Genomic DNA, 56181 nt, shown 5'->3' with positions numbered 1-56181 from the left:
TCGAGGCGGTGCTGCGCAAGGTCTCAGGCATCGATGTAGAGGTGACTGCTCTCCCGCTCGCCACCACCTGGACCGACCGTGCCTATCAGGCAACCGACTATCGCAAAGGCCGCATCTTGCTCGCGGGCGACGCCGCACACATCCATTCGCCGCTGGGCGGCCAGGGCCTCAACCTCGGCCTCGGGGATGCCATGAATCTTGGATGGAAGCTCGCGGCGACCATTCGTGGCGATGCGTCGGCCCTCCTGCTCGACAGCTATTTGGCCGAGCGACATCCGGTGGGCGCAAAAGTCCTCGACTGGTCACGCGCCCAGGTCGCGCTCATGCGTCCCAGCAGGAGTTCGCGCGCTCTCGCAGCAATCGTTCGCGATCTGATCGACACACCCGACGGCGCGACCTACTTCGCCGAACGCGTCTGGGGCGTCTCTCTCCGCTATGACCTTGGCGCTGGCCATCCTCTGGTGGGTCGAAGTGCGCCCGACTTCAAATTCGCCGACGGGACAAGACTGAGCGAGCGCCTCAGAACCGGAAAAGGATTGTTGCTGGATTTTGGCGCCTGCTCTTCGCTTCAAGCGCTTGCGAGCCGTTTGGACGGCCGGATCAACTATGTTGCGCAAGACGCGAAGGATCGATTGGGCCTGACCGCCTTGCTCGTGCGCCCCGATGGCGTCGTGGCCTGGGCGAGCGAAGAAGCTTCGGACAGTGAGGAAATGTCTCAAGCCACCGCGCGATGGTTCGGTGAGCCCGATGCGCTGGCCCTAACCTGACTGCGGTCGATGCCTCTGAAACGCGGCCCTGAGTTCTGCCAGTTGATCGCCTGTTGCGCCCAACTCCGCCTCGGCTCGATTGGTCGGCACGTCCGCGTAAGCGATCGGCTGATCGAACTGGCTCGCCGTGAAGTCAAACCTCTGCCCTCGGATCCGGTTGTAGAAATGGTCGCCGGCCGGCAGCGGCGTCTTCAGCAAGTCACCGCCAAAGAGTTCGTGGATCAGCAGTGACGTGACGTTGCATTGCCCCGCGGCCGGGTTATTCGCTGTCCATTGGCTGGCCGTCGACGGCGACCATGCCTTGCTCAGCGCGCGTTGAAGGTCATCGGGATCGAAGTTCATCGTCATCGCCCGGATCAGCGTCGAAGCGAAAATTTCGGATTATACGATTATCGCTTTCTACCACTGTTTTGCCCGACGAGTCAAAGCGGCCTCGCCGCTCGGCGCGCCGATGTCATTCCGGTCGCCGTCAGGCAAAATCGCCGCGTCGGCACCGGCTGCGGCATGATTGCCCGGTCCCGCTGATTTGCCCCAACATGTCAGACGATTAGCCCCATGAACCGGGCAACGTGCTTTCACCCCATTTCTACTGTGCATGGGGTTGTTTTCGACATTTTTTGTTTCGCACCGTCGGATGCGCCCGCAGCAAAGAAAAAGCCCGGCCTCTTCCGGAGGCCGGGCTTTCCGGTTTGTGCGACTCTTTCGAACGATCAGCCGCGGGTGCGCGAGCGGATCATGAAGCTGTCGTAGGTGTATTCCGCGACCTGCCACCACAGATATTCGTCGGAGCGGTAGGCCTGCATGGCGTCGATCGACTTCTTGAAGTCGGCGTTCTTGCCCGAGATCTCCGCCCACAATTCGTTGGTCGCCTTGAGGCAGGCTTCCAGCACCTCGTTGGTGAAGGGACGAAGCTGCGTGCCGCCGGCAACCAGTCGCTTCAGCGCCGCCGGGTTCTGCATGTCGTAGCGCGCGGCCATCCAGCTGTTGGCGTTGGCCATCGCGTTGGTGAGGATCGCCTGGTAGTTCTTCGGCAGCGAATTCCACTTGTCGAGGTTGGTGAAGGCGTGGACCATCGGACCGCCTTCCCAGAAGCCCGGATAGTAGTAGTACTTGGCGACCTTGGCGAAGCCGAGCTTCTCGTCATCGTAGGGGCCGACCCATTCGGCGCCGTCGATGGTGCCTTTTTCCAGCGCCGGATAGATGTCGCCGCCGGCGAGCTGCTGCGGCACCACGCCGACCTTCTGCAGCACCTGGCCGGCAATGCCGCCGATGCGCATCTTCAGGCCGGAGAGATCGGCAACGGTCTTGATTTCCTTGCGGAACCAGCCGCCCATCTGGGCGCCGGTGTTGCCGCAGGCGAAGCCGATCACGTTCGACTTCTTGAAGAACTCGTTGCCGAGCTCCATGCCGCCGCCCTGGTACCACCAGGAATTCTGCTGGCGCGCATTGAGGCCGAACGGCACCGAGGAGTAGATCGCATAGGTCGGGTCCTTGCCGACATAGTAGTACGAGACGGTGTGGCACATCTCGACCGTGCCGTTCGCGGTCGCGTCGAGCGCCTGGAGGCCGGGCACGATTTCGCCGGCGGCGAACACCTGGATCTGGAACTTGTTGTCGGTCATTTCGGCGACGTACTTCGCCACCTGCTCGCCGGCGCCATAGATGGTGTCGAGCGACTTCGGGAAGCTCGAGGTCAGGCGCCACTTGATCTCGGGCGAGGACTGCGCGATCGCCGGCGAGGCCACGGCGGTCGCCGCTGCGCCTGCTGCCGACACTTTGAGAAAATCACGACGCTTCATCTTCAGGTCTCTCCTTGCTGGGGCGTTTCCCCTTAACTTCTCTTTTGCCGCCGCTCATTCCGGCGACGCGTTGGGCCAGCGTCGATCCGAAGGGGCTTGACTGCCGTGGCCTTTAACACGGAAGGGGCGCTTTCGGAACGCGACAATGGCATGACGGGGCTCTACGAAAGTCGCATGTCCCGATGGACTGGCCTCGCCGCTTCAGGCCGCGGCGATGACGCCCTTGAGCTGGTCACGGACCTGTCCCGCAATGGCGCGGTAGATCGCCGCATGGGGACCGTCCGGCTCGCTGTCGACGACGGGATTGCCGGCGTCCGAGGTGGCGCGAATCGCCATGTGCAAGGGGATCTCGCCGAGGAACGGCACTCCCAGCTTGTCGGCCTCGTGCCGCGCCCCGCCATGGCCGAAGATGTCGGATTTCGTGCCACAATGCGGGCACTGGAAATAGCTCATGTTCTCGACGATGCCGAGCACGGGCACGTTGACCTTCCTGAACATCGCAAGCCCCCGCCGGGCGTCGATCAGGGACAGGTCCTGCGGCGTCGAGACGATCACGGCGCCCTTGAGCGGCACGTTCTGCGCCAGCGTGAGCTGGGCATCGCCGGTGCCGGGCGGCATGTCGACGACGAGCACGTCGAGCCGGCCCCATGCAACGTCGCGCAGCATCTGCGTCACCGCCGACATCACCATCGGCCCGCGCCAGATCATCGCGGTCTCCTCTTCCACCAGGAAGCCGATGGACATGATGGCAAGGCCGAAGCGCCGGAGCGGAATCATCTTGCGCTCGCCATCCAGTTCCGGCTTGTCGCGCAGACCGGTCAGCCGCGGGACCGAGGGGCCATAGATGTCGGCATCGAGCAGACCGACCTTGAGGCCGAGGTCGCGCAGGCCGAGCGCCAGATTGAGCGCGGTGGTCGACTTGCCGACGCCGCCCTTGCCCGAGGCGACCGCGATGACGGCGGCGACGCCCGGAATCTCCGACTGCCGCGCCATCGGCGACCCACCACCCTGCGGCGGCTTATGGGCATGGACCGGCTGCACGCCAGGCGTGCCGCGGCTCGGCTGCGGAGGTGGTGGGGGCGCGGAGCCCGGCTTGCGTTCGGCGGTCAGCGCCACCATCACGGTGGTGACGCCGGGAAGGCTGCGCACCGCGGCCTCGGCCTCGGCCCGGATGGGCTCCCAGGCCCGTGCTTCGGCGGCATCGACATTGATCGAGAAGAACACCTTGCCGTCGGACGCACTGATCGGGCTCAGTACATTGGCATTGGTGAGCGCAACCCCGCGCGGCGACTTGATCCGGGCGAGGCTGTCGAGAACCTGTTGCTGCGTCACGCTCAAAGCGCATCTCCCAAACGGGGCATGATCCGGTCAGATCATGCCCAAGGCTTCAGGATGCCCCATTAGAGCGGAAACGACCAAAAGGCTACTGCCTGCCGATATCGTCAGCCATCTCGGCGGGCGCGGCGCCCTGCTCCAGGGCCGCCTCGTAGTTCAGCTCGATCATGACCCCGTTGGGGTCGTGGACGAAGATCTGCCAGAGGTCGCCGCCGGGCACCTGGCGGGAGTCGAACTTCATCCCCTTGGACGTCAGCCGTTGCTTCATGCCGTCAAACCCGCGGCTGACGAAGGCGACATGGTGGACAACGCCGGAATCCGGCTTTTGTGGCTCCGAGGTCGGAGAAATATCGACGAGGTGCACCACCGGCTTGCCCTCGCTGTACATCCAGGCCCCCGGGAAGGCGAAATTCGGCCGGGCGCCTTTTTCCAGCCCCAGCACGTCTTCGTAGAAGCGGACCGTCTCGGCCAGATTCCGGGTCCGGATGTTGAAATGATCGAGGACGCCAACGCTCACGCCGCCCAAACCCACACCCATGTTTCGCTCCCTTGTTTTGAAGTTCTTGAGGTCCGCCATCCTAGCACAGGAGGGCGCCAAACGAAGCCGTTGCCCTCCGGCCTTAAGGGTTTATGGTGCGCCCGATCCGCTCCAGGGCGGAACCCCGAAGATGCCGCCTGGGCGCCCCCCGCCCGGCTACAACCGTAAAACCCAAACTACGGACAAGGTACCACAATGGCTAAAGTCGCTTTCCTCGGTCTCGGCGTGATGGGCTTCCCCATGGCCGGACACCTCGTGAAAAAAGGGGGCCATGAGGTCACCGTCTACAACCGCACCGCGGCCAAGGCGAAGGAATGGGCGGACAAGTTCGGCGGCAAGACCGCGGCGACCCCGAAGGCCGCCGCCGAGGGCCAGGATTTCGTGATGTGCTGCGTCGGCAACGACAACGACCTGCGCGCGGTCACGATCGGCGCCGATGGCGCGTTTGCCGGGATGAAGAAGGGCGCGACCTTCGTCGACCACACCACCGCTTCCGCCGAGGTCGCGCGCGAACTGGACGCGGCCGCCACCAAGGCCGGCTTCAAATTCATCGACGCGCCGGTTTCCGGCGGCCAGGCCGGCGCCGAGAACGGCGTGCTGACGGTGATGTGCGGCGGCGCTGAGGATGTCTATGCCAGCGCCGAGCCGATCATCACCGGCGCCTATGCGCGGATGTGCAAGCTGCTCGGGCCCGCCGGCTCCGGCCAGCTGACCAAGATGGTCAACCAGATCTGCATCGCCGGCCTCGTCCAGGGTCTCTCCGAGGGCATCCATTTCGCCAAGAAGAGCGGCCTCGACGTCGCCGCAGTGATCGAGACCATCTCGAAAGGCGCCGCGCAGTCCTGGCAGATGGAAAACCGCTACAAGACCATGAACGAGAACAAGTACGATTTCGGCTTCGCGGTCGAATGGATGCGCAAGGACCTCTCGATCGCGCTGGCCGAAGCCCGCCGCAACGGCGCCAATTTGCCCGTCACCGCGCTGGTCGACCAGTTCTACGCCGAGGTCGAGAAGATGGGCGGCAAGCGCTGGGATACGTCGAGCCTGCTCGCGCGCCTCAATCGCTGACACCTGACGATCTGAAAACGACCTTGCTGATCGCGATCGCCGCCATCTTCGTCCTCGCCTACGCGGCGATCGCGCTCGAGCACCCGCTTCGCGTCAACAAGAGCGCCTCCGCGCTGCTCGGCGCGGGGCTGCTGTGGAGCATCTACGCGATCGCAACGGGCGACCACGCGCTGGTCGGCCGCCAGCTCGACGAATCCGTCGCCTCCACCGCGCAGATCGTCTTCTTCCTGATCGGCGCCATGACGATCGTCGAGGTAATCGACGCCCATGACGGCTTCGAGGTCATCACCTCCTTGATCCGCACCACGAGCCAGGTCACGCTGATCTGGCTAATCGGCTTCGTCACGTTCTTCCTCAGCGCGATCCTGGACAATCTGACGACCACCATCGTCATGATCTCGCTGATCCAGAAGCTGATCGCCCGCCGCGACGACCGCCTGCTGTTCGCCTCCCTCATCGTCATCGCCGCCAATGCCGGCGGCGCCTGGACGGTGATCGGCGACGTCACTACGACAATGTTGTGGATCGGCGGTCAGATCTCGCCGCTCAAGATCATGAGCGCGGTGTTCCTGCCCTCGCTGCTCAATCTGCTCGTGCCGCTCGCGTTCATCAGCTTCTCGCTCAGGGGCAAGACCATCGCACCGCCGGCGAAAGACAACGGACTCCTGGCCGTCGCCCGGTTCGAGCGCAACCTGATGTTCTATCTCGGGCTCGGCACGCTGATCGCGGTGCCCGCGTTCAAGGCGGTCACGCATCTGGCGCCCTTCATGGGCATTCTGTTCGGGCTCGGCGTGCTCTGGCTGGTCGGCGAGATCATGCATCGCCACAAGGACGAGCACGTGCGCCAGCCGCTCACGCTGGTGCACGCGCTGGCACGGATCGACATGAGCTCGATCGTGTTCTTCGTCGGCATCCTGCTTGCGGTCGCCTGCCTCGAGCACGCCGGCCTGCTGTCGATGCTGGCGCGCTGGCTGGATACCGCGATCGGCCGCCAGGATCTCATCGTCGTCGTGCTCGGCCTGCTCAGCGCCATCATCGACAACGTGCCGCTGGTCGCCGCCACCATGGGCATGTACGACCTTGCGCATTATCCGCCGGACAGCTTCATCTGGGAGTTCATCGCCTATTGCGCCGGCACCGGCGGCTCGATCCTGATCATCGGTTCGGCCGCAGGCGTTGCCGCCATGGGCCTCGAGCGGATCGAGTTCCTCTGGTACGCCCGCCGCATCGCGCCTCCCGCACTGGCGGGCTATCTGGCGGGAGCTGCGGTCTACGTCGCCCAGCACGCGGCACTGCATTGACGGCGCGGGGCCGGCTCTAAAATTAACGCCGGGTTAACGTAATTCTTTAGCTCCTTAAGTCACCTCTTAAGGATTTCTTGCCAGAGATAGACAATGCAGAAGGCCCGCGCCCGGCGCGGGCAGGAATCGTTGTTGTTCGATGAGTAACCCCGCTGAAAAGCCTGAGGTAGTGCAGCTTCCGGCCGAGCCGGTGAGCGCTCCATCGGCGAGCAGCCGACGGGCTGCGGCGCAGCGGGTGCGCGAGGCGCGCGATAAGTTAACGTCGACCAGCGGAACCCGGCCGGCCTTCGACGCGGAGATGCTGCGCCAATATGCGCAGACGCGGTTGTCGGCCTCCTACGTCGTGATGCTGCTGGTCGTCGCCACTGGCGTGCTGTTCGGGTTGTGGATGCAGCCGATCCCGGCCGCGCTCTGGACCGTCGGCATGCTCTGCATCCACGGCGCGATGATCCGCAGTTGCCGGCGTTTCCTGGTCGAGCCGACCACGCCCGCGGCGACGCGCGCCTGGCGGACCCGCTTCGTCGTGCTCGACCTGCTCTATGGCCTGTGCTGGATGGCGATCCTGATCCATCCCGTGCTCGACATGGTCACGGAAACGCTGATGATGTTCCTGATGCTGCTGGTGATTGCAGTATCGAGCATGCTGGCCGCGAACTTGCCGATCGCCGCCCTTGCCGCCACCGCACCGGTCGCGGTCGCGATGGCGCTGAGCTTCGCGATGACCGGCTCGCTGGACAATTACATCCTGGCCGCGCTCGCGATCGCGGCCGAAGGCTATTTCGTGCTGCTGGCACATCGCCTACACTCCTCGACCTTCGCGACGCTCGAGGCGCGTGCCGAGAAGGACGCGCTGATCGGCGAACTGGAACAAGCCAAGGCGATCTCGGACGAAGCGCGCCACCGCGCCGAATCCGCCAACGTCGCCAAGTCGCGCTTCCTCGCGCAGATGAGCCACGAGCTGCGCACGCCTCTCAACGCCATCCTCGGCTTTTCCGAGGTGATGAAGAGCGAGATCTTTGGCGCGCATGCGGTGCCGGTCTACAAGGAGTACTCGGCGGACATCCATAATTCCGGCGTGCACCTGCTCAATCTCATCAACGAGATCCTCGATCTGTCGCGCATCGAGGCCGGCCGCTACGAGCTCAACGAGGAAGCGGTGTCGCTGGTCGGCATCGTCGCCGACTGCCATCATTTGATGAAGCTGCGCGCCTCCAGCCGCGGCATCACCATCCACGAGGTGTTCGAGCAGGCGATGCCGCGGCTCTGGGCGGATGAACGTGCGATCCGCCAGGTCGTGCTGAATCTGCTCTCCAACTCGATCAAGTTCACCCCGCAAGGCGGCGAAATCTGGCTCAAGGCCGGCTGGACCGCTTCGGGCGGACAATATCTCTCGGTGAAGGATACCGGCTCGGGTATCCCCGAGGACGAGATCCCGGTCGTGCTCGCCTCCTTCGGCCAGGGCTCCAACTCGATCAAGTCGGCCGAACAGGGCGCCGGCCTCGGCCTGCCGATCGCCAAGAACCTGATCGACCTGCATGGCGGCACGTTCACGCTGAAATCGAAGCTGCGCATCGGCACCGAGGTGATCGTCACCTTCCCGCCGGAGCGCGTGATGAGCGCGCTGGCGCCGCTGTCGGACGATTCTCCGCCGCTCCAGCCTGAAGGTTCCGTCGTGCCCGACGAGAAACGCCGTCCGCGCCACAAGCCGATCATGAGTGCGGGCACGGGCTCTTAACCAGATGCTTGCAGACATGCCCGACAATCCTCCACTATGTCCGAATGAGCAAAGAAACGCCGTGCGTCGCCGTTTGCATGATCGATCCCAAGACCAAGCTGTGCTTCGGCTGCGGCCGCACCTTGCCGGAGATCGCGCGCTGGCACGCCATGGAGAGCGCGGAACGGCTCTCGGTCATGGCGCTGTTGCCGGCCCGCATGGCGGACGCCGGTTTGCAGCCGATCGTGGGATCGCCGAAACGCACCTGATCGACCTGCGCGGTTGCGGAGGTGCGCAATGATCCGCTTCCTCCTCGTCCTCATCATGCTCGCCGGCACAGCCGGTGCCGTCGTCGCCTATGGCGACCCCGATCAGATCGCGCGCGCGAGCCACAAGGTCTCGCACATCTTCCGCGGACAGACCGCCACCCCGCCCCCCGCCGTGCAGATCCCGCGCGGCCAGGGCGGCGAATTCGCGCTGCGCGCGAAGATCAACGGCGTCGCCGCGCCGATGGTGATCGACACCGGCGCGACCTCCGTGGTGCTGACCTGGGAAACGGCGAAAGCGATCGGGCTGCCGCTCGAAATGCTCGAATACGACGTTGACCTCGAGACCGCGGGCGGCCACACCAAGGCGGCCCGGCTCACGCTCGATCGTCTCGCCGTCGGCCATCTCGTCGAGAAATCGGTGCCGGCCCTCGTCGTGCAGCGCGGCCAGATGAAGACCAATCTGCTCGGCATGAGCTTCCTGGACCGCCTGGAGAGCTGGGGCGTGCGCGCCGACAAGCTGATGCTCACGGGCTATCCCGAGCTGCAGAGCAGCCATCGCCGCTCGCGCACCGCGATCGACTGATCCTTCCATCCCAACCACGGTCATAGGCGGCCCGCCCGAATGCGCAGAGGTGTGGCATCTGCGCTATTTACAAACCGCCTGGTCGGTTTATAAACGTGACATTCCCGGATCGGGGTTGGACAAGCGCTGCTTCCCGCCGGAAGCGGCCAAGTGGGAGATTTGAGTCATGACTGCCAGAGCCGCCTTACGTCGCCTGATGCGCGCCCTGCCCTTTGCCGCGACGGTTGCCGCGGGCAGTGCCGGCGCCGCCGACCTGTCGCCGCGCTATGCGGCGCCCTCCGCCGCCTACACCGCACCGCAGCCGGTCTATTCGTGGACCGGCCTCTATGCAGGCCTCAACGCCGGCTATGGCGAGAGCGGCGACGATGCCTTCAACAACCTCGTCGGCGTGAGCGGCGGCAAGGTCAAGGGCGCCTTCGGCGGCGTGCAGATCGGCTACAACTATCAGCTCTCGCCGATGTTCGTGGTCGGCATCGAGAACGACTTCGAGGGTGGTGACATCAAGAACCACGATGCCCTCAACAGCGCAGCCGTCAGCATCCCCTGGTTCATGACTGGCCGCGCCCGCGCCGGCATCGCCACGATGGATTCACGGCTGTTGTTCTTCGGAACCGCGGGTCTTGCTGCGGGCGAATTGAAGGACGGCCCGATCAACAAGATGAAAATGGGCTGGACCGCAGGTGGCGGCGTCGAGTGGGCGTTCCTGCCCAAATGGTCGGCCAAGGCCGAGTATCTCTACACCGAGTTCAAGCACGACGATCTGCCGGACTGGAATGCCGCGAAATTCCACACCTTCCGCGTCGGCGTGAACTATCATTTCGACCTGTTCCGCTGATTGCGGATCGACTGAGGGGGCCGGATCTTCTGACCCGGCTCCTTCTTTGTATTAGCGCGGCTAAGCAGCGGCCTCCGCCGGCACGCGCGCACCAATGCGCGCGATCGCATCGCGCAGCACGTCGAGACCTGCGCCCGGCTTCACACCCTGCTCGGCGAGATGCCGGCGGAACGCACGTGCACCGGGAACGGCGTGGAATGCGCCGACGAAATGCCGCGTGATGGCGTGCAGCCGCGTGCCGCGCGCGAGTTGGTCCTCGATGTAGGGCATCATCGCCGCAAGCGCGTCCTGCATTGTCGCGTTCGGCGCCGGCGCGCCGAAAATTTCGTGATCGACCGCGAGCAGCCGCCAGGGCTCCTGATAGGCGGCGCGGCCCAGCATCACGCCGTCGACATGCGCTAGATGCGCCTTCGCCTCGTCGATATCAGGGATGCCGCCATTGATGATGACAGGCACGTCCGGCATTGCGCGCTTGAGACGATAGACGCGATCGTAATCAAGCGGCGGGATGTCGCGGTTCTCCTTTGGCGACAATCCATTGAGCCAGGCCTTTCGGGCGTGCACGATCAGCGCGTCGCAGCCGGACGCAACCACCGCGCGCGCGAGCGTATCGAGCGCCATTTCAGGATCCTGATCATCGATGCCGATACGGCATTTCACCGTGACGGGCACGGCAACCGCCCGCTTCATCACATCGACGCACCGCGCCACGAGCTCCGGCTCCGCCATCAGGCATGCGCCGAAGCGGCCGTCCTTCACGCGGTCGGACGGACAACCGACATTGAGATTGATCTCGTCATAGCCGAACTCCTCGCCGATCCGCGCGGCCCGCGCTAGCTCGCGCGGATCCGAGCCGCCGAGCTGAAGCGCCACCGGGTGCTCGATTGCATCGAACCCGAGCAGCCGCTCCCGGTCGCCGTGGATGACGGCGCCGGTCGTCAGCATCTCCGTATAGAGCAGCGTCCGTCGGGTGAGGTGACGGTGGAACACCCGGCAATGCCGGTCAGTCCAGTCCATCATGGGGGCTACACTAAATCTAGAAGGACTAAATTTAGATAAATTTCCCTTATATAACAACGATATAACTCCAGCACACCATCAAATCGGCAGCTTGATCACCTACTATATGTAGACTATCCTTGACCGACTTTGACTGTTTTTCTCGGTTTGGTACGACAATGTCGTACTCAAAAAGGAATGTCGTACCGATGGGGACCATAGTTGCTCGCCGCCGTAAAGATGGCACCACTGGCTACACGGCCCAAGTCCTTAAGAAAAGGGGCGGCAAAGTCGTGCTGCGGGAGGCGCAGACGTTTGACCGCAGGGCGGCGGCTGATTCTTGGATCAAGAAGCGCGAGACGGAACTGGCCGTTCCTGGGGCAATCGAGCGAGCTGGGTCCAAACGGGTCACGCTCGCGCAGGCGATCGATCGCTATACGGACGAAAGCCTGAAGAAGATCGGCCGCACCAAAGCGCAAGTTCTCAAGTCCATCAAGGAATACGACATCGCAAACATGGATTGCGAGAAGGTCGGGAGCGACGACATCGTAGCGTTTGCGAAAGAGCTGGGAGCTGATGGGAGCCGCACCCCAGCAACGGTTGCAAATTATCTCAGCCACCTTGGCGCCGTCTTCGCCGTCGCCGCCCCTGCATGGAAGTACCCGCTAAACCCGCAGGCCATGGCGGACGCCTTCACGGTCACGGGTCGTTTGGGGCTTACTGGGAAATCCAAACAGCGCAACCGTAGGCCGTCCTTGGACGAACTCGACTTGATCATGGCGCACTTCGGAGATCGGACGCGACGGCGGCGGGAATCCTCGCCAATGGACCGCATCACCGCGTTTGCCATCTTCTCGACGCGACGGCAGGAAGAAATCACTCGAATGGAGTGGGCCGATTTCGACGAGTCGCATTCGCGGGTACTCGTTCGCGACATGAAGCATCCAGGCCAGAAGATCGGCAACGATACATGGTGCGATCTGCCGGCGCCCGCACTTGCCATCGTAAGGGCGATGCCTCGCGTCGATGATCGGATCTTCCCCTACTCGACTGACGCGATCGGTGCTGCGTTCACGCGGGGTTGCCTGTTTCTCGGGATCAACACCGAAGATATGCCCGACGAAGAACGACTTCACTTCCACGACCTACGCCACGACGGCATCTCCCGTCTCTTTGAAACCGGGCTCAACATCCCGCATGTCGCGGCCGTCTCAGGGCATCGATCATGGACGAGCCTCAAGCGGTACACACACCTCCGGCAGACCGGCGACAAATACGCCGGTTGGAAGTGGCTTCCCATTGTCTCAATGCCAATGAGCGCCTGACGATGTCCCCCCTCCCCGATCTGGTCGCTTCGGAAATCACGGACCTGACTACGTTCTTCATATCGACGGGCAACGTCGCAGCGGCGTGGCGGGCTTACAGCCTTGCACGTCAGCACTCGCGCGCCGTGCCACATGTAATCCAGGCAGAGATCGACCGTTTCGCGGCAGGTCTCGCGGATGTTGCCGCACAAGCCATGCGTGCCGGAGTTGACGCGGCTCATCCCATCACATTCCGCCCCGAAGAACTTGGCGCAATCTGGCGAGGCGACGGGAAGGCCGATCCGATCGGTGCGTTCCAACGAGATTGGCGGAATCTTTCCATCGGCGCAGCGGTTGCCCGCCAAATCGAAAACGGAAAGAAGGTCGGCGCCGCTATCGAAGCTGTCGCGGAATCGTTGCCGTACCTCAACAGCGAGACGGTGCGTAAGGCTTGGCAAAAGTTTCAGCGCAACGGATAGCGACGGACCATCCGTCGATTTTGGGGTAAGGTCCGTCGGCTTCCTTTTACCTCGCAATTGAGTGGTAGTTCCCGGTACCTCTTGAGCCACCATCAAGTCTCAGGAGGTGTAGAATGAGACAACTGATCAAATCCGAAACGGTGCGGGAACGGCTGGATATGCCGAAGGCCACTTTCGAGCGGCACGTCAAGCAACGCACACAGGGCATGCCTGCGCCCATCTATATCGGTCGCGCCAGATTCTTCGATGCGGCAGAGATCGAGGCGTGGCTTACGAACCGAGCGGCGGCCAGTTCCAATGATCGCGCGCCGGAGCGCTCGGCGTGACGCCGGTTTCGGCTTAACCAGACCGACCGCCACCGACACCGCCTCGATCCGATCCTACCGAATCCGCTGGCGGGGGCGCCAACGGATGGGCTGACGCACGCCCTTTCATCAATTGAGAGAAGCATCACCGTGAATATCGACGATTTTGAAATTGGCTCCCCTGAACATGCTCACGCGCTTGCGGACTGCCTCGAAGGCCAGGAGGAAGTGTTGCTTGGTCCGAGCGACATTGAGCTTTGTGTGAAGGCACTTCGCGACCATGGTCGTGACCGCCGCACCCGCCCTATCGGCAAGATTTCTGCCGATGAGCCGATCACTATTGATCTGCTCGAACGCTGCCTCGACCGGCTTGCCATCGCCATGAAGCGAGCGCCCCAGGGCGGCGAGGTCTACCTTCCGATCTTCGAGAGTTTCGAGGCAGATATCGAGAAAATGAAGGCGACCGAGTCCACAATGGCTCGCGCGCGCCGCCGCTATCAGGCGATAGACTTGTCGGCTCGCCCCGCCTCCTAGGCGGACCGTTCCCGACCGGCCGCCACTACTTTCCCTCCCGATTTGCGCCTTCCGACACGCGGTCATGCCGCGTGGTCGACAGATGTTTGCCCTGAGCAAGAGGATTTTTGGCAAGGGATACCGAACCGACCCCTCAGCAAGTGACAAAATCTGCCAGATTCCGACCACCCGAAACAATCCGAGGCAAGTCATGACCAATGACGACTTTCTTTTTACTGAGGCTGAGTTCGCCGACTTCGTCGGCAAGTCGGTGTCGTGGGCACGACTTCTGCGGCGGCAGCAGCGCGCGCCCGGCCACATCAGGGTGGGCCGAACGCCGATGTACCGCCGCGAGGCTATCGCAGAATGGATGCATGCCAATAGCGTCAGGCCGGGTGGAAAGCCCTCCGCATAGCCAAAGACAAACCCGCCGTTGGCGCGGCGGGCTGGAAGGAAGTCGATATGAAGGACGATGACAAGACCTACAATAGCGCATTCGAGGCGCGGCAATGGGGGCGATCGAATCCCCGTCACCTCAAGCCGAGCGCTGACTATTTCGCAGAGAATCCCGATGCGACCGTTAGGATCGTCGCGCGTCACAGCCCCAAGCACGGCTGGACGAACCTGATCTTCTACCCGCGCGACGGCCTCTGTTACGAACTGCTCGATGTGGAGATGGTTCGCCTCGTCGCCGGGCCGTTCAAGGAAGGAACGCCCCGTAAGCGCTTGATGGCCGTGTATGAGTGGATGCGCTCGACCGATCGTCACGCATCTCGGGTCTGCGCTCATGCCTGAAACTCCCTTCGCGCAGACCGCTCCGTCCCTTATCGCGCTCGGCTATTCGCCGTTGCCGATCCTGCCGCCTGATGTCCCGAAACTCGGCGCGGGCAAGGCCCCCGCTCTGTCCGGATGGCAGAAGTACTGCAATGAAGCGCCGACGTCCTTTTTTGTCGCTGGGTATTCTCGCGCCCCGGCAATGGGCGTCGGGGTCGCCACCGGATTCGGCGGCTTAGTTGCTGTCGATATCGACGGTTACGACGCGATCATTGATCCGATCCTCTCGGTGCTGCCGCCGGCCGTCGTCGTCAAGATCGGCCGGAAAGGCCTCACCGCGTTCTATCGTTCTATCGTGCCGATGAAGTCCCGGCCTTACAACGATGCCAACGGAATCCGCCTGCTCGATTTCCTGAGTGGTGGTCGTCAGACTGTGATTCCGCCTTCGATTCATCCGGACACTGGCCACCCTTATTATTGGTGGTCTGACGCGACGTTAGAAGACACCCCGCTTGAAGCGCTTCCGGTGCTCACCCATGAGCACCGCGCCGCGATGGAAGAAATCCTTCGCTCATTCGGCTGGACCCTTCTGGAACGCCGGCAGTCATGCGGCGGGGCCGTCGAGCAGCCCGTTGCATCTCCCGGCGGCTCTGACGCGGCGTCCCTCTTCCGCGCGGTGAATGACGCTGCGCTGGCGAACCTTGCCGCCTGGGTGCCCGCACTCGAATTGAAGCGCTGGTTTCGCGCCGGAAGCAGCTTCAAGGCCGTCGCCGAGTGGCGGCCGTCTAGCACCGGGCGAGCGCTCCATTTGCGCAAGCCGAACCTGTCGTTCAAATCGGACGGTATCGTAGACTTTGGCGATGGCCCCAAGGGCTATACCCCGATCGATGTTGTCATGGAAGCACGCCGTGTGACCAATGCCGAAGCTCTGCTTTGGCTCGCCCCGCTTGTCGGTGTGCCGCTCGAAGACCCCGAAGAAGCTGCATTGGCGAGCCGGGTCATTACCGCCGCTATGAAAAAGAAAGCCTGACAGATGGCGAAAATCGCGATCTTTCCCGCGCCCCAGCCCAGTCCGGTCAACACCGTATCGCTGCGGGCCATCGGAGCGACCTCGCCGGAACCGCCGCAATGGCTGGTGAAGGGCATTCTCCCCCGTACCGGAATTGCGCTGCTCTCCGGACAATATGCGGCGGGCAAGACCTTCGTTGGCGCTGACTTATGTTTGTCTCTGGTGTTCGACCAAGAGTTTCTCGGCCGCCGCGTGCGCCCGGGCGGGGTTCTCTGGATTGCCGCTGAGGGCGGTGGCGAGATTGACTCGCGGGTCGAGGCGGCCCGCGCGGGGAAATTTCAGGACGGCCACGCCGGCCAGATTCCGTTCTTCGTCAGCGAGCCCCCGGCCGGACTGTCACAGCACAACATCATCATTTGGCTTGAACATGCCGTTGCCGAGGCATCGTGGGAGTGCGCCGATAAATTCGCCGCCAATCTTCGGTTGGTTGTGATCGACACTCTTGCGGCCTGTTTCAATATCGCCGACGAAAACGACAACGCTGAAGCAGCGCGCCTGATGAAAGAATTGGCCCGAGTTGGCAACGCCAACGACGTGCTGGTCATGCCTATTGCCCACCACGGGAAGAACGCCGAGACCGGCGTTCGCGGCGCTTCGGCATACGGTGCTGGGGCCGATGCAATCCTTTCGGTGCTTGGAGTAACTGATGTATCTGGCAAGACCTCTAAACGGTCTTTAGCGCTGACTAAGTCTCGGCGCGGCGGTACCGGTTCGCTGGGATCATTCGAAGTACGGAGCCATGTACTTGGTCTCGACGAAGATGGAGACCCGATGACCGCCGGATATATCGAGTTCTCAGACGATGCCGGAGAAGCCACCCCGCAAGCAGTGGTGGCCAAAGTGAAGAGCAAGATTCCGCGCGACTTCACCGAGTCGTTCAATGAGGCGCTGGCAAGCTATGGTCAGGACTACAAAATCCCCGAAGGTCCGACCGTCAAAGCCGTGAGTGTCACCGAGGTTCGGAACAACTTCATGCGCCGGTACATCACCGGCAACCCGGAAAAGACAGACTCGGCGAAATACAAAGCCTTCGACCGTGCCCTTGATGCCGCGAGGGACGAAAACATGATTGCTGGCGCATCCCTCTCCCAAAACAAATCACTGATTTGGCCGGTCCTGGGGTGAGTCGACAAATTGGACAGAGTGGACATTTGTCCAAAATGTCCAACGGTCCGGTGTCTACTCCCACACCACCCCCAAAGGGGTGTGGGGAGTGGACAAAGTGGACAGATGGACAAGACCCTTAGGGGGAATGTCCACTTTGTCCACTTTCGTTGAGGGTTTTGTTAGAAGTATTACCGACCATCAGAACGGCCCAAGTTGGACCAATGGTCAAGGACACCCCATGACGGACACGACGTTGATGGACCAACAAGAGCAGGTCGCGCGTATCGAGCGCATGCAGGAAGAGACTCGCAAGTTCGCCGCTGAGCAGCGCGTCTTGATCGCAAAGGATGCTCGGACGCTCTGGCTGTTCCCCGTTGGCGGGATGGTCGCTGGCGCGGCGCTGTTCGGTGCTGGTATGGCATTCGCGAAGCTGATCGGGGCGTGACCTCGACCCTAGTTATCGGCGCCCCAAAGTGGGCGCCTCGCTGAGGTCCGCTTAGCGGGACAGACCGGAAGTCTCCGGCCAACTTCCAAGCGGTGACTCACCCACAGCCGATCTTGTCGCTTGAACTGCTCACGTCACAATCGAGGGGATCGCAAGGTCGTTGTAATCGATTACGATCGTGGCCTTCGCTTCGGGCTGGCAGCTTCGAAGATAGAGCCGCTGTCCCTCAACGTACCGTCGGTTCGATTGAGCCGCAGGGTCGGGCGACGAACCGTCGCGCGAAGCGCACCGCGCAACGGATACAGTAAAGTCTGTTCGGAGGAAGATCGAAGCGTCCCAGTACGGGAGCAATTCGGGCCGATGGAGAAAGATGCCGTCTATCAGCAAAATGGAAGACGGCGGTGCCTCCAGATCATTGACAGGTACGATGTCATCGGTCACGTGATCAAAAAATGCTCGACGATACCTGCGAGAGCCACCGGGGCTTAGCGGGTCTAGCAGGTATTGCTTCAATGCCGGGTAATTGTACGAGTCCTTGAAAAAGCCTTCTGGCGAGTGTCGCCCACACTGATATCTGACCGCCTTGGGATTATGAAATCCGTCCACCGACGCTCGAATGATGGGCCGGCCCTTAGTCGCAACAACGCTTCCGAGTTCGTCGGCGAATGTAGTCTTTCCGGCCCCGTCTACACCGTCGATAGCGACGCGGACGATCCGGTCTGGTGCCGTCATAACAAGCCGATCGGCCAACTCAGACAGCAATTGCTTTCTCATTTCCATCGGGATTCAGATTCGCTGAGGCCAAGTCAACTTTGAGCCTACAACCGAGCAGTCCTTTTCCGCAATTGGCCCTTAGCGTCGAAGATCACTGCTCGCCTTGGTGTCGGCTCTTTGGGGTAAACCCTGCCGTGGTCTCATAGTCAAATCTTGCCCCGGAGCTGCGATTCAGACCGTCCGGCGAGCACTGAGTGAGTTGCTGTAAGTGGGGCGGCATTGTTAGTATCGCGCCTATGCCGTTCGCGATTACTCTCCGCTTAGATCCCATCAGCGCTGTTCCCCGCAAGATGAGCTAATCTTTGCAACCTTTCGTAGAACGAGCTATCGTCGCTTCATCACCGAAATCCCTACGTGATAATAGGCAGAACTCGATGCGACCAAAGCTCACGATGACCGACGCTCCCGAGGCCGGCATACGGGAGGCAATCGTGGGACCTTTGATTGCATTCAACAACAGCCGCGCCAGTCAGCCGGAAAGCCACCGGCCCTTGGTAATTATTCTATCTGACCAAGACAGCGGCGAAATCATAGGCGGTCTGTGGGGAGCGACGAATTTTTCATTCATGCACGTCGGTCTTCTATTCGTGCCAGACAGCCTGCGCGGCATCGGCTTTGGTAGAAGAATAATGCTCCAAGCGGAGCAGGAGGCGATTGCCCGGGGGTGTCGTGGAGCGTGGTTGGATACGTACAGCTTTCAAGCACGCGCATTTTACGAACGGCTTGGCTACAGCGCGTTTGGCATACTCGACGACTACCCACCCGGGCAGCATCGAATATTTATGCAGAAAGCGCTGACCGGCTAATCAAGGCCTTCCCCGCAATGCCAATCCTTATCGGTCGGTGGGTTATTGAATGAACGAAGTCATTGTCCGTTCAGCGACGCAACGCGATCTGCCTGACGTGTTGAAGCTTTACCAGCATCTTCATCCCCACGAACCTCAACTAGAGGCGGCCACAGCCGAGCGCGTTTGGACGACCTTGCTTACATCCGACTTCATGACCGTGATCGTCGCGCAAACAGCAGAACTGCTTGTGTCTTCATGCACTCTCGCGATTGTGCCGAACCTGTCTCGCGGCGGTAGATCGTATGGGGTGATTGAAAATGTGGTCACCCACGCAGAATACCGAAAGCGTGGGCTAGGCCGACGGGTTCTTGCCCATGCTCTGGATATCGCCACGCGGGCTGATTGCTATAAGGTTCATTTGGCGACAGGTTCGAGGCGTGAGACAACCCTGCACTTCTATGAAGGGGCGGGCTTCGAGCGCGGAGGCAAAACATACTTCGAAGTACGGCGCGCTTAACGGGCTCAAGCAAACCGACATGACCAATGAGCAGCGCGGCAGCCCCGAGCGGATGCGCCCCAGACTTCCCCGTCAAACTGCCTATTGTTGCGCACCCTTCTTGTGGTAGCTTTGGTGCGGGGGTACGCGCTGGCCAGCGAGTACCTCCCTCTGACTTAGACCCCGTCTCCTCTTGGAGGCGGGGTTTTTCCGTGGCTCTTCTGGACAGGGACGGACTATCGCAGGCCGCGTCGTTGAAGCTCGACAATGGTGAAGTACAATGACGCCGCAACCATTTTGAGTCGAGCCTGGATGGCCAAATCTTCAAAATTAGTCGCCGCGAGGAAAGGGCGCGTGCTCCTTGTCAGGCGCCGGCGCGACAAGCTTTGGATGTTTCCCGGTGGCCGCAAACACCTGGGTGAAAGCGAGAGGAAATGCCTACGCCGCGAGATCGGGGAAGAGCTGCCGAAGCTCAAACTCGGCACTGTGAGGCTCTGGAAAGAAGTGAAGGCGAAGAACCGCCGATCGGGGCGCAGGATGAGTGATGCCATCTTCATCGCGAAGAAGGTCTCCGGCCCGTTGAAGATTGGCGACAAGCGCGAGATCGACAAGGCGGCATGGCGCAAGCCGCGTGGCATCAGGCTGACGCCAACATCGCGCTACATTCGTGACAAGCTATTTCCGAAATAGCCCCGCGCCGCACTTATGACACCCGCGAGATCGACTCAGGACCCTTGAAAAGAAACCCGCTCCCAAGGGGGAAACGGAGGTGGGAACGGGATTGAGTCATCGGGAGAATACTGTTGTGCGGTACCCTCAGCGCTGAGGGTATCACCCTAGGTAGCAATAAGCCACTCGGTGGCTAGTCCCCGGTTGGCGTAATGCGAAACTCAACTACCTCGGGCAAGCCGCGCAAATGCTTGGCCAGCCTTTCCGCATTAGCCCTGTCGCGACTCTTGATGGTCATCCGGTATTCGAACTGCTGCCCGCCCTCGCTGAGGCGGGATGACAGGTTGGCGATCGTAAAGCCGTGAGCCCCGATCATCTTGTGGATCTCACTTTCGCCCATAACGTTGTCTCGGGCGAAGCGCAGCATGTGGTGGGCGTAGAACTCACTCGGCAATCGCGCCTCGATGACCCTGAATAACGCGAGCACCATAAGGGTCGCAACAGCGCCAACGAACGCCGCAAACCAGAATCCAATTCCAACCAGAATCCCGATCGCTGCCGTCACCCAGATGGACGCGGCCGTTGTCAATCCCCGGACGGTCAGCCCCTCCTTGAAGATGACCCCAGCGCCTAAAAAGCCGATGCCGGTCATAATTCCCTGCGCCATGCGGGTTGGGTCAGTCCGGATGGCGTCGTGTTCAAGCAAGGTCATCCACTGGTGCTGATACACTGTGACAATCATCAGTATTGCTGAGGCAATGCAGACCAGCGAATGGGTTCTAAAGCCCGCTGGCCTGCCGTGAAACGAACGCTCAAATCCAATCATGGCGCCGATCAGGAGGGCACCTGCCACTCTGACGATAATCACTAGTTCGTCGTGGCCCATGGCTTACCTCTACTCGACGCTTGGCCGCGCTGGGAGCCCATTAACGCAAGGGCGGTTTTGTTCCTTCGCCAGTGTGGCGCCTCAGCTTAATGAGGCGCGCTCGGAGGCTTCAGACGGAAGTAGTCTGGTCTGGCGATCCCTGCCCGTTCGCGCATCATCAGTTCGAAGAACCCCGCAGCCACGGCGGCAAAAGCCAAGCCAAACAGCCACGCTTCAGTGGAAGGCAGAGGCTGGCCGAAGCGATTAAGATAGCTTTCACGGTCGAGCGTCGTGGCGAAGGAATACGCCAAGAAACTTATCCAGCTTATCCATCTTGTAATTCGCAAAACCACCCACGCCCCAACGGCTGCGTTCTTCATGACTGGCGTTCCTGCTAAGCGCGGCGCCTGCTTGCCAAAGCTGACAAAATGGCAGGCTACACCTCCGGAAAACTATCCTCAATTCCCATTCGGCCCGTCCTGGTGTTATGATTTCTGCGGTATCGGGCCATTGATCCCGGCCTCGAACAAACTTTCTCGCACTCCTGCGAGGGGGGCGGAGCGCGCGATGGTGAAGCAAGCCAAGTTTTTCCGGAAACAGGCAGAAACGGCTGAGCGTATGGCGCGGGCCTACTCTGATGCCGAACTCTCGCAGAACTTCTTAAATATGGCCAAGGCGTATCGCAGCCAAGCGGACGTGCTCAAGGCTAAGGAAAAGTCGAAAGCCAAGAAAAAATCGGACAAGAAGTGAGGCTCGGTAAGATAACAGGAGTTTTGTCATGAATAGAGCGACTGCCATTTTCGCCATGACCCTTTCAGTCGGTGCGCTGGACTTGGCGAGAGCCGATCAGCCGGGGCCAGACTGGATGCCGGCTCAGGAAGTGATCGAGAAGGTTCTTAAGTCGGGCTACACGCAGGTGACCAAAATAGAAGCCGACGACGGCCGATGGGAAGGTGAAGGCGTCAAGAATGGCCAGAGGATGGAATTTCACGCCGACGCCAAGACCGGCGCGATCACGTCGGAAAAGCTCGATGACTAGCGAGCGCGTCGGGACCAGGGGTTCAAGACCCGCTATCGTTGCACAACATGCTCGACTTCTTCGACATCCTGCAGGAGCCCAAGTTCTGGGCTGCGCTGGCCTTTGGACTGGCTCCGATCGCAATGGGCATCCTCATTTTGTGGTTACGCCGATGAAGTTCGCCATTGGGCTGCGGCAAGGGGAGATTCTCCCGGCGGCGGTGTGAATGTCGCCGCCCATTGGCCCGTGGCGGACTTCCGGTCAGCACGTGACAACGTCGGCTTTAGGGAGACTAACCGACCAGATTGACCTGGACCACAAAGGGCGGCTTGTGACCGGTTTGAGACATCGCAGCCACCCTTCACGGTATCCATTCTTCTGGTCTCGCCCGGGTCTCGCGGGGTTCTCGGCGATGACCTTCAGGATCACCACCGGACCCTTTATGCAAGTTTAGCGTGTAATTCGACGGCCATCCGAATAAAGCGGCCGTGATCGTCCACGAATGGAGATATTTGATGCCAAAACTGCCGAGCGCCGATTTCCTTCATCGATTGGCAGATATCGCCGATCGCGAAACCTTGCCGCGCTTTCGAACCGACCTTGCCGTCGATTCCAAAACTGGGGAGGGTTACTTCGACCCGGTGACCGACGCTGACCGGGAAGCCGAGATTGCGATTCGAGCAGCGATCGAAGCCGAATATCCCGACCATGCCATTCTGGGCGAAGAACTCGGTCTAACCGGAAGCGGTTCTTGCCGCTGGGTCTTGGACCCGGTGGATGGGACTCGTCCCTTTATCTGCGGCCTTCCTGTCTGGGGCACGCTGATCGGTCTCACCGTCGATGGCCGAGCCGAACAGGGAATGATGACCCAGCCCTTCACGAGGGAGCGTTTCTGGGCCACCGCCGATGGGGCCTGGTGCGAACACGCCGGCAAGCGCCAACGGCTGTCCACGCGAGACGTCGGCACGCTGTCGCGGGCCATCCTGCATACGACTTCGCCTGAGCTCTATCATGGAGAGCTCAAGCAGGGCTTCGATTGCCTTGCCGCTTCGGTCCGGATGACCCGCTACGGCGGCGATTGCTATGCCACGGCAATGCTCGCGGCTGGCCGTATTGACCTCGCCGTCGAACCTTCGCTCCAACCCTACGATATCGTCGCGTTGATCCCGATCATCGAAAAGGCGGGCGGAGTGGTGACTCGGATTGATGGCGGGCGGGCTGAGGAGGGTGGCCCGGTTTTAGCTTCGGCAACTGCCGGTCTTCATGCGCAGGCTCTTCACCTCCTCAATAACGGAGGTTAGCGCGCGGGCTTAAAGGCTGCCCCCATGGCTATCTCGGCAAGGGATGGATAGTTGGGGTCTACGATGTTCGTCAGGAGACGCATTTCACTGATGCTGAACCACTTCAATTCTGTATGCTCGTCACAGACGTTGGTTGGGTCACCGCCTCGCCAACTTGTGACAGCATAAACGGAATGAAACGCATCTCCGAAGATCTCCGGCTGCCGCTCTCTAACTGTCGCTATGATCTTAAATTGAGTTGGCGTAACTCCCACCTCTTCCTGAACTTCGCGGATCAGCGCATTATCGAGGCTTTCACCGTTTTCAACCCGCCCCCCGATAGTGTGCCAATGGCTTGGCCAGACCTTTTTCGTGGGCGCACGCAAACCAAGAAGCACTTTGTCATCAGGGCCGATCAACATCGCACTGACAGTCCTTGCAATCTGATTGGGCATACGAATGGCTCGCAAGAAGAGCGGCTAGTGACGCCGCTGCCAGAATTATCACCTATCCGCCATCATTGCTGTAGCGCAAGTCCATCACTTCCGGTTGTGGCCCATCTGCGGCATCCGGCGATGTCCGCTATTGTGCCGCTATCGGCAGACAGCGGATATCGGGCGGCTCTAGCTCCTTGCTCACCTGACCTCAGTTCGAGGCATGCAAATCTGCAACACTTTGGGTCCTTCCAGGGCCCTCCCCCATGCGGGTGACGTGCGAGCCCGGCCTAGTCGCAGAGAAATATCCCCAAAGGTCGGTTGTTGTTCTCGCTCTGCGAAATACGCGGAGCGCAGTGTAATGGGCATGGGCGACTCAACCTGACTCACGTCTGGTACCCCCTGCGTGAAACCCTCCTGCATCTTCATCGCCCCACCGAGGTTTCACACATGGACGCCACCCCGCTCTATCCCGAGGGCTTCTCAACGCGCCGGCCCAAGCGCGACCTGCCCCCGCATCGGAACAGGCGCGGAGTGACGATGCCCAAAAACCATATCGGACCCTTTGCGCGGCTTGTGTTCGCAGAGCTTGGTCGGCAGCGCATGCGGTATCTCGACGCCTCCGAACTTTCAGGCGTGCAAATCCCGACTATCAAGGGGTGGAGAAGAAAAAATAACCCGGGTTTAGAGAGTTTGACCGCGTTGCTGACGACTCTCAGATTTCAACTTTGCCCCGTGCCCGAACTCGAAGCGCTTCCCCCGGCGCTCGCTGGCGAACTCACCGCGCTCGCCCTCAAGATGCGAATGAATATCCCGCAGACGTGGTGCGCTTTGCTTGACATCCACACCGAGCAAAAGTTGCTCCGCATGCGGGCGGACGAACGCGCCGCCATTCTGGCCGAACACGACAGGCGCATGGCGGGTGTCGCCAACGACAACGTGAAGCGCGCTGTGCCCGCCGCTTAAAAGATACCGTAATCGGCTGTTGCGGATTGAGCGGGTTGAGCATTGTGCGCATGTCACCGCCGCTCTGACAAAGCAGAAACGACAAGAGCGGCGAGCGTTCTTTTTAGCCAGTTTTCTCTCCGCTCGCCGCTACTTCTTTGAGGTCAAAAATGTCCGAGGTCTTCCTCTCTCGCCGCCAGATCGCCGCACGCGGCGGCTTCTCGGCGAACACGCTCGCGAATTACGCGCGTCGCGGAATCGGTCCCGCGTTCATCCAGGTCGGTTCGGGTGTGTGCCGCTATAGCGTCACGGCGTTCGATGCGTGGCTTGCGCAGCACAAGATTGGGGGCTCGAAATGAGCCGCGTTGGCCGACTTCAAGCCGACTTCATGGCTGCATCCGGCGACCTCGCTGCGGCTCGCCGCGGGCTCGCCGATGAGCAGTTCAAGGCGCGCCACGGCATGCCTCACGCCACCGCATTCGCCACGATGCGCGAGAGCACCGCGTTTCATCGTTGGCTCGGCATTGGCGAAGCGCTCGCGGCCGTCGCGCCGAAGCCCGCTCCGAAGGCACCGGCAGCACCGTCGACTCCCCGGGTGGCGCGACCTGCGATGCCGGCCGCCGCGACATCGAATCCCCCGGCAGCGTCCGCCGCAGACTCATACAAAGTCGCGAAGCGCGAAGCCGATCGCGTCCAAGCCGAGTACGACGCACTCGCTCGCGAGCTTAACCACAAGCGCGCCGAAGGCGCTGCCGCCTACGCTCGGATGCAAAGAGCGCACGATGCGGCGGTCGCCGCCGTGCAGGCCCGGCACAACTCCAGGACTCAGAAAGATTGATCATGAACCTGCTCGCCAAGTTCTTCTCACCCAAGACCGCCATCACCTCCGCAACGATCCGCGCCGAGATCGCGCGGGCTGAATCTGAGATTGCCGCACACCGCGCGCAGCAAGAAGGCGTACTTGCCGGCATTGCCGTCATGAACGATAGCCAGCACGCCCAGGCTGACGCTGACGCCGCAGCGATCAAGCGCGCAATCATGCGACTTGAAGCCCGCGCCAACCATCTGACCGTCGAACTTCCGAACGTGATCGCGGCTGAGGAGGCCGCCGCCAAGGTTGCCGCCGACGACTCATTGCGCCAGCGTGCAGAAGCCGCGCGGAAGGCGAACACCAAGGAAGCCGCCAAGCTGTTGGCGGAATACGCCACCGCCGCTGCTCGCGTCGCGGAAGTGATCGCGAACCTTGAAGCGCTCGACATCGAAACGACGGCCGTGAACGCAGCGCTGCGCTCCAATCCCGTCGTCGAACCCGTCGTGGCATACGACGCGATCCACCGAAGGAGCCCCGACCGCCCGGCCGGCGAGCGCCGCGCGGTACGGAAGTGCTGGGTCTATCGTTACCCCGGCTCCCCGCGCGATACGGATACGGCCAAGTTTCAGTATGAAGCCCCGCATGAAGTAGTTCGGGAGGCAGGCATCGGCCGCGACGGCAAGGCAATCCCGGTCCCGGCGGTCCAGCACGACTACTATGGTCGCGTGCTCACCATCACCCCCACTCTTGAAGATCGCGAGGTCGTTATCGAGCGCGTGTCATTCCGTCCCGGCCGGAGCGAAGAACCTCTGTCATCGGTGCGGCTCCCGCCTGCGTTCTCAGGTGAAGACCACATTTGGCCGCGAGGGTGACTCACATGCCCGTGCCCGCAGAGATCACGCTGACCGTACCCGTCGAAATCGACGGGGAGCGCCACGACAAGCTTGCGGTAGCGTCGTTCGGCGCCGTTGCGAGCTTCAGAACCAACTCGCCCGAGCAGGTGATCCGCTCTTTGGCGAAGGTGTACGACGTGCCGAGAAAAGTTATTCGGCACCTCGAACCGGACGACGCGCAACGTGCTGGGGATTTGGTCGTTGCTATGCTCGACGGAGCTACGCGCTCATTTAGGTAAGAATCGTGGCCCAAGAATTTTCCGTATTTGTCAATATCGGTGGTAAGGTCAATCCCAGCCTCGGCGCTGCCGTCAGTGCTACGAAGGCGCAAGTCAACAGCTTGGCTGCGACGGTCGCGAAGATCGGGCAAAGCGTCTCGGCGCCGTTCATTGCCGCGCAAAAGCATATCGATGCGACCGCGAAAAAGTTGGAGCGGGTCCAGAGCAAAGGCCGCAACCTCGCCATGGGTGTCACCGCGCCCACGGGCTTCGCCGCCATCGGCATGATCCGCAGCGCTCTTGAGCGCGACAGGGCGGGCAACTTCACCGAGGCTTTGGGCGGCGTCTCGCATTCCGAACGTCTAGAAATCGAGAATTTTGCCGACTCGATCGCCGCGAAGTACGGGAGCGCGACGAACACCCTGAAGGCCCTCAATGAGATGCTGAAGGCCGGCTTCTCAGTGCCGGGCGCCAAGGGATCAATCGCTTCGATCCTCGAAGGCTCGATTGTCGGCGACATGCCGGCTGCCGAAGTTGCCGGCGCCGTGAGCAAGATCGTGACGCAATACGGACTGAGCATGAGGACCGTTGAGGATGCCTCCGCTAGCAGCCGCCGCATCGCCGACAATCTGGCCTATGGCGCCAACGCAACCAGCGCTTCAATGAAAGACATGATGGAGGCTTATAAATTCGTCGGTAGCGCCGCATCGGCCGCTGGCGAATCGATTGAGTCCACCAACGCACTGATCATCGCCTTGAACAAGGCCGGGCAGCTTGGCCCCGAGGCGGGCGTTGCCCTTCGCTCGGCATATGTGCGCCTGCTCAAGCCGACGAAGGAAGGCCGGGCAGCGATGGCACGCCTTGGTCTCGACTACGGCGACTACGTATCTGGGGGCAAGCGAACCGGCGCCGGTGTCGCCGCCGGGCTGAGCGCCAACGGCTTCGACATGGCTGGTAGTGAGAAGGATATCGACGCGGCGCTGGCCAGCAACGAAGGTAACACCGAGAAGCAGCGCAAGGCAATCTATGACGCGGTCGTTGCCAAGTTCGGATCGGAAGCGGCGAAGGACCGCGAGTCCGTGCTGCAGGCGGTGGATGCTGCATTCACGATGGCCGGCAGCAAGGTAGACCTCACGAAGCTCCTGATCGACCTGAAAAAGAAAGGCGCGACGCAAGGCGACCTCGCCCGCATCTTCGAAGGGCGGCAGTCGGTTCGCATGCTCTCCCTTCTGAAGGCTGACCTCGAAGGCATCCTGAACGACATCAACACGAACGCGCCCGGTTATAGCGCGAAGACCTTCGACATCGCTAATCAGGGCTTGTCGAAAGCGGTCCGCGAGCTTGACGCGGCGTGGCAGTCGCTGGGCAACACTCTGGTCCGGGCGGTGCTGCCCGAGATCACCACCCTCTTCAAAAGCGTGTCCGAAGGGCTCAAATCTCTCGCACAATCGAACCCGGCCGTGCTGCGGCTGGGCATCGGTCTTGCGACGGCAGCCGCAGCGGCCGGTCCGCTGGCGCTCGCGCTCGGTGCCGTCGGCCGCGTAGGCGCGTTTGCGCTAACCGCCTTGCTCACTCCCGTGGGTCTGGTTGCGCGTGGCTTCGTTATGCTCGGCGGCGTCATCGCTGGCGTGGCGACTGCCGCTGTAGGCCGTCTGGCGGCGATGGCACTGGGCTTCCACATGCTGACGGCGCTCGGGGCAGCGGCGACCCTGTCGGCTCTCGGTGGCTCTCTGCTCGCCCTGGGCCGGTCGATCCTGCTCTTTCCGCTGGCCGCTATGCGGGCCATCGGTGTCGCCATGTGGGCGCTCGTCGCAAACCCGGTCGGTCTGATCATTACGGCGCTGGTCGTAGCGCTGACGGCTTTGAGCGTGTGGGTCTACAACAATTGGGCGGGCATCAAGGAGTTCTTCGCGGGGTTCGGTCAGGGCTTCATGGAAGGTCTCGGCCCCGCCGGTCCGGCCGTGAAGGCAATCTCGGACGGCTTGGCCTCGGTCTACAATTGGATGTCGCAGTTGCTCGGTCCGCTCGACGCGACCAATGCGAAGTGGCGCGAGTGGGGCCAGACCGTTGGCGGCGTTGCAGCGTCGGGCGTGCGGTCGGTCATCTCCGCGATCCAAAGCCTGATTGGCTTCTTCGGCGCAGCCATCGACAAGGCGATGTCGCTGGGCAGCGCGATCAAGGGCGTCTTTAGCAGCGGCGGCGGGGGCAAGGGAGCCCCGGCGGGCGGTGCCGCCCCTGCGCCCATCGCTGGCGCTCGCGCTATGGGCGGGCCTGTGAGCTTCGGCAAGCCTTATCTTGTCGGCGAGCAAGGCCCCGAGCTTTTCGTGCCCGGCATGTCCGGACGCATCGAGCCCAACGACACGCTGCGCCGTCTGACCTCGGATGGCGCGTCGGCGGTCGCGAGTTCGAGCGAGAACACGACGACCCCAGGACCTGTTACCATCCAGAATCACTGGACGATTAATGGAGCCGACGATCCCCGCGCGGTGGCAAGCCAGATCGACGCTCGATTTTCCATCCTCATGCGTCAGCTTGAAAGCGAGCAACGCGGTCTCCTGAGTGACTGAGGGCCAGATCCGGGATGGGCGCGATGCGCCCGAAATACTGCGGGGCTAACTACCTAGCTCATGAGAGTCGGAACTTGCTAATACCTGATCATAGAAGCGGCGTCTCTTACGAACATCGTGGACTTCTGCCGTTACAGCTTCGCCGAACTTGCGGATCGCGACTGAGACCTCATCAATGCGAGACGGCAAATCTTGGCGTGCCCTCTCTTCGGCTTCGTAAATCTTCGCCCGATCCTCGTCGGAAAGGTCGTATTCAGGATCGTCTCCGTAAACCGATCCATTATAATCCGACATACAATCGCTGAGCCGCTTTAGGATGTCTATTAGGCTCTGACGATGCGCCGCTATCTCAGTAGACCCGATATTCTTGATCTGCCGCTGAACTAGACGATCACGGGTGCTGTCAACTGTCTGGTTCAGATTCCATACCCAATGAGGAAGAACGGCGTGGTCATCCTCGTTGCGATAATAACCACTCACGAGATCGTCGGACAGCTTTTCGAGTACCGCCAGCTCCGGCTTGAACCAATTCTCCAGCCGCTTTTCGCGATCCGCATGAACCTGCTGCAAAGCAACTGCGGTCTGCAACGACGACAGTTTGAGCTGCCTTAGAACCGGCTGGACACTCAACCACGCAACAAAAATTGCACCAAACATTGCAATGAGTGTTTGATAACGAGCGAGCCACCATTCAACGCACCCAAATGGGGCATCTTTAACTAGCTCGCATCCGCCACTGAACGTAGCCCCGTACGCGAAGCCCAACACTAACGCCAAGACCGCGGCAGCGACGACGAGAACCCGCGTGTTACGATTATCAGTCATTCAGGGCGAGCCATCGAGCGCTTTGAAACGGCATGCTCACTTCTTTCCGCGCCCGTTCTGGTCGTTGAAAAAGATCGGGAAAAAACTGCGCTGCTGCTTTAGTCGCAGTATATCGCCGGTTTTGATCGTGTTGGCTTTGCGTCGCTCGCCACCGCCTTGCTCGGTGATAACCTCAAGGTCCGGATTTTCTATGATCGCTGAATTAATGTCGAGCATGTGAGCCGGCGTCGCATTGTAGATACTCGCGTAAAAGTCGCCAACTGGAATTGCGTCGCCGTAGTTTGTGATGAGCCGTGGAATGTCATCATGAAGCTGCTTTCGCGCCTCGGCCCTTCCAGTCTCGTCGAACAGATATAGCATGCTGTCCGCTTCGCTAGGGTCGTAGGATAGCATGTGCAAACCCGAACGGCCGTAGTGCGCTTGGGTGCTACTGTTCTGATGCAGCACGTTATTGTATTCCTGGCGAGCGCGAACCGAGTTTGCGAAATGAATGAGCCAATAGCGCCAGCCGTCAGGGTTATGAATCGAAAACGGGCTAACGTAGCTCGCACACTTCCGGAAGGACTCAAATACGAGACGCTCGGCCGCTCCTAGCCACGTATCCTTGCTCATCAGGCCATCTAGCTGCGACAGGTCACTCGCGTTAACGCCAAATGGTGCTAGCTGCTTGGCTAACGTAGCCCGATCAGTCTGATGTAGGAACGTGAGAAGCGTTTGAATACCGAACGTATAGAAAATTTCTACCGATGTGAACGACGCAACGATGTTACCAATCGTGTTTATTTCAACACTTCCCGTGCCGCACTGATCAAGATTGAATAGGACGTTGTGATAGCTACCGCGCTCTAGCAGTTGCTTCACTTCGGGATAGAGTTCATCAAATTTCTCGTTCCGGTACTCGACGCGAAGGTGCAGCCTCGGCACATTTGCACTGATTTCGGCGATCAGGGGGGCGGCGTTCTTTTTCAGCAGTTCGATGGTGTCTTCGTCAAAGTCGTTCAGGACGAGTAGACATTCGATGTCAAGCGGAGACATCCCCTCGGCTTGACGCTTAATGTTGAACTGTTCCGCTGCAGCACGCAGCTCATTTATGAAGATAAGTGGCGAACCCGGACTGCCGCACTTGTATCGACCGCCACCCGCAAAACCATCGACGATGGCAAGTCGAAATCGAGATTGCTGAGGCAACTGACAACGAACCGCCAGGTATCGCGCAATATATTCGCCAACGACCTTATGCTTGCGCCTTGAGTGCTCCTCAAGGACGGCACCCGTCAGCCACGAATATGGTTTCTTCGACATTGTCCCCTGAGAAAATGCTGGTAACCCAAGGCATCTTTCTCAGAGCGCGAGCGAAGCCTTCGGCATCTCGTCCCAAACCTTATCGCGATATACACGGCCGTTAGCTTTCTTGGAACGGCGCTTGTTGTCTTTCCCCCATGTCCCCCACTGCTTGAAGAAAAACGCAGTGTTGTGCGATGCACAAGAATCGAAGATCTCATCGATCCATTCTTCGCGGATCGGACGAGCTGACCTTCCACTCTCTCCCCCCACGATGGCCCAATGGATATCGCGAAGGTCCACAGCTCCAACCGAACCGATCAGCGGTTCAAATGAAATGAAGCGAATTGCGGCCGGCACGGTGCGGAGGTGGTTGATACGATCGTTGACGTCGGCATTCTCTACGCTGGTGCCCAGCCACACGTTTGGTAAGACTTCGTCGATCTTCGAGCGAACGAGCGCAGCCATCCGCTCCGGACGTTTGGTGAGTATCTGATAGTGATGATGCGGCGTAGCGCGCATCACCGCCCATACTTTCTGAATGAACGCATCCGTGACTCGCTCGTGAAACAGGTCAGACATCGAGTTTACGAAAATCTTCCGCGACTTCTTCCAGCGCAATGGAATATCCAAAGCCGCTTTGTCCTCTCGGACAACTCCGTTCCAAACAGTTCGCTTTCCACTACGGCGTGTGAGTCCCTTATATTTCGGGACATTCATCGCCTGAAGGCGCCTCGCCATCTCCATGGCGTAGCAATTCGTGCAACCGGAACTGACGATTGAGCAGCCTGCAACAGGGTTCCAGGTGGCGTCGGTCCATTCAATCTGCGTTTCGGCCATGATCGTCCCCGCGTCGCACCCTCGATGACCTCGGTCGTCCATCACCGGCAATAACAGCTTAACCGTTAATGCTCGGTGGAGCTGCCGGCTTGTGCCCATCTGCACGCGGGAATGCGAACCTCGATCGGCTCTTCGCAACCGTTAGTCTTGACTTGTGTTCTTATTTTGTTCTATTTGAGCGATCGATAGGTTTGGTCATGCCCACACTCGAATATGTCCGCTCCGAGATCGATCGTATGCGCGCGCAGATTGGCCGGCAGCGTAAGGAAATCCTCCAACTTCAACGAGCCGGGATAGGAACAGCCTCGGCCGAAGCTCTTCTGGCTCGCATGCAAGCGAAGGTGGATCAGCTCGTCGCTCAGCGCGACGAGATGAAGAAGGCTAACCCGCCTGAGACCAAGAAGCGGGTGCTGGGCGGAAGGAAGTGGTGAGGCGCTTCCCAGCGCCATGGGCGATGGAAGAGCGGAAAGACGGGTTCGAAGTGAAGGATGCCAGCGGCTTTTTCATCTGCGGCGTCCCGCACCGCGAAGACCTGCACCGCACCGGCTACCAGTATGCCCACCAATTTCTCTCCCGCGATGAGGCAAGGCGGATTGCAAAGGCAATCTCCCGGCTGCCAGAGTTGTTGAAGCCGCCCCGGTAACGATACGCTCTATGTTTGTTGGCCTAACCGTTGCGGCCTGGAATGAACGGCATGGTCTATGAGCGCTCCTGAGACGGGTAACGGCCGTGCTCGCCTGCCCCGGCCTGCAACGGATCAACGATGGGATCGCCGACGCCGTACTGTCCGATGGCCGTGGTCGTGCTGCACAGATCAGACGGACACGATCCATCGTTCCACGAACCGGGCCGGGCATCCTGCGGACATCATCCAGCACGGGCCGGGACACGTCATCGCGCGTTGCGGATGGCTGGGCGTTTGACGCTCCGGCCGATCAGCCCCACCCGACGAATCCGTAGTTTCGGACGACTTTTCCAAAATTTGGACAGCAGGTTTGCTAGCTTGCTCTAAGCACTCCTGGAGCGCGCATAACCCGTTGAAATAACGAGAATAAAAGGCGCTTTCCGGAGCCCTACGCGGCTGGTGCGTTGCGATTTGATGAAATAACCATTGGTGTTGGATGAAGCGTCAAAGAGGTTTTTCCAAACTGCAAACTCGATGGGGCTAGTCGTGGTGCGTTGTTAGCGGTTGACGGCCGGGGAATGGTCGTACGGTACGGGCCGGGAATATCCCGGAGGCTCACTTTCGGAGACGGGCATGGCTAAAGCCACGCAAAAGCATGAACCGACCCTGGCAAGATTCACGGTAGGGATGGGTGGAATCCTATCTCAGTCCGAGACCGTTGTTCGAGCCTTTGGCCGGGACCGGGGGTTTGTCCTCATGCTGTTGGCCGTCCTGGCCGGCGTACTCGTGCCTCTCGGCACGGTGGTGCTAATCGCCCACGGGATAGCCCGACATTTCGGTTGAGTAGTGGGGATAGCGGGTTGTGAAGCTACTTGTCTCAACCGATTTTGATAGATTGGCAGCACGGTGATTTGCCGCAGCTTATGGACTGGCCGATGGTCGTCAAACCGAGAGAAGTAAACCTCCATGACTTTCTAACGAACAGCAACCTGGCTGTTCCGAAGAGCCCTCCCTGGATTCACAGTACGGCTTCGAGCCACCTGATTCCGATCTTGGAGGAAGAGAAGCTTCTCGCTGTGAAGTGCAACGTCTTCAAAGGCGAGAAGCTGTGTTACCTGTTTGTCGGCCGCGCTGCCTATAAGGGCAAGGACGCGCTGAACCCGGAGTCGTGGCAACTGCCATCTGTGTTCGTGATGCGCTTCAGCACCCCACCGCCGCTGAAGCGAATACATCCGTTCGATACGGGCGCCTTCGAACGGGGAAGGATGCCGGACTATCTCACCGCCTTCAAATTGGATGATTTCAACGTCGGCACCGATCAGGACCAGATCGGTCGGCTCATTTCCCTTTATTTCGAGACGCCGCGCCGGTACGTGGACCGAGATGCCAATGACCAGAGGAAGCTCAAGGAAGAGCATTTGCTCGACATGAGCCATGCCAAGGTGCTGGCGGTTTCAAAACTGTACAAGGAAGGCTCGACCACCGATTGCGATGATCGGGGTGCGGTAATTGAACTTCAGGTAGAGCAGGATATCCCGCTTAAAAAGGAAAATCTGCTGGGTGTCGTCATCCCAGAAGAGTACGCGAGAACACCCCACGTGATGGAGGCCTTGAAAGAACTGACCAAGGTCGTTGAGACCTATCGACTCCTGCCGATAAACATCAGCCAGCACTACGGACTCATTTATGAGTGTGTAGAGCGAGTCTACAAGCGCACAGGCATCAATCTGTGATACCCGAAGCTCTAGCCGTGTGTGCTGCTATTCGACTTTCATCAGTCGATTCAATCGGCGTGCCCGTCTTCCTGGCGGGCAACTCAATGTATCTGCCCGAGATGGATGCTGATTTCAATATTAGCTCTTTTCTGCATTTCGAAAATGCAGAAGGCTACGACCTGACCGGGCTTGTGCCTGATACATACCGGCAGCGCTTGTTCCGCATTGGAGATCCTGCACCCATCATCTTCTGGGTAGACCAGGCTCCTTACATCGTTGAAGGAGACGCAGAGAAGACAAAGCTGGAGGAGATGTTCGGCGTCAGGGCGCGGACCCACCCGGTCTTGAAGGACCTCGGTGGGATGTTGCACGACGCTCGCATCGGCGTGTTCAAGCGTCAGCAGGAGGAATGGCTCGCGCGGGAGCTGGAGGTGGCTTATGGCGACGTGTTCCTGGAGCCGCCAAGCCGCACGAAGTACTGGATACACCGCTACAGGGTGGCGCTCGAAAACGCTCGAAAGCTGACGCAACCTCCGCATCCCATTGACGTGCGTCTGCGACGGGCCTCAACGGAATGGCTGGAAAAGTTCGCCACCAAGGCTGAACTAACTATGATCTCTGCGCTGTTGGGTGAGGCATCTCAGGGCGTTTATTCAGTTCGCCAGATCGCCGAGATCATGTTCGCTTATCTGAGCAACAAGCTGGCTGCGGCTCGTCCGGTGGAGATAAATAAAATCGCGACCGACAAGACTATCCGTTCGCTGTTTCCGCACGGCATGTATGATTTTTACATCCAGAACGGCTGGCCCCACGCGCCGTTCCAGTATGGCAAGGCGAGCTTCGTCGAATTGATGAAGGAGCGATTGGTGCAGGGGAGGGAAAGCGGGGCGTGGGAATCAGCGCTTCAACTCGCCAAGCTTTTGTTTGGCGATAAAGACGTTCCTCCCGAAGTCGAGGATGTCGCGTTGATGTTCATGAGGCCGATCCTTACGGACTACAAAAGGTTGTTGGATGAGGTCGAACATATGTACACGTACAAAGGCGAACCCATATCCAGCGAGGGCATACTGGAACGCTCAAATGAGATCCTTGAGTGCTTCGACCGCATTCAGGAGTTGGGTCGTGTAATCGTGGGTGCTGACCGCGATAAGGCTGCAATGATGGACGGGCGCTATCAGGTCAGTGAAAGCCAGATCAAATGGCATCGGCACTACTTGGAAAGCTGATAACGTGAAGGAGCGTGGCATTAGGTAGTGCCTGGCGGCGGCCCTGCGCTCCGGCGCGGCCTAATGCGTCGGCAATTAACGAAGGCGCGGGTACGCCGCTCGCGAGTGCGTCGTAAGGGAGACCAGAACAGCTTGAGTCGCCGCTGCGCCGAATTAGCATCCATCTCATGAGCAAAGCAGCTACCCACTCCCCGACCCTCAACACCGCTTTTCTGCTTATGGCGCAGTACGGTGGCAAAGCCATTATCCCGGTGGAAGAACTGTGCCGCGACTACTTCTCGCATCTCGATCCGGCGAAGTTCATTCGGAAGGTTGGCGCAGGCGAAATCATGATCCCGCTCGTCCGCATGGAGGCGAGTCAAAAGTGTGCCAAGGGCGTCCACCTTCAGGACTTGGCCGATTACCTCGACGCCCGGCGCGCTGCCGCTCTTAAGGAATGTCGTCAGCTTGCGAGCTAGGTACGACGAAAATACTACATCGCACATCTGCTCATTTTTGAATTTTGAGAAAGTCCTTGTGCCGCAAGGACTTTTTGATTCGCTCGCGTGCGATCGGTCCAATCCATCATGGGGGCCGTGGAGAATTTTCGGCCTAAGTCATTCATTTCGGTGATCTATTTTTGCGCCTTTGGACCCGGTAAGGGATTTGACCGATTGGGAAATCCAGCGGTGAGTCTTGATATATTTTGCCCCTTTCCAGAATGAAACCCCTTATTTGGAAGCCTAAATGGCAGACCTGAACTCTCAGTGCACACATGATGCACACCAAAGCCCGAGTGCACACGCACGGCGGCGTCCACTCGGTTCCTCTGAAAATTGGTGCTTTTCCGCTGGAGCCATTCCCGCCTCCATTCACATTGCGCCCCGAACACACCAAGAGAACGCTAAGAACGACCCACATTCAATCGGAACTGGCAAACAGCCTGAGCAATGAAGTCAGCGTTGATCCAACGTCCCGACGAGTAAGCTACACGCGCCGCAACGTGAGCATCGTTAAGGAAACGCCTCAATAGAGCGTGAGGGACATGATGAAATCGGATCACTTCATGCAATCGCGCCGCGGGGCCACGACGACCACTCACCTTCACAGCAATGCCAGGCAAACAACCCACAGCTACATTATTCGACTTGAATGTGAACGCCGCCACGCGCAGTCTGCTCGACGACGGCGTCGATGCCATAGACCTGCCTCAGTGTCGGCGTCGTGATAACATCCCGTGGGTGGCCATGCGCGAACAGCCGCCCCCCGCTCAAGACCGTCACCGTATCGGCCCATGATGCCGCGGCCTGGAGATCGTGCAGCACCATGATCACGATCGTGCCCTTGCGCGCCTCCTGACGCACATTGCCGATTACCTGTTGCTGATAGCGTAGATCCAGCGCGCTGGTCGGCTCGTCCAACAGCAGCAGCCGTGGCTGCCGCACCAGCGCCTGCGCGAGGCTGGCCAACTGACGCTGACCGCCGGAAAGCGTGTCGAACGGCTGAAGCGCAAGATCGAGGATTTTCAGGCGATCCAGCGCTTCGAGCGCGCGCTGCTGCGCATCGACACTTGTCCTCTCCGTATCCATCGGCGAGGCGCGCAGGGCCGCGATGACGGCCTCGACGACCGTCAGCGATAGCCGCTGCGGCACGAACTGCGGCATGAAGGCGACGTTGCGCGCCCGCTCGGCGGTCGGAGTATCCAGCAGGTTTGATCCATCCAGCCGCACGCTGCCGGTGGCCGGCAACAGCCCCGCGAGCACACGCAGAAGCGTGGTCTTGCCTGCGCCGTTCGGCCCGACCATCGCAGTGATACACCCCTGCTCGATCGGCGGCAGCGACAGGCCCGTCAGCACCTCGCGCCCGCGATAACCTGCCCGCACATTTTCGATGTCGAGGCCGGCCATTGTCAGACCGTCCGGCGCCGACTGAAGATCAGCGAGAAGAACACGGGGAGCCCCACCATCGCGGTGACGACCCCAATCGGAAGCAGCACGCCCGGAATGATCGTCTTGGACGCGACCGATGCCAGCGACATGATGGCTGCCCCGGTCAAGGCGCTTGCGGGCAACAGAAGCCGGTGATCTTCACCGATCGCGAGCCGTGCGATGTGCGGGCCCGCAAGCCCGACGAAGCCGATCGTGCCGACGAAGGCGATCGCAGTCGAGGTCATCAGGCTGACGCGCAACAGCGCCATCAGGCGCAGCCACATGATATTGATGCCAAGGCTGCGCGCGCGGTCTTCGCCGAGCCGCAGCGCCATCATTGGCCAGGCTGCGCGCCAGGCGAACGGCAAGGTGGCGAGGAGCGCGACGGCGAGCACCCCCAGCTTGTCCCAGCTCGCGCGCGACAGGCTGCCCATGGTCCAGAATACGAGTTGCTGAAGCGCTTGCTGGCTCGCCAGAAACTGCGTCAGCGCGACCAGCGCGTTGAAGGTGAAGAACAGCGCAATGCCGCAGAGCACAAGGATGTCCGTACCCGAGCCGCGCCAGCGCACCACCGCTTGCAACACCAGGACGACGATCGTCGCGAACATGAAGGCGTTGGCCGAGATCAGCCAGGCCCGCGGCACGCCGGGAATGCCGATACCGAGCACGATCGCCAGCGCCGCGCCGAATGAGGCCGCCGACGACACACCGAGGGTGAAGGGACTTGCGAGCGGATTATCGAGGATCGTTTGCATCTCGGCGCCCGCGGTCGCGAGCGCCAGCCCGACCAGGACCGCCAGGACAGCCTGCGGCAGGCGAACCTCCCAGAGGATCGCGGCCTCCGACGCGGCCAGCGAGTCCGGCCGAAAGATGCCACCGAGCGCACCGGCAAGCCCGAGCCGCGACGGGCCGGTGCCGAGATCGGCAACGAAAGCCGCGAGCGCAACCAGCGCCAATAGCGCAAGCCAGGCGAGCCGCCGCCGCATCAGCGCGCGATACGCGGCAGCCGTTTTCGCCTGCAGGTCGGGCGATGTATCCCCCCGACCCAAGTCGAGATTCGGCGAAATGGCACTCATTTCTGATCGATCCAGTACACACCTTGCAACGGCACCGCGAGGAAGCGAGCATTGAGCTCCGCAATCGTCGCATCCGGATCGATATCGCGTGCAGTTTGCGGGTTGATCCAGCGCGCCAGTGCTTCGGCCGCGACGACGTTGAGCGGCGTCGCGATGATGTTGTGGAACAGGCCGTAAACGCGGCCGTTGCGCACGGCGTTGAGCCCGGCGAAGCCCGGCCGCGCCACCACCGCGGCAAGCCGGTCGCGAACGGTTGCGGCGTCGAAGCCGGGACCGATGACGAGCCCACCCGATGCTCTCAGGTGCGCACCGCCCGTGCCGATATAGACGTCGGGATTGGCCGAAATGACATATTCGAGGCTGAGCTGCGCCGTCGGCCCGGGCGCGACCGAGGCCGAGATACTGTCGCCACCGGCAAACGCAACGAACCTACCGATATTGCCGGCACCCGGCGCGTAGCAGCAATCGGTGGCTCCGGCATGCGTCTCGAGCAGCACGCGTGGACGCGGCCCGGCGGAGTGCGCAACATGCTCCGCGATGCGCCTCATGTGCTGTTCGTAGAATTCGGCAAATTCGTTGGCCCGCGCGTCCCGCCCGATCACCCGGCCAAGAACGCGCACGCTCGCCACCGTATGCTCGAATGGCGCGACGAAGAAGTCGGTGAACACGACCGGAATGCCGGCAGCTTCGAGCTGCCGCGCCACGTCGTTGGCCCGCCCGCCGGGCGCAAAGCTGACGCCGAGCACGGCGACGTCGGGCTTGATCTCGATGGCGCGCTCGACGGGGAACGTGCCGTCGCTGCCGATACCGAGCACCGGGACATGGTCGATCTCCGGGAATTTCTGGCGGTATTGCGCGTAGCTCTCGCTGTCGTTGCGGCGGAAATCGCCGAGCCACGCCGCCATAAAATCGACCGGCTTCGGATCGAGCAGCGAGAGTGCGATGAGCTGACGGCCCTCCGCGAGCAGCACGCGCTTTGCCGGACGCGGAAGAGTGACCGTCCGTCCGGTGATATCGGTGACGACGATCGGCTCGTCCGCCGCCGTAGCCAGCTGCGGCGAGAATGCGAGGTGCGCAGTTGCGAGTACAGCAAGAGCGATGGTCACAAAACGGCGCATGATCTCACTTCGGCGGCAGCGCAAATCGGAGCGCAAGGCTGATGGCGGATGGAACGACAGAGGCATGGTTTTCCTCCCCAAACATCCGAAACGAGACGTCGAGCGACGCGTCCGCGGTCCGCGTGAGCGCGCCGGCAAATTCGCGGGCATTATCGACCATGCGGTTGCGCCTCATCCATGATCCATAATCGTCGGCATCGGCGTCACCCGACGACATCCCGCCCTGCTCCAAGCTGCCGACTGTGACGAGCACGCGGCGACGCGCCAGGCCAGGCGCCGCAAAGGTCTTCAGCCGCCCCGTGAGCGCATCGGGCGCGAACCAGATCGACGGACTGGCCGCGACGTAGCTACGGACCAGCGCCGGCCGGGTCAAGAGGGCGTAGAGCCCAAGCAAACCGCCAAAGGAGTGGCCGAACAACGCGGTGCGGTCGGGATCGATGGTGAACTCGTCCGATATGGCCGGCGCCAGCTCGCGCTGGATGAAATCGAGGAACGCATCCGCGCCCCCAGTCGCGTCCCATGCGCGGTTGCCTGGCCGCTGCGCCAGACGATCGGTCGCGACCGGCGGCGTGTAGTCGTAGGTGCGCCGCTTCGCATCAAGCCAGTGCACGGTCGGATAACCGATGCCGACGATGACGGACGGCGTCACGCCGGTGCGCTCGGCGCGACGCGACTGGAGCGCGAGCGCGGCGACCGCGATCGGAAACATGCCATTTCCGTCCAGCAAATAGAGCACTGGCAGCGATCCGCGCGGCCGCGGCTCCGGCTGCCAGACGAAAATCCGATAGTCGTGCCCGCCGGTCGAGCGCATGTCGCGCACCGAAGCACCGGGCAGCATGGCGTTGACGATCGGCCTGTCGTTGTTCCCTACCACTGGTATCGGATCGTTCCCATGGTCGAGCGGCCATTGCCATAGAAACATTGGGTCGCGGAGGCACAGGCCGACACATAGGTCTTGTCGAGGAGGTTGGTGACGTTCAACGCTAGCTTCCAGCCCTTCAACTGCGGCGACAGGCCGTTGAGGTCGTAGTGCAGCATGGCGTCGGCGAGGATATAGGCCGGCACGATCATCGCCATGGAGTTGATGTTGTCGCCGAAGGATTCGCCGACATAGCGGACGCCGCCGCCGAAGCCGAAGCCCGTCATCTGGCCGCTCTGGATGGTGTAGTCGGCCCACAGCGACGCCGTGTTGGCGGGCGCGCCGACCGGCACCTTGCCCTGGATCGAGATGCCGCTGACCACCTGCGTGCTCTTAGTGATCTCGATGTCGTTGTGGGCGGCGGCCGCGATGATGTCGAGGCCGGGAATCGGCGTCAGCTTGGCGCTGAACTCGATGCCCTTGGAGCTCACCTGGCCCTGCTGGATCTGGCAGTTGGCGCCGGACTGGGTGCAGGCCGGATAGTTGGCGTAGAGATGCGCCGTATCCATGGTCAGCACGTTGTTCTGCGTGATGTCATAGAGCGAAAGCATGAAGAAGCCGTTGAAGCCATTCGGCTGGTACTTCACGCCGACCTCATATTGCTGGCCGGTGGTCGGCACGAACGCCGCGCCGGTGTAGTCCGTGCCGATGGTCGGCTCGAACGAGGTCGCATAGCTGGCATAAGGCGCGAAGCCGTTGTCGAACAGATAGGTCAGGCCGGTGCGCCAGGTCGTCGCGGAATCGGACGGATGGCTGCGGTTGGTGTAGACGCCGGTCGCGATCGTGCGCGTGTCCGAGGTCGCATTGGCCCAATCGTTGCGGACGCCGATCACGGCGGCGAGCTTGCCGAGCCGGATCTGGTCTTGGAGATAGACGCCGGTCTGCTCACGCTCCTGGAGCGTCTGCGTCGTCAAAGCCGGCGCGGCGATCGTGCCATAGTTCGGATTGAGATAGTTGACATAGGTGGTGGCGCCGTTGCCGAAGGTCGCATCCGACGAACTCTTCTGGAAATCGACGCCAGCCAGCACGGTATGCTGGAGCCAGCCGGTGGCGAACTTCGCCTCGGCCTGATTGTCGATGGTCGCAGCCTGAAGATTCTCGATGTAGTGCGTGCTCGAGCGGCCGATGCACACATTGGCCGTGGTGCCCGCACCGCAAGTCGAGCCCGCGCCGAAGCCGGTCACCGAGAGCGCCTTGAAGTCGCTCGACAGGTTCATGTAGCGGAAATTCTGGCGGACCGTCCACATCGCGTCGAAATGATGCTCGAACTCGTAGGCAATGGAGTCCTGCGTCCGGCTGTAGCTGTTGTAGTCCGGATGGCCCGCGAAGAAGTTGCGCGGGATCTGTCCGTTCGGGTTGATCTGGAGCGTGCCAAGGGCCGGCAGCCAGTTGGGCTGGTAGGTCGAGGGATCTCGGTCGTGCACGGCGCGCACGGTGAAGGTGGTATCGGCCGTCGGACGCCACGTGACCATCGGCGCGATGAACTCGCGCTCGGTGGTGGTGTAATTGACGTCGGTGTCGGCCTTGCGGCCGAGCCCGATCAGCCGATAGAGCAACTGCCCATCCTCGGTGATGGGACCGCTGACATCGAAGCCACCTTCGATGCGGTTGTGATCGCCGAAGCGGGTGAACACCTCGCCTTGCGGCGTCGCCGACGGGCTCTTGCTGATCAAATTGACCATGCCGCCGAGATTGTTCTGGCCGTAGAGCACCGAGGCCGGCCCGCGCAGGATCTCGACCCGCTCCAGGAGATACGGATCGACCGAGGGCATCGCATAGGACACGCCGCGCGGAAGGCGCAGGCCGTCCCAGAAGTGCAGATAGTTGGCATTGGCGCCGAAGCCGCCGAAGCCGCGGATGAACACGTTGTCGAAGCGGTCGCCGACGCGGCTCTCCGCGACGACACCTGGCTCGTAGCGCAGGGCCTCGGCGACCGAGCGGACGCCTTGCGTGGTCATTTGCTCCCGCGTCACCACCGTGATCGACTGCGGCGTCTCCATGATCGAGCTGTCGGTCTTCGAACCGGTGCCAGTGCGATGAGCGACGATACCTCGTACCGGCCCGCGCGCCGTTTCCTTCGGTGCAACCGATGCTGCGACCGGCTTCGGCTGGCTCGTGGCGGCTGTGCGCGGCGCGACGGTCGTGGCGCGCACCGGACGGCGCGGAGCCCGCGGTACAGGGCTCTCGACCACGACCGGCGGGAGGCTTGCCCCATTTGTCGATTGCGCATGAGCGACATGGATGACACCAGGCCACTGGCCCGCGACAACCAGCGCCGAGGCATAAAGCATCCACTTTCCGCGAGAAACTGTCATCATCCCCATCGTCCAAGAACCAGTCCAAGAATTCGCCGCGGCCCCCCGCGCCGCGCTGCATCCGGTGTTGCACGATGGAACAACTGGACCTAGGGGCGGACTTTCGTTCGCCGGACTCTCGCTTTCGCTCAAAGTTAGGAGACCTAAAAACTGGGACAGGATGTGCCTAGTCCTGCCGTCAACGCATGCTGCTCGGCGAGACGCCGAAGCGCTTGCGGAAGATGGTGGCGAAATGGGCGGCGCCATAGCCGACGTGGAAGGCCGCTCCCGACACGCTCATTTCGCCGGTCGAGATCAGCTTGTAGGCCTGCTCCAGCCGATATTCCTGAAGGAAGCCGAACACGCTCGCGCCATAGACCTGGCGGAAGCCGGACGAAAGCTTCCTCACATTGAGGCCGACCTGCTGCGCCAGCGCGTCGAGGCTTGGCGGCTCGCGCATGGACGCCACCAGCAGATCGCGCGCCTTGCGGATGCGCTCGACATCGCGCGCCGCGAGCCGGCTGTCGGCATCGCCCGCCTGGGTGGTGCAAGAGGAGATCGCGAGCGCCACGAGCTGCATCGCCTTACCGCAAAGATAGAGCTCGCGCTCGGGTCCACGGATCGGACAGTTCGTGATCTGCGACACCAGCACCTGCAGCGCGCGGCTGGCCGGACAGGAAGCAAGCTGCGCACCGCGATGGCTTGCGCCTCCGATCGCGGCAAACGACCGGTCGAGCGCATCCGCCATCTCGGCGCCGAGCATGCTCTCGTTCATCTGCACGATCAGGTAGCGGATCGGCGCATTGGCCGCGAAGACCTGGTCTCGCTCGGCATCCGCCGAGCTGCGGATCAGCAGCACGGTCGGCCCGCAGACCTCGCGCCCGCGGCCACCGCCGACGCTGATCTGCAAACGGCCGCTCAAGAGCACCACGGTCTTGATACCCGCAGGCAGGGCCGTATTGACCCGCTTGGGCTGATCGAAGCGGTTGATTCCAGCTGCCAGGACGAACCCGCCCGACATCATTATCAGCCGCTCATTCAGATCCACTCCTTCGGTGGCCATCGGTCCCGTCACAATTCTCCCGTTCTCAAAACCACCGCATCTCAGGCCTGCGATGGCGAACCTCAAACATGAGGCACGGGTACAACTTAGACTCACCGCTCGGCAGGGGGCTACGATCGAACGCTCAGATTAAATGACTTCTAAACTTGCTCATGATGATTGCGCACAAGAGCACAACGTCCAGAAACAATCGTGCCCCATGGACACATGGCGCCGCCTCCTTGACCGGGGTGGGGCAACGATTCCGAGACGCTTCTGCCTCTACTGCGGCAAAAGCGGCTTGCACCGGACCGACGAACATGTCGTTCCGCTGTCGCCGGGCGGACAGCACATCCTCGAGGGCGTCAGCTGCCCGTTCAAGCGCATCGCTGCGGACGCCAACCTTGCAAATATCCGTTCTCACGGAGCAAAAGCGGTTCCGGCGAAACGGAGGGCATGACAAAGCATTGCTGTGACGATGGTCGCATGATCGTCGTTCTCGCCGAGTTCAAACCGCACATGCGCCTGCGCGCCGAACGCCGCACTGACCTCACCTGAAATTTCGCGCGCATTGTCGATCATGCGGCGAGCTTTGCGGATATCATGATACTGGTTGCCGAAGTTCTCCATCGCCTGCCATGGCGCAAGTTCCTGCTCCCAGCGGCCGACCGCCGTAAAGAGGCGGATTGGCCGCGTGATGGCGTTCGCTGACGCCAACGCCCGCGACAGGCCTGTTCTGTCCCACCAGACCGAGGGGCTGAAGCTGATATAGCCGTTGAACATGTCCGGCTGCTGCGACAACAGGTCCAGCACGAAATAGCCGGCGAGAGAGTGTCCCAGAAGAATGCGACGGTCGGGATCAACGTTGAGCCGCGACTGGACATGCGGCAGCAACTGATTTCCAAGGAAGCGGATATAGGCGGCCTGGCCGCCGCAGCCATCTATCGCCTTGTCCGGAAATACGCTCGCATCCGCGGGCCCGCGCGTGAAATCCAGATGGCGGCGGTTGGTATTGTATCCATTCGTATTGGGATAGCCGATGCCGACGACAATCGCCGGAACGATGCCGGTCGCCTTTGGACGCCGAGAGACACGCCGCACGGTCTCAGCGACGGTGATGAAATCCGAATTGCCGTCCAGCACATAGATAACCGGAAAGCCGCCGACGGGTGGCTCGATTTCCGGGACATAGACGAAGATCTCGTAACGGAGCCCCGTTTCTGACGAGCGCAACGCAAATCTTGAGCAACCCGGCATGACCAGCGATTCAGGGACCGACATGCCCGCCAGGTCATTGCGCGTTGGCGCGCTCCCTGGGGTCTCTCTCACGGCTTTCTCATGCATGCAGCGTTGCGCCTCCGTCGACATAGATATCGGCCATCGTGATGTGCCCTGCCTTCTCCGATAGCAGGAACAGGATCGAATTGGCGATATCCTCAGGGGTCGCAAGCTTGCGAAGCGGAATGCCGGTCTTGAAATTCTCAAGGGAGCCCTCAATCACCCGCTCACCACCGCGCTCGTCGCTCCACATGCCCGTCTGCATCGGCGTCAGCGTCGATCCGGGAGCCACGATATTGCAGCGAATGCCATACTCGGCCAGTTCCAGGCCGAGGCAACGGGTGAACATGGTCGCAGCCGCTTTCGAGGCTGCATAAGCCGCCATATTCTTGCGCGGAATGCCCGCGGCATTGGAGCTTACCGTGACGATACTGCCTTTGCGACGCGGCGCCATACGGCGGGCAAGCGCTCGGGAGACATGGAACACCCCGGCCACGTTGACAGCAAAGACTCGCTCCCATTCTGCGTCGCTCGTTTCCACGACCGCGGTCGTGGCAAGCACGCCAGCGACATTGACGCCGAAGTCGATGCCACCGCATTGCGCGTCCATCTCTCCGATAACGCGCTCCACGTCGGCGCCATTGGTCACGTCGAGCGAACGAGCGAAGAGATTGTCGCAGGCAAGCTCGACCAGCGTGCCCGCCGAATGATCGGTGGCAAAGACTGTCGCGCCCTCCCGCAACAACGCCTTGACCACCGCAAGCCCAATTCCACCGGCTGCGCCAGTCAAGAACACCGTCTTGCCCTCGAACTCGCTCACGGCTCATCTCCCTTTGCTCTTCCCATCTCGTGCTCGAGAAGCGCGGTATTCAACATCGGCGCGACATGGAGCACGGCTTCGGCGCCCGTCATGTGTGCGTGAACCAGAGGGACATCCCGGATATCGAGTGAACCGATGTAGGGCCTCCAGCTTTCCGGCCGAAGGCCTGTCCGGTCTCTGGCTTGATCCCCGGCCGCCCGAAAGTGCAACACCGGACCATCGTAGCGGCTATGGCGATGCCCACGCACCAGGCGATTGTTGAGAGCCACCACCCGGACCATGCCATCGAGCGCCGCCGCGGGCAGCCGACCGAGCGGACTTTCGCTCTCGGCAAGAAAAGTCATGACCGCCTCGCGCGTCAGCGGCAGTTCCGGCAGTCCGTCGGGATCGTGGCCGCCGATCGCAAGCAGTGCCTTCAATTCGGCACCCGCCCCCGGATCTGGCTCATCGCGCCAGCAATCGCAGGGATAAGCGTCCAGCATGGCAACAACGCCGACCTTCTGCCCCATCTCTATCAAATGCACCGCGATCGCCTGCGCAAGGATACCGCCGATCGACCAGCCGACGAGGTGAATCATCTGTCGGTCTGCGATGAACGCGATGCGGCGCGCATAGTCGCGTGCCATATCATCAAGGCTTCCCGGCGCTTGCTCATCAGGATCGAGCGCCAGAGCCTGAACGCCCCAGGCGGGCCTGTCGACACCGAGCGCTCGGGCCAGTCCATTGTAGCACCAGCAAAGCCCGCCGGCCGGGTGGAGCATGAACACCGGTGCCCTGCCCCGGTCAGCCGCGTTGAGCTTGACCAACGGCTGCAGTCCCGCGCCTTCGCTCGCTAGCCCTTGATCCAGATATTTCGCCAGCCTGCCGATGGTGGAATGCTCGAACAGGATACCGATGCCTGGTTCATGACCGGTCGTTTCGCGCAGGTGCAGCATCAGTTCCACCGCCAGGAGCGAATGCCCGCCGAGATCGAAGAAATCATCATCGACCTGGAACGGCCCCTCAGCCTCCAAGAGCCGCTCGAACAGCATCGCAACGAGCTTTTCATTGTCCGTGGCAGGCGCGTGGCCGCGGCCGCCGGCGAAGACAGGTGCCGGCAGCAGCCTGCGATCGAGCTTACCGCTGGTGCTCACCGGTAGCGCCTGGAGCACGACGACCGCCGAGGGCATCATGTAGTCCGGCAGAAAGCGTTTGGCGTGGGCGAGAATGTCATCCTCGGCTCCCTTGTCCGCCTCACCGCCTTCCAGGGTCGCATAGGCAACGATGCGCTTTTCTCCCGCCTGATCCTCCCGCAGGACAACCACCGCCTGTGTCACCACCGGATGAGACAGGATCGCCGCTTCGATCTCGCCGAGTTCGATGCGCAGGCCGCGTAGTTTGATCTGATGATCGGAACGTCCGAGATAGAGGATCGCGCCATCCGCACGAATACGCGCGAGATCGCCGGTACAGTACATCCGCTGTCCGGGATGAAAGGGATCGGCGACAAAGCGTTTCGCGGTCAGCTCCTTCTGGCCAAGATATCCGCGCGCCAGTTGAACTCCGGCAAGGTAGAGATGCCCCTCGACACCGACCGGCACAGGTCGCAGATGGTCATCAAGCACGTAAAGACGTGTGTTCCAGACCGGGTAGCCGATCGGGACCGGGCGCGAGGAATCGCCTACGACGGCCGGCCAATAGCTGACGTCGACCGCAGCTTCGGTCGGACCATAGAGATTGTGGAGCTCCGCTGCCATCCGCTCATGAAAGCGATCGCGCAGATCGGCCGTGAGCTCCTCGCCGCTGCAGAAGACCCGTTTCATCGCGATACCGCGCGAACCGGGCTCCGCTAGAAAGGCCGACAACATCGAGGGCACGAAATGGATCGTCGTGATCCTCTCGTCGCGGATGATCTGCGCTATCGCCTTCGGGTCCTTGTGCGCGTCAGGCGGAGCAATCACGAGGATTCCGCCAGAAAGGAAGGCAAGGAAGAATTCCCAAACGGAAACGTCGAAGGTCATCGGGGTCTTTTGCAGGATGACATCGTCACAGCTGAAGCCGTAATGCTGCCGCATCCATTCGAGCCGGTTGATGATCGCCGCATGCTCGACCACGACGCCCTTCGGCTCGCCGGTGGAGCCAGACGTATAGATCACATAGGCCGCACTCTCACCGGTTGTCTGCCCAAGAGCGCGACCCTGCGGCACGGTCGGCCAGGCAGGCGGCGAAAACATCTCGATTGTACCGAGCGGTTCGCTGTCCTCAGCACCAAGGACGAGAATCGGGCGCGACGACGCCAGGATCCTGTCCAGCCGCTCCCGCGGATGGCCGAGATCGAGCGGCATATAGGCCGCACCTGCGCGCAGGATCGCAATCAGCGCCACGACAAGATCGAGTGACCGCGGCAGCGACACGGCCACGATCGCATTCCGTCCGGCGCCGCGCTCGACAAGCGCCTCCGCCAACGCCGCCGTACGGCGATCAAGTTCGGCATACGTGAGAGAGCGGCCACCGAAGCGTAGCGCCTGCCTGTCGGCAAAAGAAACGAAGCTGTCTTCCAGCAGCTGCGACAGCGTCCTGCCTGTGACCGGATGTGCGGTATCGTTCAGACGCCCGAGCAGCCAGCAACGCTCCTCATCTGTGACCGTTGCAACCTCGCGCAGCGACCGGCCCGCAAGGGCCGCCTCGACGGCCGCGCCGACGAAATTCGCAAGGCGGTTGGCGTGGCTCTCGGTCTCCCCCGCTTCGCAGAGAATGGGATTGGTATCGACTTCAAGGCTGAGACACCAGGCAGCCGGATCGCCGCGAAAGGTGAAGGTGATGTCGTCAACCGGCCCGGTTCCCAGAGTGGTAAGCCTTGTTTCCAGGCCAGCAAGCCTTGGGAGTGCATCGAAGGGCAGAATGTTGACGAGAGGACCGTAGAGCCGCCGTTGGCCGCCAAGGAGTCCGAGGTCGCGACGCATCTGTTCGCTGCGATGGCGCCCATGGCGGCGATCTCGCGCCATTCGGCCGGCCGCCTTCGCGAGCCAATGGACAAGCTCTCCCTCCTCGTCGACGTCGAGACGCAGCGGCAATATGTTCATCAGCATCGTCGGAACACGAGCCGCCGGCGAACCGAAACGCCCCATGAACGGCACGCCGATCGTGACTTCATTGCGCCTGACATGACGGGCGAAATAGGCCCCGGCCAGCGCCGTCAGAACATCTGCCCAGGAAATTTGGGTCGTGCGAGCAAGGCGCAGCAGGCTGTCGCAAATATCTGGTGCGAGCATTCTTTCGACGTGGTCATAGGATGACGCGGAGCGCGCCAGCCCCGCCTTCAGACCCGCCACCTCCGGCATATCGCGCAAGGCTTCGTGCCAATAGCCCGCATCCCGCCTGGACCGTTCCGATCCTCGATACGCCTTCTCTTCGTCAACGGCGACATTGAGAGCGGTCAGTTCTGCGCCTTTCGGTCCGCCGGCGACGGCAGCGTTATAGATCTCCGCAATACGCTGCGTGACGAGACCTGTCGCGAACCCGTCCGTCACCACATGATGCATGCGCTGATACCAGACGTAACGTTCTGCGCCGAGACGAAAGAGCATCTGCCGCGCAAGCGGCCCGTTTGCCAGGTCGAGAGGACCGTTCATATCCGCTCGCATGGCCGTCAGGGCACAACCCATCGGATCGCTGCGAAGTGCCATATCTTCCACTTCGAGCAGCGGTCGATTGCGCTCCTCGACGATCTGCGCACCCTTGCCGGTGATGCGAACGGACAGGCCATCGGCCTCCATCGCTAGCTGCCGAACCGCGGTCTCGAATGCCGCCACATCGAGCTTTCCATCGATTTCGACATAATGCCCGGTATTGAAGACGGGATTGGTCGGGTCGATGCTCTGTGCGAACCAGATACCGGATTGCGCCTGCGTCAAGGCAAGCTCGCGCACGGGCCGATCAGGGGCGACCCTCACGCTCTCTGCCGTCATGATCGTGCCTCCACGATCTCGTTCATGCGCCGTTTGACGAGCTGCCACCAGCCGGCGAGCGTCGGACACGTGGCCATTTGGGAGAAGTCGAGATCCACGCCCCGTTCCTGCCAGAGCAGCACCAGGTTCATGGCACGCATCGAGTCGAGTCCGAGGTCAATCAGATTGTCATCGTCACCGATCTCCGCGGAGTCGATATGGATCATGCCGGCGACGTCTTCGCGCATGAGGTCGAGGCTGAGCGGCTTCGTCATGCGTTCGCCCTCCCTTTCATCGCGCAGATGAGCGCCTCGGCCGACAAGGGAATTCCACAAGTCGCGGCGACATAGCTCAAGGCCATATCGTGTTGCTCACGCGAAAAGTCGGCCGTCGCATCAGCGACGAAGAACGGCTGGATGTCTCGCTGGAATGCCTCGCCTGCCGTCATCAGGCAACCGATATGCGCGTAGATCCCGCTGATGACGATTTGGTCGCGGCCGCGCACCCGCATCAGATCAGCAAGATTGCTCTTCTGAAAGGCGCTATAGCGATGCTTGACGAGAACGATATCGTCCGCCGCCGGACGCAGCAGATCGATGATGGGCTGATGTTCCGGCATGGTGGTCATCCCCGGTCCCCAAAGATCGGCTTGGAGTCCCCGGTCGCGGCGATCCTGGTTACCGTTCTGCGCCGTATAGAAGACCGGCATTCCCGCCATCACCGCCGCAGTTTTCAGGCGAACGATGTTGGCAATGACCGGAGTAATCGGCGAAGCGTCCGGTTCGAAAGCAGTGACGAAGTAGTTTTGCATGTCATGGATCAGCAACGCGGCACGGTTGGGATCGAAAGCCCATTTGGCGCGTGCGAGTGGAATCTGTGCGACGAAAGGAAGCTCGTAGCTCGCTATTTTCGGCAGCCTCATCTTAGGCCTCCGTCGCTACGGTGTTGATAAATTGCTCGCGAAGCTGCTGACGCAGCACCTTGCGGCTGACTTTGCCGACCGCCGTCGTCTGAAAGGCATCGACGAAGATGATCTGGTCGGGCACCTTGAACTCGGCGAGACCACGGCCGCGCACGAACGCCTTGAGCGCCACCACTCTTGGCTGCTCCCCTTTCGCAATGATGAAAGCGCAACTTCGTTCGCCGAGATAGGGATCCGGGATCGAAACCACCGCCGCATCGAAGACGCCGGGATGAGCCAAAAGATGATCCTCGATCTCTTCGGCGGAAACCTTCTCACCTGCACGGTTGATATGGTCTCCCGCTCGTCCCTGCACCACGAGATAGCCTTCCTCCGTGCGCGAAACGATGTCGCCCGTGCAATAATAACCGTCCTGCGTGAAGGCACGCGCGTTCGCGGCATCGTCGTTGTGGTAGCTCCGAATGGTATAGGGTCCGCGTGTGAGCAACTGACCAGGCTCGCCGGCGGCAACCGGATTGCCGTGATCGTCGACGATCAGCACCTCGTCGTCGGGGCTGATCGGCCTGCCCTGCGTGTTGACGATGATGTCGTCGGGATCGTCGAGTCGCGTATAATTCACCAGCCCCTCGGCCATGCCGAAGACCTGCTGCAGAGTGCAGCCGAGCGCGGCCCGGACGCGGGAAGCCGCCTCGGGAATGAATTTCGCGCCGCCGACGAGCAGGACTTCGAGACTTGAGATGTCATACTTGGACGTCGAGGCTGCTTGCATCCATAACAGCGCCAGCGGAGGGACGACGCCGGTCATCGTCACACGCTCCTGTTCGATCAGAGCGAAGGCCGTCTCCGCAGCGGGAGACGGGCACATGACGATACGGCTACCGGCATAGAGAGCACCGAAAACGCCCGGCGAACTCATCGGAAAATTATGGGCGACCGGCAAGGCCGCCATGAAGATGCTGTCTTTGCCCAGGCCGCAGATATCGGCGCTGGCACGGAAGCTGTAGATATAGTCGTCATGCGTGCGCGGGATGAGCTTCGGCAGGCCCGTGCTGCCGCCCGATATCTGCAGAAGAGCGACTGCGGCCGGCGAAGGAAGCGGTGGAAGCGCCTGCTCGCTGCGAGGTATATCGTCAAGCGCACGAAATTCTTCCGCTTGGCCAATCACCACGACATGGCCAAGGCCGACAGTCCGCGCCCGCACCTCGCGGGCGAGGACCCGGTAGTCGAAGCCTCCATCCCCGGCCGCGATCACGTAAGCGCTCGCCTGCGCCTTCTCCACGAAATGCGAGATCTCGGTGACGCGATGGGCAGGAAGCGCAAAAACCGGAATGAGATTGGCGCGAAAAAGTCCGAAAACGACGGACAGGAATTCCGGTATATTGGGCAATTGCACCACAACCCGTTCGCCGGGACGAAGCCCGAGCGCGAGGAAGCGGGCGGCGTTTTCATTGGCCCGCTCAAGCAGCTCCGCATAGGTCCAGCGCTGCTCGCCGCCAATGACGGCAATATGATCGCGGGTCTCGCGGGCGCGCTGCGCGAGAAAGCCGAACATGGTTTCTCCGCGCCAATAGCCTTTCTCGCGATAGCGCTGAGCATATTTCTCCGGCCAGACTTGCTTCAGCTCCAGCATGGTGGGCCTCACTCGTCAAACCTGCCGCCATCGATGCCGAAGGCATCCAGCATTGCGCGGAACTTGGCGGAGGTTTCAATCACCTCGCCCTCCGGCGTCGATCCCGGCACGATGCCGGCGCCCGCATAGAGCCGCGCATGATTGCCGTCGAGTTCGGCGCAACGGATGGATACATGCCAGCGCCCGTCACCCGCCGAGTCGCACCAGCCGACGGCGCCGGCGTAGAACTCCCGATCATAGGGCTCGAGTTTCACGATCTGGTCGTTTGCGAGATTGCGCGGCAGGCCGCAGACCGCAGGCGTCGGATGCAGGAGGCCGGCGAAATGGGCCGATGACAGCGAAGCGTCCTTGAGCTGCCCAACGATACGCGTGCCGAGATGCCACATGCTTGCCGTTGCCCGCAAACAGGTGCCTTCGGGTGCCGAAAGATCGACGCAATACGGTGCGAGAATATCCAGAATGGACTCGACCACCATTGCATGCTCGCGGCGATCCTTGTCGGAGGCGAGAAGTCGGACGCCAGCCTGGCGGTCCTCCTCCGTGTCACGATGGCGACGGGCCGAGCCGGCGAGCGGATGAGAAACGATATGCCCGCCCCGCTTCTCGAGAAGGAGTTCCGGCGTTGCGCCGATAAGGCTGCGGAGCCTATGCGAACGTGCCGGCAAAGGGGTCGCAAAAACCGTGACACTTTCGTCCGCGGAAAGCTTGCGCATCAGGTCGGCCGCGGAGAAATCGCGGTTCGCCGTCACTTTCAGGCTGCGTGACAGGACGACCTTGCGCAAGGTGGCCCCCGGCGCGTTCAACTGATCGAGAGCGACAGCAACGGCATTGGCGAACTCGGCGGCAGCCGGGTCCGGATCGACCGACAGGATCCTGGCGGCGACCGCATGCGATGATGCGCCACCGCCGAGGCCGGGGATGGCGCCGATGTCATGCTTCCCCTGGACGCGAAGAACGCGTTCGGGCTGAACAAGATACGATGGCTGCGTTCGATCGAATGGTAGAGCGCCAACGAGAACGTCCGGCCCCTCCGTTCGCTTCTCGAAGAAATCGGCCGTGAGATCCGCAAGGTCCGCAAGCGCACCATCGCCCAGGGTCGCAATCTGCCCGAGCGCGAGCATCGTCTCACCGGCTGTCTTGAAGACAAAGGGAATTGGACGAGCGAGCGCAGGCTCCGTCTGCACTTCTTCGTCTATCCAGATAAGTGGAGTTGCCATGCTGCGCTCCGGTGTTCGTTGTGGATGGAATATCTGTTACGCCCCGATATCGCCCCGGCGATCGTCAATCGGTCCGGTAGGTCCCTGTTTGCTCATCACGATTATTCCAGCTTCGGGATCCAACCGCGGCTTACGAAAGCAGCCGCTCACGATCGGCGGCGAACCAGGGTCATCCCGTCGCCAAGCGGCAACATGGACATGTCTACCCGCTCATCGTCACGGATCTTCACATTGAGGCGGCGCATAGCCACGGTTTCTGAGCTGTGGTCTTGAGGATCGGCGACCGATCGCCCCCAGAACACGTTGTCGAAACAAATCAGTCCGGCCGGCCGGATGAAACGCAGGCTGTACTCGTAATAGGTGTCGTAGTTTTCCTTGTCGGCATCGATGTAGACGAAATCGAACGCTCCCTCGCCTTCATCGCCAAGAAGGCGCTCGAGCGATACGATGGCATCGCCGAGCTCAAGCGCGACGCGGTCTGTCACCCCCGCCTTCCGCCAGTAACAGCGTGCGATCGCTGTCCATTCTTCGCTGGCATCCAGCGTAATGAGCCGGCCGTCCGGCGGTAACGCGAGTGCCATGGCAAGCGCGCTGTAGCCGGTGTAGGTGCCGATCTCCAGCGCCCGCTTCGCACCGATTGTCTTCATCAAGAAAGCGAGCAACTGGCCGGCAGGGGGCGATGTCACCATAGTGCCTTCGGGCAGCGCCAGGGTTTCTTCGCGTAATTTCCTCTGCACCTCGGTTTGACGCGTGCCGAATTCGACCGCGTATTGTCGTATCTGGATGTCCGTCACGTGCTTCATGCCCGATCCTCAGGTCCGTTGCGCGCTCGTCACGACCTCAAGGAAGCCGTGGCCACGCTCGTTCGAGCGACTCATCAGGAGCACTGGTTGGCGGAGGCCAAGCGCAGACATATTTCTCATTGAGCAGGTTGGTCGCACTGACGGTCGCTTCCAGCGCGCGGCAAGAAGTGCCGCCGAACTCGTTACTGGCACAGCGCCCGCGTGCAACCTAGGGACAGGCTTTCGCTCGCCGGACTCTCGCTTTCGATCAAGATTAGGAGACCTACAAACTGCTGGCCATGTACCACCCGCCATCGACGCGGGCGATCGGGTGAGATGCCAAAACGTTTGCGAAAAATGGTCGCAAAGTGGGCGGAACCATACGCGACGTGGAAGGCCGCCTGTGACACGCTCATGTCGCCGGTCGATATCAGTTCGTAGGCCTGCTCCGAAAACTCCACCGACCTCGACCAGCGCGACTTCGCGGTCAAGTTGGTTGAGCGACGGCGTTCCTGCGCAGCGACTTACGCGTTAGACTAGCGCTTCGCCTCTATCGTCGTAGGCGCGCGTTGACGACGAACCGCGGGACCGCGTTCAGTGCCAGCCATTCAAAAATCTCGAGACTCTGAAAATAGATATTTCAATGACTTAGCCTCAGGTATATCCGATGGAGTGAGCATGCAAGCGGCCGTCTGAGCTATCCGGCTGAAGACGCACATCCATAGCGAACGTTCCGTTCAACCAGAATAAAAATGATCGCTGGTCAGGAAGCGCAAGGCCGCTCGCACGAGCGGCAAAGAGAAGCAGAATGGGCTCGTCTTCGGAAGAATGATCCGACAGTCAATAGACCGTGAACCGCCGGCTCAAATTGGAAGCGCTACGATTGCATCCATTCAAGGATGCAATGGGCTGCCTCCGGTCAGCTTCATGGGAGGTCGCTTCGTGCATGATTGCCGTCAGCGGCTTATGCTGCCGGCAGCACAAAAGAAAAGGTCGCGCCACCGTCCGGGTCGTTCGCTGCAAGGAGCTCGCCGCCATGTTCGCGCACGATGCCATAGCTGATCCACAGGCCGAGCCCCGTGCCCTCGCCGACCCGCTTAGTGGTAAAGAACGGCTCGAAGATGTGGCTGATGTGATCCTTGTCGATTCCCGGACCGTTGTCCGAAATCCGGAACAGGATTTCGCGACCCTTGCGCACCGCCGAGACGACCAGCCGAGGCAATTCGGTGCTGCGCATCGCGTCGATCGCATTCTCCACAAGGTTGACGATCACCTGGTGCAATTGCCCCTCGTTGCCGGAAATCCAGAGTTCCGGCTCGACTTCCATCTGCAGGTCGATGCGAATCTGCTTGGTGCGCACAGCCCATAGCACGGCGGTGTTGATCAGACGCTCGATGTTGACCCGCTCGACCTCGCCGAGCTTGCTGAAGGACAGCCGGCGCAGGTTCTTCACGATATCGCTGATGCGAACCGCGCCTTCCATTGTGCCTTCGATCAGCGGACCGAAATCGTCCAGGATCTCATCGATGCGCAGGCTCTTCCTTTGCGCCGAAAGATCGCCCCCCTTCGCATTGCCGTGGACTGCGTCGAGGTAGGCGACGATCGCAGTGCGATAGCGCATCAGGGTGTGGATGTTGCCATAGACGAAGCTGATCGGATTGTTCAGCTCGTGCGCGACGCCGGCGACGAGGCGGCCGAGGCTCGCCATCTTCTCCTGCTCGACCAACTGACGCTGAGCGCGCTGCAATTCCTGATGCGCCTTGTGCAAGGCCTCAT

The 56181-nt window shown here is 61.2% G+C and carries 61 protein-coding genes (2 of these 61 only partly in view); 33 read left to right on the top strand and 28 right to left on the bottom strand.

Going from position 1 to position 56181, the window contains the following annotated elements:
* Nucleotides 1-767, top strand: partial view of an FAD-dependent monooxygenase gene (locus JQ592_RS26955; RefSeq protein WP_211405799.1) — the final stretch only. The gene continues 772 nt to the left of window position 1, outside the view; only the last 767 of its 1539 coding nucleotides appear in the window; the start codon falls outside the window, past its left edge; its stop codon occupies nt 765-767.
* On the opposite strand, the gene JQ592_RS26950 is transcribed toward JQ592_RS26955, so the two are convergent.
* The 4 genes from JQ592_RS26950 to JQ592_RS26935 all read right to left on the bottom strand — a co-directional run bounded on the left by JQ592_RS26950 (nt 759) and on the right by JQ592_RS26935 (nt 4439).
* On the bottom strand, nt 759-1109 hold the full coding sequence (locus JQ592_RS26950) for a YunG family protein (protein WP_211405798.1): 351 nt from the start codon (nt 1107-1109) through the stop codon (nt 759-761). The two genes, JQ592_RS26955 and JQ592_RS26950, sit on opposite strands and share 9 nt — an antisense overlap.
* Before the next feature lie 368 nt (nt 1110-1477).
* Nucleotides 1478-2566 carry a TRAP transporter substrate-binding protein gene (locus JQ592_RS26945; RefSeq protein ID WP_211405797.1) on the bottom strand — a complete coding sequence of 363 codons (1089 nt, stop codon included), beginning with the start codon at nt 2564-2566 and terminating at the stop codon, nt 1478-1480.
* A 201-nt stretch (nt 2567-2767) separates the two neighbouring features.
* Nucleotides 2768-3904, bottom strand: a complete 1137-nt coding sequence (locus JQ592_RS26940) for an Mrp/NBP35 family ATP-binding protein (RefSeq protein ID WP_211405796.1) — start codon at nt 3902-3904, stop codon at nt 2768-2770.
* A gap of 85 nt (nt 3905-3989) precedes the next feature.
* Nucleotides 3990-4439: a VOC family protein gene (locus tag JQ592_RS26935; RefSeq protein WP_246820684.1), complete on the bottom strand. Its 450-nt coding sequence runs from the start codon at nt 4437-4439 to the stop codon at nt 3990-3992.
* Between the two features lie 195 nt (nt 4440-4634).
* On the opposite strand from JQ592_RS26935, the gene JQ592_RS26930 reads away from it, so the two are divergent.
* From JQ592_RS26930 to JQ592_RS26905, 6 genes are all read left to right on the top strand, one after another.
* Nucleotides 4635-5507, top strand: a complete 873-nt coding sequence (locus tag JQ592_RS26930) for an NAD(P)-dependent oxidoreductase (RefSeq protein ID WP_211405795.1) — start codon at nt 4635-4637, stop codon at nt 5505-5507.
* A 23-nt stretch (nt 5508-5530) separates the two neighbouring features.
* Nucleotides 5531-6808 (top strand): sodium:proton antiporter NhaD, encoded by a 1278-nt coding sequence (gene nhaD / locus JQ592_RS26925; protein ID WP_211405794.1) that lies wholly within the window; start codon nt 5531-5533, stop codon nt 6806-6808.
* 139 nt (nt 6809-6947) lie between these two features.
* Nucleotides 6948-8543: a sensor histidine kinase gene (locus JQ592_RS26920; protein WP_211405793.1), complete on the top strand. Its 1596-nt coding sequence runs from the start codon at nt 6948-6950 to the stop codon at nt 8541-8543.
* A gap of 44 nt (nt 8544-8587) precedes the next feature.
* On the top strand, nt 8588-8791 hold the full coding sequence (locus JQ592_RS26915) for a DUF1289 domain-containing protein (protein ID WP_211405792.1): 204 nt from the start codon (nt 8588-8590) through the stop codon (nt 8789-8791).
* A 28-nt stretch (nt 8792-8819) separates the two neighbouring features.
* Entirely contained in the window at nt 8820-9374 is a 555-nt protein-coding gene (locus tag JQ592_RS26910) for a TIGR02281 family clan AA aspartic protease (protein WP_211405791.1), read from the top strand.
* Nucleotides 9375-9540: 166 nt separating this feature from the next.
* On the top strand, nt 9541-10209 hold the full coding sequence (locus JQ592_RS26905) for an outer membrane protein (protein ID WP_211405790.1): 669 nt from the start codon (nt 9541-9543) through the stop codon (nt 10207-10209).
* A gap of 60 nt (nt 10210-10269) precedes the next feature.
* Here the strand turns inward: JQ592_RS26905 and dusA are convergent, their stop codons facing one another.
* The gene (dusA, locus tag JQ592_RS26900; protein WP_283816180.1) at nt 10270-11286 is read right to left on the bottom strand and encodes a tRNA dihydrouridine(20/20a) synthase DusA; all 1017 of its coding nucleotides are present in this window, start codon (nt 11284-11286) and stop codon (nt 10270-10272) included.
* A 131-nt stretch (nt 11287-11417) separates the two neighbouring features.
* On the opposite strand from dusA, the gene JQ592_RS26895 reads away from it, so the two are divergent.
* The 9 genes from JQ592_RS26895 to JQ592_RS26855 all read left to right on the top strand — a co-directional run bounded on the left by JQ592_RS26895 (nt 11418) and on the right by JQ592_RS26855 (nt 17204).
* A complete protein-coding gene (locus tag JQ592_RS26895; protein WP_211405819.1) occupies nt 11418-12533 on the top strand; it encodes a site-specific integrase in 1116 nt (371 codons plus the stop codon).
* Between the two features lie 2 nt (nt 12534-12535).
* On the top strand, nt 12536-12991 hold the full coding sequence (locus tag JQ592_RS26890; protein WP_211405788.1) for a hypothetical protein: 456 nt from the start codon (nt 12536-12538) through the stop codon (nt 12989-12991).
* 113 nt (nt 12992-13104) lie between these two features.
* On the top strand, nt 13105-13317 hold the full coding sequence (locus tag JQ592_RS26885) for a helix-turn-helix transcriptional regulator (RefSeq protein ID WP_211405787.1): 213 nt from the start codon (nt 13105-13107) through the stop codon (nt 13315-13317).
* 129 nt (nt 13318-13446) lie between these two features.
* Entirely contained in the window at nt 13447-13830 is a 384-nt protein-coding gene (locus JQ592_RS38360; protein ID WP_246820683.1) for a hypothetical protein, read from the top strand.
* A 190-nt stretch (nt 13831-14020) separates the two neighbouring features.
* Complete coding sequence (locus JQ592_RS26875; protein ID WP_211405786.1) at nt 14021-14224, top strand: hypothetical protein; 204 nt, start codon at nt 14021-14023, stop codon at nt 14222-14224.
* A gap of 47 nt (nt 14225-14271) precedes the next feature.
* Nucleotides 14272-14604, top strand: coding sequence for a hypothetical protein (locus tag JQ592_RS26870; protein ID WP_211405785.1), 333 nt, complete (start codon nt 14272-14274; stop codon nt 14602-14604).
* A complete protein-coding gene (locus JQ592_RS26865) occupies nt 14597-15613 on the top strand; it encodes a bifunctional DNA primase/polymerase (RefSeq protein ID WP_211405784.1) in 1017 nt (338 codons plus the stop codon). The genes JQ592_RS26870 and JQ592_RS26865 overlap by 8 nt, the downstream gene beginning before the upstream one ends.
* A 3-nt stretch (nt 15614-15616) precedes the next feature.
* Nucleotides 15617-16777 (top strand): AAA family ATPase, encoded by a 1161-nt coding sequence (locus JQ592_RS26860; protein ID WP_211405783.1) that lies wholly within the window; start codon nt 15617-15619, stop codon nt 16775-16777.
* A gap of 220 nt (nt 16778-16997) precedes the next feature.
* Nucleotides 16998-17204 carry a hypothetical protein gene (locus JQ592_RS26855; RefSeq protein ID WP_211405782.1) on the top strand — a complete coding sequence of 69 codons (207 nt, stop codon included), beginning with the start codon at nt 16998-17000 and terminating at the stop codon, nt 17202-17204.
* A gap of 129 nt (nt 17205-17333) precedes the next feature.
* Here JQ592_RS26855 and JQ592_RS26850 read toward each other — a convergent pair whose 3' ends face one another.
* The gene (locus JQ592_RS26850; protein ID WP_211405781.1) at nt 17334-17984 is read right to left on the bottom strand and encodes a uridine kinase; all 651 of its coding nucleotides are present in this window, start codon (nt 17982-17984) and stop codon (nt 17334-17336) included.
* A 386-nt stretch (nt 17985-18370) separates the two neighbouring features.
* Here JQ592_RS26850 and JQ592_RS26845 point away from each other — a divergent pair, with 386 nt between their 5' ends.
* From JQ592_RS26845 to JQ592_RS26835, 3 genes are all read left to right on the top strand, one after another.
* Nucleotides 18371-18784 carry a GNAT family N-acetyltransferase gene (locus JQ592_RS26845; RefSeq protein ID WP_246820682.1) on the top strand — a complete coding sequence of 138 codons (414 nt, stop codon included), beginning with the start codon at nt 18371-18373 and terminating at the stop codon, nt 18782-18784.
* 49 nt (nt 18785-18833) lie between these two features.
* The gene (locus tag JQ592_RS26840; RefSeq protein ID WP_211405779.1) at nt 18834-19283 is read left to right on the top strand and encodes a GNAT family N-acetyltransferase; all 450 of its coding nucleotides are present in this window, start codon (nt 18834-18836) and stop codon (nt 19281-19283) included.
* 291 nt (nt 19284-19574) lie between these two features.
* A complete protein-coding gene (locus tag JQ592_RS26835) occupies nt 19575-19952 on the top strand; it encodes an NUDIX hydrolase (RefSeq protein WP_211405817.1) in 378 nt (125 codons plus the stop codon).
* 172 nt (nt 19953-20124) lie between these two features.
* Here JQ592_RS26835 and JQ592_RS26830 read toward each other — a convergent pair whose 3' ends face one another.
* Together JQ592_RS26830 and JQ592_RS26825 are read right to left on the bottom strand one after the other, a co-directional pair.
* The gene (locus tag JQ592_RS26830; RefSeq protein WP_211405778.1) at nt 20125-20817 is read right to left on the bottom strand and encodes an MgtC/SapB family protein; all 693 of its coding nucleotides are present in this window, start codon (nt 20815-20817) and stop codon (nt 20125-20127) included.
* Nucleotides 20818-20903: 86 nt separating this feature from the next.
* The gene (locus tag JQ592_RS26825) at nt 20904-21107 is read right to left on the bottom strand and encodes a hypothetical protein (protein WP_211405777.1); all 204 of its coding nucleotides are present in this window, start codon (nt 21105-21107) and stop codon (nt 20904-20906) included.
* On the opposite strand from JQ592_RS26825, the gene JQ592_RS38355 reads away from it, so the two are divergent.
* The 3 genes from JQ592_RS38355 to hisN all read left to right on the top strand — a co-directional run bounded on the left by JQ592_RS38355 (nt 21088) and on the right by hisN (nt 23115).
* Entirely contained in the window at nt 21088-21546 is a 459-nt protein-coding gene (locus tag JQ592_RS38355; protein ID WP_246820681.1) for a hypothetical protein, read from the top strand. The two genes, JQ592_RS26825 and JQ592_RS38355, sit on opposite strands and share 20 nt — an antisense overlap.
* Before the next feature lie 28 nt (nt 21547-21574).
* Complete coding sequence (locus JQ592_RS26815) at nt 21575-21835, top strand: PepSY domain-containing protein (protein ID WP_211405776.1); 261 nt, start codon at nt 21575-21577, stop codon at nt 21833-21835.
* A gap of 494 nt (nt 21836-22329) precedes the next feature.
* Nucleotides 22330-23115, top strand: a complete 786-nt coding sequence (hisN, locus tag JQ592_RS26810; RefSeq protein WP_211405775.1) for a histidinol-phosphatase — start codon at nt 22330-22332, stop codon at nt 23113-23115.
* On the opposite strand, the gene JQ592_RS26805 is transcribed toward hisN, so the two are convergent.
* Nucleotides 23112-23549: an NUDIX hydrolase gene (locus JQ592_RS26805; RefSeq protein WP_211405774.1), complete on the bottom strand. Its 438-nt coding sequence runs from the start codon at nt 23547-23549 to the stop codon at nt 23112-23114. The genes hisN and JQ592_RS26805 overlap by 4 nt on opposite strands.
* Nucleotides 23550-23978: 429 nt before the next feature.
* On the opposite strand from JQ592_RS26805, the gene JQ592_RS26800 reads away from it, so the two are divergent.
* The 6 genes from JQ592_RS26800 to JQ592_RS26775 all read left to right on the top strand — a co-directional run bounded on the left by JQ592_RS26800 (nt 23979) and on the right by JQ592_RS26775 (nt 28962).
* Nucleotides 23979-24494, top strand: a complete 516-nt coding sequence (locus JQ592_RS26800) for a hypothetical protein (RefSeq protein ID WP_211405773.1) — start codon at nt 23979-23981, stop codon at nt 24492-24494.
* A 149-nt stretch (nt 24495-24643) separates the two neighbouring features.
* Entirely contained in the window at nt 24644-24832 is a 189-nt protein-coding gene (locus tag JQ592_RS26795) for a helix-turn-helix transcriptional regulator (protein WP_211402472.1), read from the top strand.
* On the top strand, nt 24829-25311 hold the full coding sequence (locus tag JQ592_RS26790; RefSeq protein WP_211405772.1) for a hypothetical protein: 483 nt from the start codon (nt 24829-24831) through the stop codon (nt 25309-25311). The genes JQ592_RS26795 and JQ592_RS26790 overlap by 4 nt, the downstream gene beginning before the upstream one ends.
* Nucleotides 25312-25313: 2 nt before the next feature.
* Complete coding sequence (locus tag JQ592_RS26785) at nt 25314-26156, top strand: hypothetical protein (RefSeq protein ID WP_211405771.1); 843 nt, start codon at nt 25314-25316, stop codon at nt 26154-26156.
* 5 nt (nt 26157-26161) lie between these two features.
* Nucleotides 26162-26416, top strand: coding sequence for a hypothetical protein (locus JQ592_RS26780; protein ID WP_211405770.1), 255 nt, complete (start codon nt 26162-26164; stop codon nt 26414-26416).
* Nucleotides 26417-26421: 5 nt separating this feature from the next.
* Nucleotides 26422-28962, top strand: a complete 2541-nt coding sequence (locus JQ592_RS26775) for a phage tail tape measure protein (RefSeq protein WP_349630496.1) — start codon at nt 26422-26424, stop codon at nt 28960-28962.
* A gap of 45 nt (nt 28963-29007) precedes the next feature.
* Here the strand turns inward: JQ592_RS26775 and JQ592_RS26770 are convergent, their stop codons facing one another.
* The 3 genes from JQ592_RS26770 to JQ592_RS26760 are packed head-to-tail and all read right to left on the bottom strand — an operon-like array spanning nt 29008 to nt 31908.
* A complete protein-coding gene (locus tag JQ592_RS26770; RefSeq protein ID WP_211405769.1) occupies nt 29008-29787 on the bottom strand; it encodes a hypothetical protein in 780 nt (259 codons plus the stop codon).
* 36 nt (nt 29788-29823) lie between these two features.
* Nucleotides 29824-31089 (bottom strand): three-Cys-motif partner protein TcmP, encoded by a 1266-nt coding sequence (locus JQ592_RS26765; RefSeq protein WP_211405768.1) that lies wholly within the window; start codon nt 31087-31089, stop codon nt 29824-29826.
* Between the two features lie 39 nt (nt 31090-31128).
* Nucleotides 31129-31908, bottom strand: coding sequence for a DUF5131 family protein (locus JQ592_RS26760; protein ID WP_211405767.1), 780 nt, complete (start codon nt 31906-31908; stop codon nt 31129-31131).
* 197 nt (nt 31909-32105) lie between these two features.
* Here JQ592_RS26760 and JQ592_RS26755 point away from each other — a divergent pair, with 197 nt between their 5' ends.
* The 5 genes from JQ592_RS26755 to JQ592_RS26735 all read left to right on the top strand — a co-directional run bounded on the left by JQ592_RS26755 (nt 32106) and on the right by JQ592_RS26735 (nt 35932).
* A complete protein-coding gene (locus tag JQ592_RS26755; protein WP_211405766.1) occupies nt 32106-32339 on the top strand; it encodes a hypothetical protein in 234 nt (77 codons plus the stop codon).
* A gap of 23 nt (nt 32340-32362) precedes the next feature.
* Nucleotides 32363-32551: a hypothetical protein gene (locus tag JQ592_RS26750; protein ID WP_211405765.1), complete on the top strand. Its 189-nt coding sequence runs from the start codon at nt 32363-32365 to the stop codon at nt 32549-32551.
* An 854-nt stretch (nt 32552-33405) separates the two neighbouring features.
* A complete protein-coding gene (locus JQ592_RS26745) occupies nt 33406-34266 on the top strand; it encodes a hypothetical protein (RefSeq protein WP_211405764.1) in 861 nt (286 codons plus the stop codon).
* 59 nt (nt 34267-34325) lie between these two features.
* Nucleotides 34326-35474, top strand: a complete 1149-nt coding sequence (locus tag JQ592_RS26740; RefSeq protein ID WP_211405763.1) for a hypothetical protein — start codon at nt 34326-34328, stop codon at nt 35472-35474.
* A gap of 167 nt (nt 35475-35641) precedes the next feature.
* On the top strand, nt 35642-35932 hold the full coding sequence (locus JQ592_RS26735; protein WP_211405762.1) for a pyocin activator PrtN family protein: 291 nt from the start codon (nt 35642-35644) through the stop codon (nt 35930-35932).
* Nucleotides 35933-36592: 660 nt separating this feature from the next.
* Here JQ592_RS26735 and JQ592_RS26730 read toward each other — a convergent pair.
* The 16 genes from JQ592_RS26730 to JQ592_RS26660 form a co-directional block, all read right to left on the bottom strand.
* Complete coding sequence (locus tag JQ592_RS26730; RefSeq protein WP_211405761.1) at nt 36593-37360, bottom strand: ABC transporter ATP-binding protein; 768 nt, start codon at nt 37358-37360, stop codon at nt 36593-36595.
* Between the two features lie 2 nt (nt 37361-37362).
* Nucleotides 37363-38457, bottom strand: a complete 1095-nt coding sequence (locus JQ592_RS26725) for a FecCD family ABC transporter permease (protein ID WP_211405760.1) — start codon at nt 38455-38457, stop codon at nt 37363-37365.
* Nucleotides 38454-39575: an ABC transporter substrate-binding protein gene (locus tag JQ592_RS26720; RefSeq protein WP_211405759.1), complete on the bottom strand. Its 1122-nt coding sequence runs from the start codon at nt 39573-39575 to the stop codon at nt 38454-38456. Before JQ592_RS26720 ends, JQ592_RS26725 begins: the two co-directional genes overlap by 4 nt.
* Nucleotides 39576-39579: 4 nt before the next feature.
* A complete protein-coding gene (locus tag JQ592_RS26715; protein ID WP_211405758.1) occupies nt 39580-40449 on the bottom strand; it encodes an alpha/beta hydrolase in 870 nt (289 codons plus the stop codon).
* On the bottom strand, nt 40443-42809 hold the full coding sequence (locus JQ592_RS26710; protein WP_246820680.1) for a TonB-dependent siderophore receptor: 2367 nt from the start codon (nt 42807-42809) through the stop codon (nt 40443-40445). Before JQ592_RS26710 ends, JQ592_RS26715 begins: the two co-directional genes overlap by 7 nt.
* Before the next feature lie 178 nt (nt 42810-42987).
* Entirely contained in the window at nt 42988-43851 is an 864-nt protein-coding gene (locus tag JQ592_RS26705; protein WP_211405756.1) for a helix-turn-helix transcriptional regulator, read from the bottom strand.
* A 399-nt stretch (nt 43852-44250) separates the two neighbouring features.
* Entirely contained in the window at nt 44251-45174 is a 924-nt protein-coding gene (locus JQ592_RS26700) for an alpha/beta hydrolase (RefSeq protein ID WP_211405755.1), read from the bottom strand.
* Entirely contained in the window at nt 45167-45928 is a 762-nt protein-coding gene (locus JQ592_RS26695) for a 2,3-dihydro-2,3-dihydroxybenzoate dehydrogenase (RefSeq protein WP_211405754.1), read from the bottom strand. The genes JQ592_RS26700 and JQ592_RS26695 overlap by 8 nt, the downstream gene beginning before the upstream one ends.
* Entirely contained in the window at nt 45925-49875 is a 3951-nt protein-coding gene (locus JQ592_RS26690; RefSeq protein ID WP_211405753.1) for a non-ribosomal peptide synthetase, read from the bottom strand. Before JQ592_RS26690 ends, JQ592_RS26695 begins: the two co-directional genes overlap by 4 nt.
* Nucleotides 49872-50129 carry a phosphopantetheine-binding protein gene (locus JQ592_RS26685; protein ID WP_211405752.1) on the bottom strand — a complete coding sequence of 86 codons (258 nt, stop codon included), beginning with the start codon at nt 50127-50129 and terminating at the stop codon, nt 49872-49874. Before JQ592_RS26685 ends, JQ592_RS26690 begins: the two co-directional genes overlap by 4 nt.
* Nucleotides 50126-50776, bottom strand: coding sequence for an isochorismatase family protein (locus tag JQ592_RS26680; RefSeq protein ID WP_211405751.1), 651 nt, complete (start codon nt 50774-50776; stop codon nt 50126-50128). The genes JQ592_RS26685 and JQ592_RS26680 overlap by 4 nt, the downstream gene beginning before the upstream one ends.
* A 1-nt stretch (nt 50777) precedes the next feature.
* Nucleotides 50778-52406: a (2,3-dihydroxybenzoyl)adenylate synthase gene (locus JQ592_RS26675; protein WP_211405750.1), complete on the bottom strand. Its 1629-nt coding sequence runs from the start codon at nt 52404-52406 to the stop codon at nt 50778-50780.
* An 8-nt stretch (nt 52407-52414) separates the two neighbouring features.
* A complete protein-coding gene (locus JQ592_RS26670; protein ID WP_211405749.1) occupies nt 52415-53623 on the bottom strand; it encodes an isochorismate synthase in 1209 nt (402 codons plus the stop codon).
* A 146-nt stretch (nt 53624-53769) separates the two neighbouring features.
* Complete coding sequence (locus JQ592_RS26665; RefSeq protein ID WP_211405748.1) at nt 53770-54426, bottom strand: O-methyltransferase; 657 nt, start codon at nt 54424-54426, stop codon at nt 53770-53772.
* Between the two features lie 182 nt (nt 54427-54608).
* Nucleotides 54609-54821, bottom strand: coding sequence for a hypothetical protein (locus JQ592_RS38855; protein ID WP_433996439.1), 213 nt, complete (start codon nt 54819-54821; stop codon nt 54609-54611).
* Nucleotides 54822-55369: 548 nt separating this feature from the next.
* Nucleotides 55370-56181, bottom strand: the 3' portion of a protein-coding gene (locus tag JQ592_RS26660; RefSeq protein WP_211405747.1) for a sensor histidine kinase. 556 nt of this gene lie beyond the right edge of the window; the window shows 812 of its 1368 coding nt (coding positions 557-1368); the start codon falls outside the window, past its right edge; the stop codon is at nt 55370-55372.

The organism is Bradyrhizobium iriomotense (genome assembly GCF_018129405.1).
In the GTDB taxonomy this organism is placed as follows: Bacteria; Pseudomonadota; Alphaproteobacteria; order Rhizobiales; family Xanthobacteraceae; genus Bradyrhizobium; species Bradyrhizobium iriomotense_B.
The sequence above is the reverse complement of the archived record's forward strand: the minus strand, read 5'-3'. Positions and strand labels throughout refer to the sequence as shown.

Bases quoted from the DNA above. Each gene is read 5' to 3' on its own strand.
- JQ592_RS26910 (WP_211405791.1), top strand. From the start codon at position 8,820: ATGATCCGCTTCCTCCTCGTCCTCATCATGCTCGCCGGCACAGCCGGT.
- JQ592_RS26700 (WP_211405755.1), bottom strand. From the start codon at position 45,174: ATGCATGAGAAAGCCGTGAGAGAGACCCCAGGGAGCGCGCCAACGCGC.
- JQ592_RS26920 (WP_211405793.1), top strand. From the start codon at position 6,948: ATGAGTAACCCCGCTGAAAAGCCTGAGGTAGTGCAGCTTCCGGCCGAG.
- JQ592_RS26950 (WP_211405798.1), bottom strand. From the start codon at position 1,109: ATGAACTTCGATCCCGATGACCTTCAACGCGCGCTGAGCAAGGCATGG.
- JQ592_RS26890 (WP_211405788.1), top strand. From the start codon at position 12,536: ATGTCCCCCCTCCCCGATCTGGTCGCTTCGGAAATCACGGACCTGACT.
- JQ592_RS26755 (WP_211405766.1), top strand. From the start codon at position 32,106: ATGCCCACACTCGAATATGTCCGCTCCGAGATCGATCGTATGCGCGCG.
- hisN (WP_211405775.1), top strand. From the start codon at position 22,330: ATGCCAAAACTGCCGAGCGCCGATTTCCTTCATCGATTGGCAGATATC.
- JQ592_RS26730 (WP_211405761.1), bottom strand. From the start codon at position 37,360: ATGGCCGGCCTCGACATCGAAAATGTGCGGGCAGGTTATCGCGGGCGC.
- JQ592_RS26685 (WP_211405752.1), bottom strand. From the start codon at position 50,129: ATGACGAAGCCGCTCAGCCTCGACCTCATGCGCGAAGACGTCGCCGGC.
- JQ592_RS26670 (WP_211405749.1), bottom strand. From the start codon at position 53,623: ATGGCAACTCCACTTATCTGGATAGACGAAGAAGTGCAGACGGAGCCT.
- JQ592_RS26750 (WP_211405765.1), top strand. From the start codon at position 32,363: ATGGAAGAGCGGAAAGACGGGTTCGAAGTGAAGGATGCCAGCGGCTTT.
- JQ592_RS26885 (WP_211405787.1), top strand. From the start codon at position 13,105: ATGAGACAACTGATCAAATCCGAAACGGTGCGGGAACGGCTGGATATG.
- JQ592_RS26780 (WP_211405770.1), top strand. From the start codon at position 26,162: ATGCCCGTGCCCGCAGAGATCACGCTGACCGTACCCGTCGAAATCGAC.
- JQ592_RS26855 (WP_211405782.1), top strand. From the start codon at position 16,998: ATGACGGACACGACGTTGATGGACCAACAAGAGCAGGTCGCGCGTATC.
- JQ592_RS26785 (WP_211405771.1), top strand. From the start codon at position 25,314: ATGAACCTGCTCGCCAAGTTCTTCTCACCCAAGACCGCCATCACCTCC.
- JQ592_RS26835 (WP_211405817.1), top strand. From the start codon at position 19,575: ATGGCCAAATCTTCAAAATTAGTCGCCGCGAGGAAAGGGCGCGTGCTC.
- JQ592_RS26760 (WP_211405767.1), bottom strand. From the start codon at position 31,908: ATGGCCGAAACGCAGATTGAATGGACCGACGCCACCTGGAACCCTGTT.
- JQ592_RS26915 (WP_211405792.1), top strand. From the start codon at position 8,588: ATGAGCAAAGAAACGCCGTGCGTCGCCGTTTGCATGATCGATCCCAAG.
- JQ592_RS26765 (WP_211405768.1), bottom strand. From the start codon at position 31,089: ATGTCGAAGAAACCATATTCGTGGCTGACGGGTGCCGTCCTTGAGGAG.
- JQ592_RS26790 (WP_211405772.1), top strand. From the start codon at position 24,829: ATGAGCCGCGTTGGCCGACTTCAAGCCGACTTCATGGCTGCATCCGGC.
- JQ592_RS26870 (WP_211405785.1), top strand. From the start codon at position 14,272: ATGAAGGACGATGACAAGACCTACAATAGCGCATTCGAGGCGCGGCAA.
- JQ592_RS26935 (WP_246820684.1), bottom strand. From the start codon at position 4,439: ATGGGTGTGGGTTTGGGCGGCGTGAGCGTTGGCGTCCTCGATCATTTC.
- JQ592_RS26725 (WP_211405760.1), bottom strand. From the start codon at position 38,457: ATGAGTGCCATTTCGCCGAATCTCGACTTGGGTCGGGGGGATACATCG.
- JQ592_RS26815 (WP_211405776.1), top strand. From the start codon at position 21,575: ATGAATAGAGCGACTGCCATTTTCGCCATGACCCTTTCAGTCGGTGCG.
- JQ592_RS26710 (WP_246820680.1), bottom strand. From the start codon at position 42,809: ATGACAGTTTCTCGCGGAAAGTGGATGCTTTATGCCTCGGCGCTGGTT.
- JQ592_RS26805 (WP_211405774.1), bottom strand. From the start codon at position 23,549: ATGCCCAATCAGATTGCAAGGACTGTCAGTGCGATGTTGATCGGCCCT.
- JQ592_RS26895 (WP_211405819.1), top strand. From the start codon at position 11,418: ATGGGGACCATAGTTGCTCGCCGCCGTAAAGATGGCACCACTGGCTAC.
- JQ592_RS26680 (WP_211405751.1), bottom strand. From the start codon at position 50,776: ATGAGGCTGCCGAAAATAGCGAGCTACGAGCTTCCTTTCGTCGCACAG.
- JQ592_RS26865 (WP_211405784.1), top strand. From the start codon at position 14,597: ATGCCTGAAACTCCCTTCGCGCAGACCGCTCCGTCCCTTATCGCGCTC.
- JQ592_RS26850 (WP_211405781.1), bottom strand. From the start codon at position 17,984: ATGGAAATGAGAAAGCAATTGCTGTCTGAGTTGGCCGATCGGCTTGTT.
- JQ592_RS26675 (WP_211405750.1), bottom strand. From the start codon at position 52,406: ATGCTGGAGCTGAAGCAAGTCTGGCCGGAGAAATATGCTCAGCGCTAT.
- JQ592_RS26860 (WP_211405783.1), top strand. From the start codon at position 15,617: ATGGCGAAAATCGCGATCTTTCCCGCGCCCCAGCCCAGTCCGGTCAAC.
- JQ592_RS26665 (WP_211405748.1), bottom strand. From the start codon at position 54,426: ATGAAGCACGTGACGGACATCCAGATACGACAATACGCGGTCGAATTC.
- JQ592_RS26795 (WP_211402472.1), top strand. From the start codon at position 24,644: ATGTCCGAGGTCTTCCTCTCTCGCCGCCAGATCGCCGCACGCGGCGGC.
- JQ592_RS26735 (WP_211405762.1), top strand. From the start codon at position 35,642: ATGAGCAAAGCAGCTACCCACTCCCCGACCCTCAACACCGCTTTTCTG.
- JQ592_RS26770 (WP_211405769.1), bottom strand. From the start codon at position 29,787: ATGACTGATAATCGTAACACGCGGGTTCTCGTCGTCGCTGCCGCGGTC.
- JQ592_RS26930 (WP_211405795.1), top strand. From the start codon at position 4,635: ATGGCTAAAGTCGCTTTCCTCGGTCTCGGCGTGATGGGCTTCCCCATG.
- JQ592_RS26840 (WP_211405779.1), top strand. From the start codon at position 18,834: ATGAACGAAGTCATTGTCCGTTCAGCGACGCAACGCGATCTGCCTGAC.
- JQ592_RS26690 (WP_211405753.1), bottom strand. From the start codon at position 49,875: ATGACGGCAGAGAGCGTGAGGGTCGCCCCTGATCGGCCCGTGCGCGAG.
- JQ592_RS26830 (WP_211405778.1), bottom strand. From the start codon at position 20,817: ATGGGCCACGACGAACTAGTGATTATCGTCAGAGTGGCAGGTGCCCTC.
- JQ592_RS26945 (WP_211405797.1), bottom strand. From the start codon at position 2,566: ATGAAGCGTCGTGATTTTCTCAAAGTGTCGGCAGCAGGCGCAGCGGCG.
- JQ592_RS26720 (WP_211405759.1), bottom strand. From the start codon at position 39,575: ATGCGCCGTTTTGTGACCATCGCTCTTGCTGTACTCGCAACTGCGCAC.
- JQ592_RS26875 (WP_211405786.1), top strand. From the start codon at position 14,021: ATGACCAATGACGACTTTCTTTTTACTGAGGCTGAGTTCGCCGACTTC.
- JQ592_RS26705 (WP_211405756.1), bottom strand. From the start codon at position 43,851: ATGGCCACCGAAGGAGTGGATCTGAATGAGCGGCTGATAATGATGTCG.
- JQ592_RS26845 (WP_246820682.1), top strand. From the start codon at position 18,371: ATGACCGACGCTCCCGAGGCCGGCATACGGGAGGCAATCGTGGGACCT.
- JQ592_RS26800 (WP_211405773.1), top strand. From the start codon at position 23,979: ATGGACGCCACCCCGCTCTATCCCGAGGGCTTCTCAACGCGCCGGCCC.
- JQ592_RS38855 (WP_433996439.1), bottom strand. From the start codon at position 54,821: ATGAGCGTGTCACAGGCGGCCTTCCACGTCGCGTATGGTTCCGCCCAC.
- JQ592_RS26905 (WP_211405790.1), top strand. From the start codon at position 9,541: ATGACTGCCAGAGCCGCCTTACGTCGCCTGATGCGCGCCCTGCCCTTT.